Raw genomic sequence first — 57,129 nt, 5'->3', positions numbered from 1 at the left:
AGGTCGTTGTCTGGGCGGCGCCGGAATACTCCATCTAGTCTTCGGAGTCGGCGTCCCTGGGCGGGACGAACCGGCGGCGCGGCGGGCAAACCATTGGGTATGCCCGCCGCGCTTGTCTTAAGCTGGGGACTATGAATGCTGCCCAGACCCGCCGCCTGATCCTGATGCGCCATGCCAAGGCGGACTACCCGCTGGGCGTGCCCGACCACGAGCGCCCGCTGGCCTCGCGCGGGAACCGCGAAGCCCCCGCCGCCGGGGCCTGGCTCGTGGAGAACGACCTCATCCCGGACTACATCATCTGCTCCGACGCGCTGCGCACCCGGTCGACCTGCGCCTGGGTGCTCTCCGAGCTGGGGGAGAAGGGCCCGACCCCGTACATCGACTCGCGCATATATACCGCCTCGGTCTCCGCGCTGTGCTCGATCATCAACGAGGTGCCGGACACCGTGGGCACGCTGCTGGTCATCGGGCACCAGCCGGTGCTGCAGGAGCTGGCGCTGCGCCTGGCCTCGGCCGACTCCCACGAGGAAGCGGTCTACGAGCTGGCGATGAACTACCCGACCCTGGGCACCACGGTGCTGGAGACCGGCCACCCCTATTCGCATTTGGACGCGCGCGACGCGAAGGTCACCCACTTCGCCGTTCCGCGCCCATGAAGCCCGCGCAATCCGCGGGTCGGACGCCTGCGGCCCAAGATGAGAAAACCCTCACGGGATTCTCCTGACCATCTCATCGGATGTCCACGTTCGGTTAACCCTGTGCGACTTCACTGTAAATAGTCGAGCCGAACGGCCGGCCGCGGGGCGCAGGATCCCCGTGGAAAGCGAGCAAGGAGAACCCGCCATGGGTATTGCACCAATCATCGAAGAGCACCCAACCCCGTCGGCCGCGCCGTCGAGCGACCGCCAGGAGCTGGGCGCCCGCACCGTGGCCGCCATCCGCACCGCCTACACCACCCGCTTCGTCGGCGCGCAGCTGCAGCGCAACCCGGGCGACTTCCATCTTCTGGGCGGCGCCGCGCTGGCCCCTGCCGCCGGAGACGTGGTGGTGGCCCGCGTGACCGAGATCGGCCAGCACACCGCGCTGCAGTCGGCCGAGGGCCGCCGCCAGAAGCTGTTCATCGGCCAGCTGGTGCTGGTGGCCTACGGCGACCGCTACGCACCGGACCAGTTCCTGGCCCACGTGCCGCTGGACCTGGGCCCGTGCCAGCTGGTGGCCGGCGGCGGCGTGGCAAGCCGCGTGGAATCCATGCATGCTTCCATCGAGGCGGCTACCGAGCTGGAGCCGCTGGGCCTGCTGGCCCGCGACGGGCAGGTCGTGAACCTGGCCGACTTCGCCCCGCTGCAGGTGCACACCCCCTCGGCCGGCGCGAGCGCGCAGCCGGCCCGGACCGGCGTGCCGGTCATCGCGGTGCTGGGCACCTCGATGAACTCGGGCAAGTCCACCACCCTGGGCTGCCTGGTCAACGGGCTGACCAATGCCGGGCTGGATGTTGCAGCCGGCAAGGCCACCGGCACCGGGGCCGGCAACGACCCGAACCTCTTCAAGGACGCCGGCGCGGTGTCAGTGGCCGACTTCACCGACTTCGGCTACCCGACCACCTACATGGTGCGCTACGAGCAGGTCCGCGACCTGCTGGTGGCGATGATCCGCGAGCAGGCCGCCACCGGCGCCGACGTGGTCGTCATCGAGATCGCCGACGGATTGTTCCAGGGCGAGACCTCCCGCCTGCTGAACGACCCGGTCTTCTCCCGGCACGTGGACCGGGTGCTGTTCAGCGCCCAGGACGCGCTGGGCGCGCTGGCCGGCGAGCAGATCCTGCTCTCCGCCGGACTGGACCTGGCCGCGGTCTCCGGGCGCCTGACCGCCTCCCCGCTGGCCGCCGACGAGGCCCGCGCCAACCTGCGCACCCAGGTCATCGACACCTTCGAGCTGTGCGACCCGCAGGTCGCCACGGCGCTGCTGCCGCGCTCCTAGCCGCGGCGGCGAAGGCAAGCCATGCAGGAGAAGACGGACACCGGGATGGGCGCGCGGGCACGGCGCGGCAAGCTGCCGGCCCTGTGGGCCCCCGGGCGCCGGGCGGCGTTGTCGTGGCTGCTGGGCCTGGGGCTTGGCATGGGCGCGCTCACGGTGCTGCTGGCCTGGCTCACCGGGCAGCTGACCCGCGCCTTCACCGTTTCCGGGCTCTGGCTGGTGCTGGGCCTGGCGCTCGCGTTCGGGCTGGGCAAGTTCGCCGAGCGGGTACTGGCCGAGAAGCTGGGGCAGCACTACGTGGCGCAGCTGCGCGGCGGGCTGCTGAAGCAGTCGCTGACTGCCGACCGGGCCCCGGGGCTGGGCGTCACCGTCGCCCGCTCCACCAACGACCTCTCCTCGGTGCGCAACTGGGTGATCCAGGGCATCGTGCCGCTCATGGCGGGCATCCCGCTGCTGCTCTTCGCGCTGGCCGGGCTGTACCTCAGCGCGCCGCCGCTGGCGCTGGCGCTGCTCATCCCGCTGGGACTGGAACTGCTGCTGCTCGGGGTGCTGGCCCCGGGAGCCTACGGCGCGGCCCGGGTGCTGCGCCGGCGCCGCGGGGCGCTGGCCTCGCGGATCGCCGAAACCCTGGGCGCCGCCACCTCCGTGCGGGCCGCCGGGGGCGTGGGGCGCGAGGTGGGCCGGCTGCAGGACACCGCCGGTCGCATGGCAGCCGCCGCAGTGCACCGCGCGCGATTCGCCGGGGCGCTGCGCGCCAGCGCGCTGGCCGTGCCGCTGATGGGCAGCGTGCTGCTGGTGGGCCTTGCCTCCAGCGCCGGGCTGCCGGCCTCCGCGATCACCAGCGGACTGCTGCTGCTGGGCATCAGCAGCGCGGTGCTCGGGGAATTCGGGCGCATGGTCGAATACCGGCAGAACTACAAGGCCGCCCGGCGGATCCTGGCCCCGCTGCTGGCCCAGTTGGCCGCGCGCGGCACCGGCGCCGGGACCCGGCTGCCGGTGGGCGCGCCTGGCAACACCCCGGACGTGGTGCGCCTGCAGCCGGCCGCCGGCCCGGACGGGCGGGCCTGGCCCACGCTGCTGGCAGGTCCGGGCGAGCGCATCGAGGTGGGCGGCGGCCGGGCCGCGCAGCAGCTGCTGCACCGGCTGGCCACCACCGGGCTGGCCTCGGATCCCCAGCCCCACGGGGCCTGGGTGGGCGGACGGAACCTCGGGCTGGTCCCCGAACGCAGCCGGCGCCGGCTGCTGGGCGCCGCGCTGTCAGGGATGGTGCTCGAACGCGGGTCCATCGCCCGCGCGCTGCGCTACCGGCGCCCGCAGGGAAGCCTGGAGGAGGCGCTGCGGCTGGCGCAGCTGTTCGGGCTGGATGTCGACGAGCTGCCCGACGCGGAGGCGACCATGCTGCGCCGCGGCGGCGAACCGCTGGACGACGCGCAGCGCGCCGGGCTGCTGCTGGCCCGGGCGCTGCTGGAGAAGCCGGCGCTGCTGGTGCTCGACGGGCTGCCGGGGGCGCTGTTGCCGGGCGCGGCCCGCGAGGCGGGCAGGCTGCTGCAGGACTACCCGGGGGTGCTGCTCTACCGCGGGACGCTGCCCGGACTGCAGCCCACCCGCGGCTGGGAACCGCAGGCGCGCACCTAGCGAGCGTCCCGGGACATCGCGCGCAGCCCGTGCACCGTGGCCATCACCGCCAGTGTATTGGTGTCCAGATCCGGCGGCGCCTCGCCGTCGGACCGTTCGCGCGCGGTGAGCAATGCGGCGCCGAACATCGCGCGGGCGGAAGCGGCCAGCAGCGGCTCGGGCACCTGCACCGCGCGGCGCAGCGCCTCGGTGATCTGGTCGGTGATCCGGTGGCGGAACTCCTGCACCTGCTCGCCCCACGGGCTTTCGCCGCGCTGCTGCTCGCTGACCCACAGCTGGGCGTAGGAGGGGTACTCCTGCACGAAGCCGAACGCGGAGCGCACCATCGCCTCCAGCGCCGCCATCGGATCCTCCACCGCCGCGTCCCGGCCCAGCTGGTCCAGCAGCTTGCGCGCGCCGAACTCCAACAGCGCGCCGATCATCTTCTCCTTGGAGCCGAAGTTGTAGTAGACGGTGCCCTTGGAGACCCCTGCGGCGCGGGCGATCTCGTCGACCGACACCGCGTTGACCCCGCGCCGGCCCAGCAGCGCCATCGACGCGGCGAACAGCCGCTCCTTCGAATCGGTGGCGCGCACCCGCGGGCGGGCGCCGAACTGCCCTGTCATTCGCCCAGCTCCGGCTGCAGGGTCTTCAGCGTCCAGGTCTTGTGCAGGCGCACCGCCAGCAGGCTGCAGCCCAGACCCAGCAGCGTGTAGCCAACCAGCACGCCGCCGATGGCCGACAGCATGCCCAGATCCGCCCCGTACATCAGGTGGCGCATGCCCAGCACCACCGAGCTCATCGGCAGGATCTGGTGCAGCACGTGCAGCGGCTCGGGCAGCGTCTCCCAGGGGAAGGTGCCGCCGGCGGTGACCAGCTGCAGCACCATCAGCACCAGCACCACGAACTTGCCGGCGGTGCCCAGCAGGGCGTAGATGCCCTGGATCAGGGCGCTGAAGCACAGCGCCGCGAGCAGGAACAGGCCCCAGGTCAGCCACGGGTGGGCGGTGTTCAGGCCGAGCCCGAAGTGCACCACCGCGAACAGCAGGCTGGTCTGCAGCAGCGCCAGCCCGGCGAAGGGCAGCCAGCCGCCGATGGCGATCTTCCAGTTCACGCCGTTGGAGGCCAGCGCCCGGGTGGTGATCGGGCGGACCACCTGGGTCAGGATCAGCACGCCGATGAACGTCGCCAGGGTCATGAAGAACGGGGCCAGCCCCTCGCCGTAGGCGTGCGCCTCGGCCTGCTTCTGCTGGGTCACCGAGACCGGGTCGCCGATCACGTTCGCCAGCTTGTCGCTGGTCTTCGCATCCGGGTCGGGGACCTGTCCCACGCCGTCCGCCAGGCCGCTGGACAGCTCGCCCGAGCCGTCCTCCAGCTGGGTGGTGCCGTCCGAGAGTTCGCCGACGCCGTCGGAGAGCTGCACCAGCCCGGAGTGCAGCGCCCCGGAGCCGTCCACCAGCGCCCCGGCGCCGGAATCCAGCTCGCCGGCTCCCGAGGCCGCCTGGGTGGCGCCGTCCAGCGCGTCGTGCTGGCCGCCGGCCAGGGTAGAGGCCCCGGAGGCCAGGGTCTTGGCGCCGGACGCCAGGTCGGAGCCGCCGTCGGCGGCCGTGGAGATGCCCTCCACCAGGGAGGGGACCGCGGCGTTGAGCTTGCCGGTGCCCGCGGACAGGGTGCCCAGGCCCTTGGCGAGCTCGGCATTGCCGTCGGCCACCTGCTGGGAGCCGCCGGCCAGCGCGTCAAGGCTTGATTGCACGGCGCCCAGCTCGGCGCGGACCTTCGCCGCCTCGTCCTTCACCGCCTGGCTCGCGGTCGAGTCGTCCACGGCGCCGGCGAGGTCCTTGGCGATCTTCTCCGCCTGTTCTTCGCTCAGCGCGCCGGAGGCCACGAGTGCATCCAGGCGCTGGGACATCGCATCTTCCACCTGGCCCAGCCGGTCCTTCGCGTCGACCTGCAGCTGGTCGATCACCTCGATGGCCCCGTCCGCGGTGGCGGCGAGCTTGGCATTGCCGTCGGCGACCTGCTTGGAGCCGGCGGCCAGCTGGTCGGCGGCCTTCTTGGCGCTGTGCGCTCCGTCATCCAGCCGCTTTACCGAGTCAGGCAGCGCTGCGGTCTTGGACTCCAAGGTGTCCAGCCCGGCGGAGAGCTTGCCTGCGCCGGCGGAGAGTTCGGCGGCGCCGGAGGCGAGCGAGTCGGCCCCGTCGGCCAGCTTGCCCTGCCCGGCGACCAGCGAATCCAGCCCGGTGCTCAGCGAGCTGGTGCCGTCCTTGAGCGCGAGCGTGCCGTCGGCCAGCTGGGAGCTGCCGTCCACCAGCTTGGTGGTGCCGTCGGCCAGGGTGAGCACGCCGTCGCCCAGGGACAGGGTGCCCTCGTAGACCTGCTTGGCGCCGTCGGCGGCCTCGCCCATCGACTGGTGGATGTCCACGAAGCCGGCGATCATGGCGGAGGCGGTTTCGGTGCCGACCTCGTTGGCCACCGAGGTGCGCACCTCGCCGGCCAGGGTCTTGGCGAAGTTGCTGACCATGAAGTTGTTCGCGTCGTTGGTCAGCAGCTCGATGTCCGCCTGGGTGGCGTCCTTGAAGTCCCCCGGGGAGGTCAGCGCCGCGGAGAAGTCCTCGGGCAGGATCATCGCGAAGGCGTAGGTGCCGTCGGAGACCGCCTGCTCGGCCGCTTCGCGGGTGTCCAGCTGGGCCCAGCTGAAGGTGCCGTCCTCGTCCAGCGACTCGACCACGGTGTCGCCGACCTGCTTCTCCTTGCCGTCGACGGTGGCGCCCTCATCGAGGTTGACCACCGCGGCGGTGACATTGTCCAGGTTGGACTGCGGATCCCAGTTGGCGTAGAGGTAGAGCGCGCCGTACAGCAGCGGCACGCAGGTGATGGCGATGAGCGCGAGCTTGGGCAGCGTGCCGCGGGTCATGCGCTTGAGTTCGGAAAGCGCCAGACGCAGTGTCGTCATGGGTTAGTCCTTTGCTTGGCTGGGGTCGCTGGCCGGCCGCGGGGTCGGCGTGGGGGTGTCCTGTTCTTCCGGCGTTCCGGGTTCCGCGCTGGCCGATGGGTCTTGAACCGGTTCGGAAGGCTCGGGTTCGGCGGGCTCCGATTCGGCGGGCTCGTGCGGCGGTTCTGCGACGGCCGGCACCATGGCGGTGGCCGGCTCGATCGGCATAACCGGCTCGGCAGGCTCACCTGGTTCGCACGGTTCGACGTGCTCGTCCAGCCCGGTCCGGATCCGGTCATCGGAGTCCTCGGAGGTTTCTTCCGGCGCGGCGTCGGGGAGCGGTGCAGGTGCTTCATCCGATGCGAGGCCATCGGCCCATTCGGCCACCCCGAGGTAGGCCACCGGACCGGTCCAGCTGTCGGGGATCCGGGCCACCGTGGCGACCACGGCGAACTGGCGGTCCGACAGGGCAAAGCGCTCCAGGGCTTCGAGCCATGCCTCGTCCTCGCCCAGGTGCCGGTCGGGCGAATCCACGACCAGCAGCCTGGTCTGCGGATTCTCGGCGGCCAGCTGCGTGAGCATCTCGGTCATGCGCACTGGATCGACCGCGTCGACCCAGTCGCCGGCGATGTCGCCGTAGCCGTGCTCCGCCATCCACTTCTTGGGATTCGGCTTGCGCCACGGCGGCGAGGGGATCAGCGAGAGGTCCTCGCTGACCACGTCCCGGACCTTCAGGTGCGCCTCGGGATCGTTGATGTTCGGGGAATCGACCACCGCGCTGTGCTTGCGCAGGTGGGCCAGGCGCGAGCTGCTGCCCCAGGTCACCGTGCCGCCGCCGGGCTTCATCCGGCCTGAAAGCAGCAGGGCCAACGCGGTGCGCGCGCCCTGCGGTTCCCCGGCGACAAGCAGCATTTCCCCGGGCGCGACGCTCAGGGAAGTGGGCGGAACCAGTTCGCTATGGCGCCCCTGGAATGAAATCGAGTCTGCAACAAGCACGTTAACGAGACTAATTGAACTGACCGGTCAGTTCAATTAGTGGGAATATCTTTTGCATCACCTCTGGACGTAAAGCGCGTAATGCATTTGGATGATTCATGAGCTGTCACCGAGTGCGCCCGGGGGAATTCACGGCGAATTCAAGTTCGTCTGGTTTATTCGGTGCTGAGCTTACGGCGCGGTCACCTGTCCGCGCTCACGACACCGACGTTGGGAATCACATGCGCAAACGCACCAGCATGGCTCTTGCGGCCGCTGTTCTGGGCGCCAGCCTCGCGGCTGGCGGAATCGTGCCGGCCACGGCCGACGACTCCGGAATCACCTCGATCGAGGAAATCCAGGGAACCACCGACGCTTCTCCCTTCGCGGGGCAAAAGGTGACGGTCCAGGGTGTAGTCACCGGGGCCTATGCCGAAGGCGGCATCCGCGGCTTCTACCTGCAGACCGCGGGCAGCGGCGCGGAGATCTCGCCGCTGGGCAGCTCCGGCATCTTCATCTACGCGCCGCGGCAGGTTTCCTCGCTCGCCGTGGGCGACCACGTGGAAGTCGCGGGCACCGTGTCCGAATACTTCGGTCTGACCCAGATCAGCGCCTCCGGCGTGCAGCAGCTGGACGAACCGGCCGAAGCGGTCAAGCCGCTGGCGATCGCGCTGCCGGCCTCGGATGCCGCCCGCGAGCGCTTCGAATCCATGGTGGTCGACCCGCAGGGTCGGTTCACTGTCTCGGACAACTACTCGCTGAACCAGTTCGGCGAGGTCACCCTCGCGCAGGGAACCAGCAGCATCGTGCCCGGAGAGCGCACGCTGCGCCAGCCCACCGACGTCTTCGCCCCGGGCAGCGCCCAGGCCCTGCAGCTGGCCGCCGAGAACGAGCAGCGGGCCATCGTGCTGGACGACGGCGCGACGCTGAACTTCTCAAGCGCCTCCAACACCTCGGTGCCGCTGCCGTACCTCGATGCGCAGCGCCGGGTCACCGTGGGAGCGGCTGCGACCTTCACCGATCCGGTGATCATGGACTACCGCTACGACCTGTGGAGGCTGCAGCCGACCGGACAGGTGACCGGTGCGCAGGATGCTGACATCCCGGTCAGCTTCGAGCAGATCGACAGCGGCGAGCCGGAGGACGTCGGGGGCAATGTGAGCGTCGGCAGCTTCAACGTGCTCAACTACTTCACGACTACCGGCGACAGCCTCGAGGGCTGCACCTACTACAACGACCGCCAGGGTGTTCCGGTGACGGTGCGCGGGGGCTGCGACGCCCGCGGCGCGGCCACGGAGGCAAGTCTGGAGCGGCAGCAGTCCAAGATCGTGGCGGCGCTGAACAAGTTCGACGCCGACGTCGTGGTGCTTGAGGAGATCGAGAACTCGGCGCGCTTCGGCCAGGACCGCGACGCCGCGCTGGCGCACCTGGTTGGCGAGTTGAATGCCGCGGCCGGGGAGAACCGCTGGAGCTACGTGCCGAGCCCCGGCGCGGTTCGGGCCGACGAGGACGTGATTCGCACGGCGATGATCTACCAGCGCGATGCGGTGAAGCTGATCGGCAAGTCCACGATCCTCCAGGACCCCGCCTTCGACAACGCCCGCGACCCGATGGCCCAGGCCTTCCAGCGTGTGGGCGGCAACCAGAAGACCCGCTTCCTGGTGGTTGCCAACCACTTCAAGTCCAAGGGATCCGATCCCAAGGACGGGTCGGCCAACGCCGACAAGGGCGACGGCCAGGGCGCGTGGAACGCCGCGCGCGTCGAGCAGGCCACCGCGCTGGTCGAGTTCGCCGATTCGCTGAAGAAGACCTCGAACACCGACCAGATCCTGCTGGCCGGTGACTTCAACTCCTACTCGGCCGAGGATCCGATCAAGGTGCTGGCCGATGCCGGGTACGTCGACCTGGGCGCCAAGGCCGATTCGCGCAGCTACCTGTTTGCCGGGCTGACCGGTTCGCTAGACCACGTCTTCGCCTCGAAGCCGTTGGCGCGGAAGGTGGCAGGACAGGACATCTGGAACATCAACGCGACCGAATCCATCGGCTACGAGTACAGCCGCTACAACTACAACGTGACCCAGCTGGTCACCAGAGACCAGTACCGCTCCTCTGACCACGATCCGGTGCTGGTGGGCCTGCAGCTGGACAAGAAATAGCGGCGCCAGGCTAATAGCTGCCGGGCCCGGTCGCCTGCGCGCAGATTGCGTGCACGCGACCGGGCCGCTTGCGTCGACGCCCCGACGGCAGGGAAATTGGGGGTTGACACTTCGTGGATCCCCGGGCAATCTTAGTGGAGATGATTTGTGAGAGCGCTCACACGGTTGATGCGCGAGTGCTGTTGCGACTCATGCTGCATCGGAAACTCTGCGGAGTTTTATTTTTTCCTCAATTTTGAGAGCGCTCTCACGACATCTCGGGACGCTCGAAATTTCACTCGCAAGCTCAGCACTCTGAACGGAGTCACCGTGGACATCACACGCACATCCCGCATCGCCAAAGCGGCCGCCGTCGCCGGAAGCCTGGCCCTGCTGGCCACAGGTTGCGGCGGCAACAACAACGCGACCAGTGAACAGCCGGCATCCCCAGACAACCCGATCACCCTGACAGTGACCACCTTCGGCACCATGGGGCTGGATGACCTGTATACGAAGTACGAATCAGAGAATCCGGGAGTCAAGATCCAGGCGACGAACATTGATACCGGCGGCAACGCGCTGACCGACTGGAAAACCAAGCAGGCGGCAGGTGCGGGCCTTCCCGACGTGCAGGCCGTCGAGGAGGGGTGGCTTGGCCAGGTCATGACCGTCTCCGACTCGTTCACCGACCTGCGCGACTACGGCGCGGGTGACATTGCCGGCCAATGGGTCGACTGGAAGGTCCAGCAGGCCACCGACGACGAAGGCCGAATCATCGGCTACGGCACCGACATCGGGCCGATGGGGCTGTGCTACAACGCGGACCTCTTCAAGGAAGCGGGCCTGCCCAGCGAGCGCGATGCGGTGGCCGAACTCTTCGGTGGCGACAACGCCACCTGGGAGCAGTTCGTCGACGTTGGCAAGGACTACGTGAAGGCCTCGGACAAGGCCTTCTACGACCAATCCGGCTTCGTATGGAATTCCATGGTCAACCAGCTCGACGAGGGCTACTACAAGGCCGACGGAACCTTGAACATCGAGGGCAACACGCAGCTGCGCGAGCGCTGGGACCTGCTGGCCGATGCGGCCTCCAACGGACTGTCTTCCGGGCAGACCCAGTGGGACTGGGGCAAGGGACAGGCATTCGTCGACGGTTCCTTCGCCACCATGCCGTGTCCGGGATGGATGCTCGGAGTCGTCAAGGGGCAGATCGAGGGCGCCGGCGGCGATTCGACCGGCGGTTGGGACTTTGCCGACGTCTTCCCCGGCGGCCCTGCGAACTGGGGCGGAACCTTCCTGACCGTGCCTGCGACCTCGCAGCATCCGGCCGAGGCGGCGAAGCTGGCCCAGTGGCTGACCAGCGCGGATTCCCAAGCCGCCGCCTTCGAGGTGGCCGGAACCTTCCCGAGCAGCCTCGACGCGCAGCAGTCCGAAGCGGTGACCGGAGCCAATGACCTGACCAAGTTCTTCAACGACGCGCCGATCGGGAAGATCCTGGCCAACCGCGCCGAGGGAGTCAAGGCCCAGTTCAAGGGGCCGAACGACTCGGTCATCCAGGAGCAGGTCTTCGGCCCGGCCACCATCGCGCTGGATTCCGGAACGGATGGACAGAAAGCGTGGAACGACGCGCTGGCAACCTTGAAGGACCTGGACATCAAGTAGCGGCCGACGCAATCGGTACCCGGGTCTGCCGACCCGGGTACCGAGGAAGAAGCGAACAATTTTCATGAGCACCATGACCAACAAGCCTCCCGGAGCCAGCACCGGGCCTGCCGGGCGCAAAGCTCGGCCGTCAGCACCCACACCCGAGAAGCTCCGGGAGGACCAGCTGACCGGGAAACAGCGGCACCGCCACTTCTTCAGCCGGCTGGACTACAAGTACTCGCCGTACCTCTACGTTGCACCGTTCTTCATCCTCTTCGCACTCGTCGGGCTCTTCCCGCTGGTCTACACCTTCGTGGTCTCCATCAACGACTGGGATCTGCTGGGCGGAGCGGGGGAGTGGGTGGGGCTGGAAAACTATACCGCGGAGTTGTCCTCGCCGCTGTTCTGGAACTCCCTGTTTAATACGTTCAGCATCTTCCTGCTCTCGGCCATCCCGCAGCTGGCGATCGCGACGTTCATCGCCGCGATGCTGGACCAGAACCTCCGAGCCAAGACCTTCTGGCGCATGAGCGTGCTGGTGCCATATGTGGTGACCCCGGTCGCCGTCACGCTGATCTTCTCCAACGCCTTCGACGAAAAATACGGCTTGATCAACAACCTGCTCCAGGTTTTCAACGTGGATCCAGTGGCTTGGAAGACCTCCGTGTTCCCATCCCACCTGGCCATAGCCACGATGGTGAACTGGCGCTGGACCGGATACAACGCGCTGATCCTGCTGGCCGCCATGCAGGCGGTTCCGCGCGAGCTGCACGAGTCGGCCGCGCTCGACGGCGCGGGCAAGCTGCGCAGGTTTTTCTCCATCACGCTGCCTAGCATCCGGCCGACCATGATCTTCGTGATCATCACGGCCACCATCGGCGGAATGCAGATCTTCACCGAGCCGAAGCTTTTCAACGCCAGCAGCTCGGTCCCCGGCGGACCCGACCGCCAATACCAGACAACCGTGCTGTATCTGTGGGATCTGGCGTTCAATCGCGGGGACTTCGGCCGGGCTTCGGCCGTGGCCTGGATGCTGTTCCTGATCATCATCCTCATCGGAGTCATCAACTTCCTGTTGTCCAGGAAGATCGCTTCCTCCGGCGAGAAGCGCGCCGGCCGCCGGCCAGCGCGTCGCGGCCGGAGAGCCGGCAAAACCGCCATACCGGCCAGCGGACAGGACATGGCAGAGGCCAGGAGGAGAAACCATGGTTACCCAGACCCTTAATAGGGCAGCCCCGCTGCCGCGACGCAAGCGGTCCCATAGCTTCACAACCGAAAGCCGGCCGGGATTCCTGGTCTACGGCATCCTGCTCGCGTTCTTCTTGGGCAGCACCTACCCGCTGTGGTATTCGATGGTCATCGGATCCTCGGATTCTGGGGTCTTCGCTTCGGCCAGGCCTCCGCTGCTGCCGGGCGGACACTTCTGGAGCAACGTGGCCGAGGTGTTCAACACCGTCGACTTCTGGGCGGCCCTGGGCAACAGCCTGGTGGTGTCCTCCGTGATCACGCTGTCGGTCGTGTCCTTCTCCACGCTGGCCGGGTACGCCTTCGCCAAGCTTCGTTTCCGCGGCCGCGAGGGCCTGCTGGTTTTCGTGATCGCGACCCTAGCGGTGCCCACCCAGCTGGGCATCATCCCGCTGTTCATGATGATGAAGGAATTCGGCTGGACCGGTTCGCTGGGAGCCATCATGATCCCGACCCTCGTCACAGCGTTCGGGGTGTTCTTCATGCGCCAGTATCTGGTGGACAACATCCCCGATGAACTGATCGAGGCCGCCCGCGTGGACGGCGCCAGCATGATCGGCACGTTCTGGCATGTGGGGGTTCCCGCCGCCCGCCCGGCCATGGCGATCCTGTCGCTATTCACCTTCATGACCGCATGGACCGACTACCTGTGGCCCATGCTGGTGGCCCCGCAGACCCCCACGCTGCAGGTGGCATTGAGCCAGCTGCAATCCGCCCGCTACGTCGACTACACCATTGTGATGGCCGGTGCGCTGATGGCCACCATTCCGCTGCTGGTGCTGTTCGTCGTGGCCGGCAAGCAACTCGTTTCCGGAATCATGACAGGAGCTGTCAAAGGCTAATGACTCGACATCTATCCCAATCATTCGCGTGGCCCGAGCACTTCATCTGGGGTTCGGCCACGGCGGCGGCACAGATCGAAGGCGCAGCGCATTCCCACGGAAAAGAGGATTCCATCTGGGACGCGTTCGCCCGCACTCCCGGGGCCATCGCTGGCGGGGACGACCTGCAGGTCGCGGTGGACCACTACCATCGCTACAGCGAAGACGTGGCCCTGATGCGCGAGCTGCATCTGGACTCCTATCGGTTCTCCACCAGCTGGGCCCGGATCGTGCCCGGAGGGCGGGCCGTCAACCAGCAGGGGCTGGACTTCTACTCGCGGCTGGTCGACGAGCTGCTGGAGCACGGCATCCTGCCCTGGCTGACGCTGTACCACTGGGACCTGCCGCAGGCACTGGAGGAACTCGGCGGCTGGGCCAACCGGGATACCGCGTTCCGATTCCTGGAGTATGCCGAGGTGGTCCATGCGAAGCTGGGGGACCGGGTCACCCACTGGACGACATTCAACGAGCCCTTGTGCTCATCGCTGATCGGCTACGCCGCTGGCGAGCACGCGCCGGGACGGCGGGAACCTGCCGCCGCGCTGGCCGCCGTGCACCACCAGCATCTGGCGCACGGGCTGGCCACTGCCCGGCTGCGCGAGCTGGGAGCAGAACACCTGGGCATCACCTTGAACCTGACCAACGCGGTGCCCGATGACCCCGCCGACCCGGTGGACCTTGAAGCCGCGCGCCGAATCGACGCCCTGTGGAACCGCATGTACCTGGACCCGATCTTGCGCGGCGGATACCCGGCAGACCTGTTGGAGGACGTCGGCGACCTCGGACTGAATGCGGTGATCAAGGACGCGGATGCGATGCTCATCGCGCAGCCCATCGATTTCCTCGGCGTCAACCACTACCATGACGACAATGTGTCCGGGCATCCGCTGGCCGCTGGCGAACCGGCGGCCCTGGTACCCACGGATTCGCCGAAATCCTCGCCGTTCGTCGGCAGCGAGCACGTCACCTTCCCCACCCGCCACCTTCCGCGCACGGCCATGGGCTGGGAGGTGAACCCGCAAGGGCTGCGCGTGCTGCTCAACCGGCTGCGGGACGACTATCCGAACTTGCCGCCGCTGTACATCACCGAAAACGGGGCGGCGTATGAGGACGCGGTCACCGCACAGGGCACGGTGGAGGACCCGGAGCGGGAGGAATACATTTTCAGCCATCTGGACGCGGTGGCCGGGGCCCTCTCCGACGGGGTGGACGTGCGGGGCTACTTTCTCTGGTCGCTGCTGGACAACTTCGAGTGGGCCTGGGGCTACAACAAGAGGTTTGGAATCATCCACGTGGACTACCGGACGCAGCAACGCACCATCAAGAACAGCGGCCGGGCCTACGCCAGGCTCATCGCCGCCAACCGTACAATGGCATGACGCCCGGACCCGGGGTGCGGCGATCAAACCGCGCCCCGGATCCCCAGCGTCCAGGATCGGCGAAAGCCCTTGAAGTAAAGAGAACAAGCATGTCCGAAGCACGCAAGCAGCAACCGACGCTGGAACTCGTTGCAGAGCGCGCCGGGGTCTCCCGCGCCACGGTGTCCCGCGTCGTCAATGGTTCGGAGAAGGTCAAACCGGAAGCGATGCGCGCGGTGGAACAGGCGATCCGAGAGCTGAACTACGTGCCCAACCGGGCGGCCCGCTCGCTGGCCCAAGGAAGAACCAATGCGATCGCGCTGGTGGTTCCGGAAAACACCGCAAAATTCTTCGCCGATCCGTATTTCGCAAAGGTGGTCCAGGGCGCCGCCCAGTATCTGGCTGATACCGAGTTCATGCTCTCGCTGCTGCTGTCCACCGAATCCGATCCCGGGAAAACCACACGCTATCTGCGCGGCGGCAATGTGGACGGCGCCCTGGTGCTGTCCCACCACTCCGCCGACCGTTCCTACGCGGATCTCGGCGGGCAGCTCCCGCTGGTGTTCGGCGGCCGAACCATGAGCACCGACCAGAACGAAATCTACGTGGTCGACATCGACAATATCGCCGCGGCGAAGCAGGCCACCAACGTGATCATCGATCGCGGACGCCGGCACATCGCCACCATAGCCGGACCGCAGGATATGGGAGCGAGCCTCGACCGCCTGACCGGGTTCACCCAAGCGCTGGCCGAGTCGGGACTCGAACCAGCGGCGGTGCTGGAAGGCGATTTCACCCCCGATAGCGGACACCACCTGATGAGCCAGCTGATCGAATCGGGTGCAGACATCGACGGGTTGTTCGTGGCCAGCGCCCAAATGGCTTTCGGCGCGCTGCAGGCGATGGCGGGCGCCGGGCTCAATATTCCGCAGGATGTCTCCGTGACCACGGTCGACGACGACGCTTTCGCACGCAACGCCGTCCCGCCGCTGACCACGATTGCCCAGCATCCGGAGCGCCAAGGGGCGGTCATGGCCGAGATACTGATCAAACGGATCAATGGCGAAAGTGTGCCCGAATGGAGCATCATGGACACCGAATTGATCCTGCGCGCTTCGCACTAGCACTCTCCAGGATGTCCTGCGTTCCGGCGGGAAGCCGGAACGCAGGTTAAAACAGAAATTCCCACTCTTTCGAGCGGGAATTTCACTTTGTGCGCCCAAAGGGATTCGAACCCCTGACCTTCTGTTCCGTAGACAGACGCTCTATCCAGCTGAGCTATGGGCGCATATTCATTTGTTTGCCGCCTTGACGACTTGAATAACAATACACGAGATTCCGCGGCGGCAAAAATCGAAAAGGCCAAAAGTGCCCGGTCTCACATTGAAGGGAAGTCCTGCCCGGCAAGTGCCTCGTCGGGCCCGGTTTCCAGCAGGCGCTGGTAGAGGTTGTGGTCTTGCCAGTGGCCCGCGATCTTCAAATAGCGCGGCGCCATGCCGATCTGCTCGAAGCCGCATTTTTGCAGCACCCTTTGCGATGCGTGATTGTGCAGCAGCGTGCTGGCTTCGATGCGGTGCAGGCCAAGGGCCGAGCCGGCGATCCGGCAGGTGGCGCGCACCGCGAAGGTCGCTAATCCCCGGCCGGCCAGCTTGGCATCCATCCAGTATCCGAGGTTGGCGCTTTGAAAGGGCCCCCGGACAACCCCGGTGAGGGTGAAGCGTCCGATGATCCGGCCCTCCTCGAAGAGCGCCGCCGGATAGGCGAGCCCGGCGGCGTGGCTACCGAGCCGGATTTCGAGATTCCTCCGCTGCCAGTCCGGCGTGAAGAATTCCTCGGTGCGCTCGGGTTCCCAGGGGGCCAGGTGTTCCCTGTTTCGACGATAGGCGGCGGCCAATTCCTCAGCGTCGCCCAGGTGAAGGAGGCGCAGTATCGCGCCGTGGCTTGAACTCACTGGAAATTGCATAACGCTCCTCGGGAAGCAAAAAAATTCCCACTCTTTCGAGTGGGAATTTCACTTTGTGCGCCCAAAGGGATTCGAACCCCTGACCTTCTGTTCCGTAGACAGACGCTCTATCCAGCTGAGCTATGGGCGCATATTTATTTGTTTTGCTCCGCCGTGGCGAACCTCGAATAACTATACAGGTGGTTGCGTGTACGTACAAATCGAGGGCGCGTATCGCCGGGAAGCGGCGGAAAACCGGTTTTATGAAGAACCGAAAAGGGTACCGGTCTACGTGACCTTCATCACATTAACGCGGGGTGTTGAATTGGCAAACCCCCGGAATTCCGGGGATCTGTACTAACTCAGTTTAGCCCACCTTGAATCGTGAGGTTTGAGTCACAGGGTTTGGGGAAGTGCCACCCCCTAGCCTTGTTTTATCGCTAGTTCAGCCCAATGGAGGGAATCGACAATGAGCACGAGCTCGGATCAGAACGTAATCGACGCAGCGCCCACTTCGCATGTGAAGCTGGCAGCCTGGGTCGAGGAAGTTGCCGCACTGACGAAGCCGGATCGTGTTTATTGGGTTGACGGATCAGCTGAAGAGAATGACCGCCTGTGCGCCGAGCTTGTTGAAGCCGGCACCCTGGTCAAGCTGACCGACCCGAACTTCCCCAACTCCTACGCCGCATTCTCCGATCCCAAGGACGTTGCCCGCGTAGAAGAGCGCACCTTCATCTGCTCCGAAAAGGAAGAAGATGCGGGCTTCACCAACAACTGGGAAGACCCGAAGATCATGAAGGAGCGTCTGAACGGCCTGTTCGACGGCTCCATGCGCGGCCGCACCATGTACGTGATTCCTTTCGTCATGGGCCCGCTGGATGCAGAGCAGCCAGCCTACGGTGTCGAGCTCACCGACTCCGCCTACGTTGTCACCTCCATGCGCATCATGGCCAAGATCGGCAATGAAGTCCTGCGCAAGATGGAAGCGGAGAACGCTTTCTTCGTTCCTGCACTGCACTCGATTGGTGCCCCGCTTGAGCCGGGACAGGAAGATGTCGCCTGGCCGTGCAACGAAGACAAGTGGATCGTGCACTTCCCTGAAGAGCGCGCCATCATGTCCTACGGCTCCGGCTACGGCGGAAATGCCCTGCTGGGCAAGAAATGCTACTCGCTGCGCATTGCCTCGGCCATGGCCCGCGACGAGGGCTGGCTTGCCGAGCACATGCTCATCCTGAAGCTGACCAGCCCGCAGAACAAGTCGTACCACATCGCGGCCGCCTTCCCGTCGGCCTGCGGCAAGACCAACCTAGCGCTGCTGGATCCGACCATCGACGGCTGGAAGACCGAGACCCTGGGCGATGACATCAACTGGATGCGCATCGGCAAGGACGGCGAGCTGCGCGGCGTGAACCCGGAATACGGCCTGTTCGGCGTGGCACCGGGCACCGGCTGGTCCACCAACCCGAACGCCATGCGCGCCATCACCAAGGGCAACTCCATCTTCACCAACGTCGCGCTGACCGACGAAGGCGGCGTGTGGTGGGAAGGCATGACCGACGAGGCTCCTGCGCACCTGACCGACTGGCTGGGCAACGACTGGACCCCGGAGTCCGGCACCAAGGCAGCGCACCCGAACTCCCGCTTCTGCACCCCGATCGACCAGGTCGACATGCTGTCGCAGGACTACTACTCGCCAAACGGCGTGAAGATCGACGCGATCCTGTTCGGCGGCCGCCGCAAGACCACCATCCCGCTGGTGACCGAGGCCCGCAGCTGGACCAACGGCATTTTCATGGGCTCGACACTGTCCTCGGAGACCACCGCGGCAGCTGCCGGCGCCGTGGGCCAGGTCCGCCGCGACCCGATGGCCATGCTGCCATTCATCGGCTACAACGCCGGCGACTACCTGAACCACTGGGACCAGATCTCGGGCAAGCTCAACCCAGAGCAGATGCCGAAGATCTTCCTGGTCAACTGGTTCCGCCGCACCCCTGAGGGCGGCTTCGCCTGGCCTGGCTTCGGCGACAACTCGCGTGTCCTGAAGTGGGCAGTCGAGCGCATCGAGGGCACCGCGGACGCCAAGGAAACCGCCATCGGCTACGTGCCAACCGGCGAAGCCCTGGACCTGACCGGTCTGGAAGGCTTCACCCCGGCCGACGTGGAAAGCGCCGTTGCGGTGAACACCGACGAGTGGCTGACCGAGGTCGAGAGCATCGAAGAGTGGTACGCCAAGTTCGGCGAGGCGCTGCCGGCTTCGCTGCGCGCCGAGCTGGACGGCCTGAAGGCCCGCCTGAGCGCCTAGGCATTACAAGAGGATCCCCGGCCACCCGCCATCCGCCCTTCGGGGCGGAGCACGGGTGCCGGGGATTTTTTGCGCCCGCCGGGATTCCTAACCCAGCTTCGGCTGGTGGAAGCGGTCCGCGGTGTAGACCAGGGCGCTGGCCGCGACGATGGCGCAGGCGAGCGCGGTGATCGAGAAGGCAATGGGAGAGTTATCGCCGCTCAGGCCGACCAGCGGGGTGGCCACCGCGCCGATGAAGAACTGCGCGCAGCCCAGCAGCGCGGAGCCGGATCCGGAAACCTCGCGGACCTCGGCCACGGCCAGCCCGGTGGTATTGCCCATGGTGAAGCCCACCGAGGTCACCATGACGAAGATGACCGCGCCCAGGGCCAGGCTGCGCACCCCCAGCTGGGCCATGACGGCCATGGCGATGCTGGAGGCCAGCAGGACGCTCAACGCGATGCTGATCGTGCGGCGCAGCGGTACGCGTGTGGCCAGCCGGGCCGAGACCAGACCGGCGGTCACCAGCCCCAGCGAATTGATGCCGAAGAAGACCGCATAGCCCTGCGGGCTCAGGCCCATCACGTTCTGGTACAAGAATGGCGAGGCGGAGATGTAGGCCATCATCGCGCCGAAGGCGAACGCGAACTGGATCATGTAGCCCACGAACCGGGGCTTGGACAGCGCGATGCGCAGCGGCGCCACGAAGCTTCCCGTCGAGCGCTGGTGCTGCGGGTGGGTTTCCCGGTAGATGCCGAAGGAGCCCGCCGCCATCAGCAGCGCAATCAGAGCGATGAACCACAGCACGGTGCGGAAACCGCCAAACTCGCCGAGCACCGAGCCGATCAACGGTGCCACAGCCGGTGCCACGCCGCCGAAGGTCATCAGCAGCGAGAAGATGCGGGCGGTCTGCACGCCCCGGGTGGTGTCAGCGACGATGGCCTTGGAAATCACCAGGCCTGCCGCGCCGCCCAGGCCCTGCAGGGCGCGGGCTATCGTCAGCGTCGTCAGCGTAGGCGCCACGGCTGCCACGATGGATGCGACGACAAACAGCGCGGTGCCCCAGCGCAGCGGCTTGGCCCGGCCCAGCCGGTCGGAGAGCGGCCCCCAGAAGATTTGGCCGAAGGCGATGCCCATCAGGAACGCGGTCAGCGTGAGCTGGATTCCCGAAGCGGACGTGGCGAATTCGCGGGTCATTGCCGGAAAAGACGGCAGGTACATGTCGGTGGCCAACGGGCCGGTGGTGCCCAGCAGGATCAGCAGGGCGAACAGCGGCGGCGTCAGGCGGGAACGTTCAGGGGCATTGGGCATGAGGCAATTCTATGGATCGCTGCAGGTGAACTGGGAAAGATGACCGCGCAATGCGCGGCGTATGAACCAAGGTCACAATCGGGGAACACTTTTCCCACGCCCGGGCGGGTGGGTGCAAAATCAACTAACTGTGAAAAGATGAAGTTATGGTTTTGGCACGATTGATCCTCGGGCTGTTGTGCTTGTCGCCGATGACCGGCTACGAGCTCAAGAAGCATTTTGACTCCTCTATTAACCACTTCTGGAATGCAGACAAGGCGCAGATCTACCGCACCCTGGCCCAGCTGGTGGACCAGGGGTACGCCACCGTGCGCACCGTCCCCCAGTCGAACTATCCGGACCGGCAGGAACACCACATCACCGAGGCCGGCCGGGAAGTGCTGAACCAGTGGCTTTCCAGCGGGGCCGCCCGCTCCCCGGAACGCGATCCGTTCATGGGGCAGGTCTTCTTCGCCGCGGAGCTGGAGCGCGAGGGCATCGAGCAGCTGCTGCTCGAACGCCGCCAAGCCACCCAATACGTGCTGGACGACTACCTTTCCCAGCGCGAGGGGATCGACATGCGTGCGGCAGCTGACCGCCGCAGCTTCCTCATGGCCGCCACCTTGGACCATGCAATCAGACAACAGGCCGCCGAGCTGGAGTGGCTTGACGCAGTATTGGAGCATTTGCCATGACCTCTGCCAACGACCAGGGAAAGAACCCTATGGCCGATCCGGCGCGGGACGCGACCGACTATCCCGAGGTGCATCCGGCGCGCCGAAAGCCCGAGGACAGCGCTCCGGTGCAGACCCTGGTCTTCCTGCACGGCGGCAACGTGGGCAACTGGAGCTGGGATCCGCAGGTGCTGGCCTTCGGGGACTTCAACATCCTCACCCTGCATCTGCCGGCGTTCGGCGCCCGGTTCGAGGAGAACTGGGAGGGCCTGGACTCCGCGGCGGACGATGTCGCAGCGCTGATCGCTGACGAGGTTTCCGAGGGCGGCGTCCACCTGGTCGGCATGTCCCTGGGCGGCGTCATCGCCCTGCACGTGGCGGCGCGCCACCCGGAGCTGGTCGAGTCGGTATTCGCCACCGGGGTGTCGATCGCACCGCTGGGCACCGCGGCCAAGGCGGTGCAGCGTATGCAGCTGAAGCTGATCGGCAGCGAGTGGTATTGGAAGTTCCAGGCTGGCGCCTACGGCATGGTGGACAACGAGCGCGAGCTGTTCGCCGAGCACGGGGTCAAGCTCAAGCCGGAGAACATGCGCGCGATCATGGGCGACCTCGATTCCGGCGGGCTGCCGGCGGACCTGTCGGCCTACACCGGTCCCGCCCTGGTGCTGGCCGGCGCCAGCGAGCCGAAGTTCGTCCAGCGCTCCTTCCCGGCCATCGCCGAGGCCCTGCCGCAGGCGGCCATCCGCGTGGTTCCCGGCATGCACCACCAGTGGAATATCGAGAACCCGCTGCTGTTCAACTCGGTGCTGCGCCGCTGGATCACCGGGCAGCAGCTGCACCAGGTGCTGCGTGAGCCGGTGGAGCCCAAGCTGCGCGGTGCATCGTTCAAGCGCACCTCCACCCTGGAGGAAATCGACCCGCAGGAAGCAGAAGCCGCCGCCGGCGCGGCGCAGGCCCCTGACGCCGGCGCGGCCGATAGCGGCCAGCCCGCCCCGGACTCCAAGGCCAGAGGCTTCGCCGACCGGCTTGATCCGCGCAAGCTGGACCCGCGCAAGCTCGACCTGAAGAGCGCGCTGTCCAAGAAGCCCCCGGTGGCCAAGCGGCCTTCCGAATCCGACGGCTCCGCCGAATAGTTTCCCGGCAGACAGAACAGCCCGGACTGGACCCCCATATGGCCAGTCCGGGCTGTTCCGGTCTAGTGGGCTGCGCGCCTTAGGCGGCGAGCCAAACGTCCGGTCCGAAGACCTCGTAGTGGATGTGCTCGGCCGGTATGCCGGCGGCCAGCGCCTGCGAGCGCACCGCGTGCATGAACGGCAGCGGGCCGCAGAGATAGACCTGGCTGTCGGCGGTCAGCGAATCGGTCAGGTCCATGTAGCCGGCCTTGGCGTCCAGGCCCTGGGGCAGCTCGCCGCGCTCGAACCAGGTGCTGATCTTGGCGTTGGGCAGCTGGCCCAGCGATTCGAGCATCTGCTCGCGCAGCGGCCAGGAAGCGAACTCCTGGTCGGCATGCAGCACGGTGATCTCGCGGGTGGAGCCCGCCGCGGCCAGGGTCTGCAGGGCCGCGGCGCTCGGGGTGCAGCCGATGCCGGCCGTGGCGATGACCAGCGGGGCGCCCTCGGTGTCGATGACCAGGTCGCCGTACGGGTTGGACAGCTCCACGACGTCCCCGACCTTTAGCGAGTTGTGCAGGACCGGGGTGAATTCGCCGTCCACGTCCAGCTTCACGGTGACGGTGCGGCGGGTCGTGGACTCGACGTCGTTGCTCAGGGTGAATTGGCGGACCTGGCGGATGCCGTCGGCCATCGGCATGCGCATGGAGACGAACTGGCCCGGCTTGGCGATGGTGGCGGCGGTGTCATCGGCCGGTTCGAAGCTGAAGCTGACCGAATCCGCGCCGGTCGCGGTGCGCTCGACGAGCTTCCAATTGCTGTAGATGGTGGCGTTGGCCTGCCGGGCGTAGAGGCCCTTCTCGATCTTGATCAGCGCCTGGGCCATCAGCCAGTACACCTCGGTCCAGGCTTCGGCGATTTCCGGGGTCAGCGCGTCGCCCAGGTCCTCGGCGATGGCTGCGAACAGGTGCTCGTACACGATGCCGTACTGCTCCTCGACGACACCCAGCGAGGTGTGCTTGTGGGCGATGCGGGACAGCATGGTCTCCGGGGTGGTTTCCGGGTTGTTGACCAGGTAGGTGGCGAAGACCGCGATGGATCCGGCCAGCGCCTGCTGCTGGGTGCCGTTCTTCTGGTTCGAGCGGGAGAACATGCCATCCAGCAATTCCGGTCGGGCGGCGAACATGCGCTGGTAGAACTTCGGGGTGATGCTCGAAATTCGTTCGGCAATGATCGGCAGGGTTGCTTCGATGACCGGGCGGGACTGGGTGGACAGCATGGTGTATCTCCTCGGAGAGTGTCTGGTTTATCTTGCATTTGAAATGCAAGATTTATGCTTTAAGTTCTACGCCACGTAGAAACGAATTGCAAGTTGAGCTGCGGCACATCCGGAAAATTCCGGTTTGACTAGTGGTTTTCTGGTGGGAAAGATTACGCGCTGCGTCGCACGGTGGGGAAAGGCAGCAGCGTGATGGCCGGGGAAGTCTCGCATATCTCCTGGATCGTCAGCGGATCCAGAGCCGCGTAGAAGGCCTCGCGGGCCGCGCGCAGGGCGCCGCGCAGGCGGCAGCCGCCGGCCAGCGGGCAGTTGCCGTTCGCGTCGTGGTCGGTGCAGTCAACGACGTCCTCGCGCTTGTCCAGGGTGCGCAGCAGGGCGCCGACCGAGGTCTGCAGGCCGGTCTGCGTGATTGAGGCGCCGCCGTTGCGGCCGCGCACCACGTCCAGCACGCCCAGCGTGCGCAGCTCCAGGACCGCCTTGGTGACGTGGTTGTAGGGCACCGAGACCAGGTCCGCGATCTCGCGGCTGGTCAGCTGGCCGGCTCCGGGCGCGCCCAGCACCATGACGGTCCGCAGGCAGACATCGGCAAAGGCGCTGAGTTTCATGTTCTCCAGTCTACGACGACGCCCTCCGGCCGGTCAGCGGTGCAGGTCACTGCTGGTCGGCCGGAGGGCGTGAAGTTGTTACGGGCTCGTTTTAGCGGGCGTTGGCCCAGACGGCCTCTGCGGCTTCGGCGGCAGGGTCCTCGAAGGTCCACTCGCCGCCCGGCTCGGCCGGCATCACGTAGGGCTGCACGATGGCCAGCGCGGCGCCGACCTTGTGCTCGGCCACCACGTGGATGGCGTCCTGGTCGTTCTCCTGGAGCAGCACGTCCGAGGCGATGGCGATGGCCTCGAAATGGGTGCCCTGCTGGTTGAGCACCTCCACCAGGTCCGCGGCCATGGCCTCGGTGTCGATGTCGGCTTCCGGATCCTCCGGGTCGTCCGTCGGCGGCACCGCGATCAGGCGCAGTTCGCCCTCGTCGGAGCCTTCCTGCGGCTCCAGGCCGATGGCGAAGGGCAGGAAGACGCCCTGCTCCTCCAGCTGCTCGCGGGCCACGCCCAGCGCGGTGCTCAGCACCTTGTTCAGCGCGTCCTTGACGCCTTCGTCCAGTGATTCGAAGTTCATGGCTGTCCCCTAGTCGGTTGGCTGTTCTTGGCGCACGATCGCCAGCACGGCGTCGCGGATCGGTTCGATGATTTCTGCGGTCGCGCCCTCGCCGTTGAACCGCAGGTACGGTTCGGTGTTCGACGGGCGCAGGTTGATCCACCAGCTGCCGTCGGCCGCGGCGATGGTGGTGCCGTCCATGGTGGAGATCTCCACCGGCTGGCCCTCGAAGTGGGCCACGACCCGGGCGGTGGCCCCGGCCTTGTCCTCCACCTCGGAGTTGATCTCCCCGGTGGCGACGTATGGCTCGTATTCGGCGCCCAGCTGGGACAGCGGCAAGTCCTGCCCGCCCAGCGCCGCCAGCACGTGCATGGCGGCCAGCATGCCGGTGTCGGCATTGTAGAAGTCGCGGAAGTAGTAATGGGCCGAGTGCTCGCCGCCGAAGACCGCTCCCTGCTCGGCCATCTCCGCCTTGATGAACGAGTGGCCCACACGGGTCATCACCGGGGTGCCGCCGGCGCGGGTGACGAATTCAGGCACTGCCTTGGAGGTGATCAGGTTGTGGATGACCACCGGGCGTGCCTCGCCGGCAGCCTGCACGCGGGCGATTTCGCGCACTGCCACCAGCGCGGTGATGGCCGACGGGGACAGCGGCAGGCCGCGCTCGTCGATGACGAAGCAGCGGTCGGCGTCGCCGTCGAAGGCCAGGCCCAGGTCCGCGCCGTGCTTGAGCACCGCCGCCTGCAGGTCCTTGAGGTTCTCCGGCTCCAGCGGGTTGGCCGGGTGGTTCGGGAAGGTGCCGTCCAGCTCGAAGTACAGCGGCACGATTTCCAGCGGCAGGCCGTCAAGCACCGCGTCGCCCAGCACCGCAGGGGTGGTCAGCCCGCCCATGCCATTGCCGGCGTCCACCACGATCTTCAGCGGGCGGATGGCGGACAGGTCGACCAGGCTGCGCAGGTAGCCGGAGTAGTCGGCCAGCACGTCGCGGCGGCTGACCGAGCCCTGCGGGGCGTCGGAGGAGACCGGCAGGCCCTCGTCGAGGTACTGCTGGGCCAGGTCACGGATGTCGTACAGGCCGGTGTCCGAAGAGATCGGCAGCGCGCCGGCCTTGGACATCTTGATGCCGTTGTACTGGGCCGGGTTGTGGCTCGCGGTGAAGACGACGCCGGCGGCGTCCAGCTGGCCGGAGGCGAAGTACAGCTCGTCGGTGGAGATCTGCCCCAGCATCACCACGTTGGCGCCGCGGTAGGTGGCGCCCCGGGCGAAGGCCGCGGAGAATTCGGCCGAGGAGGGGCGCATGTCGCCGCCCACCAGCACGGTGTCCCCGGTCAGGCCCAGGATGTCGACGAAGGCCGCGCCGATGGCCTCCACTGCTTCGGCGTTCAGCGACTGTCCGACGATGCCGCGCACGTCGTAAGCCTTGAAGCTCTGGCTCAGATCAATTTCTTCACTCACATCTTTCAGCCTACCGGCTGGAACGGCACGTTGGCCGGTGGATCACGCCGTGGACCATGGGAATTGCCTTACATTTCAGGCCCGTGCCGCACAGCGGATCCCCAGCGCGCGTGCGGTGCGGGCATTTCGTGGGTGGGAACTGAAATACTGGGGGCATGGATGCCTCACTGCACTCGGACCTGCTGTCCTCCGCCACGGCCAAGCTGCGCGCCCTGGTGCGCAACCCGGACGCGCAGTTCCACGACGGCCAGTTCGAAGCGATCAGCGCGCTGGTGGCCCAGCGCCGCCGCGCCCTGGTGGTGCAGCGCACCGGCTGGGGCAAGTCCGCGGTGTACTTCATCGCCTCTCTGCTGCTGCGCGAGCAGGGCTTCGGGCCGACGCTGATCGTCTCCCCGCTGCTGGCGCTGATGCGCGACCAGGTGGCCGCCGCCGAACGTGCAGGGGTGCGCGCCGCGGCGATCAACTCCGCGAACGTGCTTGAATGGCGCGAGATCCTGGAGAAGCTGCAACGCGACGAGATCGACGTGCTGCTGGTCTCCCCGGAACGGCTGAACAACCCGTCCTTCCGCGAACAGCAGCTGCCGATGCTGCTGGACCGACTGGGTCTGCTGGTGATCGACGAGGCGCACTGCATCTCCGACTGGGGCCACGACTTCCGCCCCGACTACCGCCGCATCCGCGATTTGATCAACAAGCTGCCTGCCGGGCTGCCGGTGCTGGCGACCACCGCGACGGCCAACTCCCGGGTGGTGGAGGACGTGGCCGAGCAGCTGGCCGGGGGCGCGGGGGAAGTTTTCACCCTGCGCGGCACGCTGGCCCGCGATTCGCTGCGCCTGGGGGTGCTGCGGCTGCCGTCCCCGCGCATGCAGCTGGCCTGGCTGCTGAGCCATATCGAGGATTTCACCGGTTCGGGCATCATCTACACGCTGACGGTCTCCGCCGCGGAGGACATCGCCCGGATGCTGCGCGAAGCCGGCCACCAGGTGGCCGCCTACACCGGGCGCACCGATCTGGAAGAGCGCGAACGCCTGGAAGCGGCATTGAAAAACAATGAGGTCAAGGCCCTGATCGCCACCAGCGCGCTGGGCATGGGCTTCGACAAGCCGGATCTGGGTTTCGTGATCCACATCGGTGCCCCCAGCTCTCCGGTGGCCTACTACCAGCAGGTCGGCCGCGCCGGCCGCGGCAGCATCAACGCCGACGTGCTGCTGCTCCCGGGGACCGACGACGCTGAGATCTGGGAGTACTTCGCCACCAGCTCCATGCCTGACCAGGTGCGCGCCACCGCGGTGCTGGAGGCGCTGGGCCAGGCCGACGGCGCGATGAGCGTCCCGGCGCTGGAGAGCGCGGTGAACTTGCGCCGTTCCCCGCTGGAACTGCTGCTGAAGGTGCTGGCCGTGGACGGCGCCGTGGAACGCGTGGCCGGCGGCTGGATGCGCACCGACCTGCCTTGGTCCTACGACGCTGACCGCTACAAGCGCGTGGCCGCCAGCCGCGTGCACGAACAGCGGCTGATGATCGACTACGAGAACACCCGCGGCTGCCGCATGGAGTTTTTGACCGCGTCGTTGGACGACCCGCGCTCCGCTGCCTGCGGACGCTGCGACAACTGCGCCGGCGCCTGGTACAACGACCACATTCCCGAAGAGTCCAAGGACAACGCGCAAAATGCCCTGGGACGCGCCGGGGTGAGCATTGAACCGCGCAAGCTCTATCCCTCTGGACTGAATCGGCTGGGGCACACGCTCAAGGGCAAGATTCCCGAGGACGAGCAGGTCTCGATCGGCCGGGCGCTGGCGCGCCTGACCGACCTTGGCTGGGGCAACCGGCTGCGCCAGCTCTTCGCTGATCCCGCCGACCACCCGATCGACAAGGCAATGTTCGAGGCCTGCATCAAGGTGCTCTCGGAATGGAACTGGGAACAGCGCCCGGTGGGCGTGGTGGCGATGCCGTCCTCCACCCGCCCGCAGCTGGTCACCTCGCTCGCGCAGCAGCTGGCCGCCGTGGGTCGGCTGAGGTACCTGGGACAGCTTGAATACCGGGGGAAACCGCCGCAGAACGGGCCGGGCGGCAACTCGGCCTTCCGTGTTGCGGCGGTGGCCGATGCCTTCGAGATCCCGGAACCGCTCGAGGCGCTGCTGGCCAATGCCCCGGGGCCGGTCATGCTGGTCGACGACCTGACCGATTCGCGGTGGTCCTTGGCCATGGCCGGAAGGGCCCTGCGCATCGCCGGGGCTCCCGGTGTTTTGCCTTTCACTTTGGGAATCGCTGGGTAAATGTTCAGTTAAACGAAGTACGCTGGATGTATGGAATTTCTCATCTGGCTCATCGTCATCATTGCCGTGATTGGCCTGGGCTACCTCGGGTTGCAGTCGCTTCGCAAGAAGAACTCCGCGGAAGTTGCCCAAGCGGTGACGCGTGAGGCCGCGCAGGCGGCTAACGCGAAACTGGACGATGCCTCGCGCAACGCCATCTACCGTAACCTCGCCAAGGGCGATGTCATGGGGGCGGTGCAGAATTACCGCGCGGTGACCGGCGATACGGTGAAGAACTGCGTTATTGCCGTGCGCAGCCTCGACAAGTACCCGCAGACCGCACCGGCCAAGGAGCTTCCGGTCAGCGAAGAGGACATCCAGGCGCTGCGCGAAAAGCTGGAAGCGCAGACCGCCATCGATGAGGGAACCCCGGCTTCCGAGCCCGCCCAGGCAGAGCAGCTCCCTGCGGCAGGCCCGGCGTCTTCCGAGGATTCCTGGGTCATCCCGCAGGAATGGCATGACCAGTTCGGCTCCGAATCCGAGCCAAGCGCCACCCACTTCAAGATGGCGTTCGAACTCGACGGCGAGCAGCGTGAATTCTCCAGCGAGCAGCTTCCGCCCAATGAATACGACCAGCTGTTTTCCATGCTGCGCGATTCGAACTTCGCCGGCGCCGCAAGTGTCCTGCACGGCTACACGGGGCTGCCGCTGGAAGACCTGGAACGCATGATCGCCTCCTCACCGATGTCCGGAGACAACATCCAGGGCAATGTGGCGGACTTCCGTTTCGAGGGCCAGGGACCCGACGGTCCGGTGCACTTCGACGCAGCGGACCTGCCGGAAGCCGAACGCGAGGCGCTCTTCAACGCCATCGCCGATAACGACCTGCAGAGCATGACCGACATCATCGCCCGCCACACCTCGCTGCCGGACGACATCGTGCAGAACATGCTGCGCACGTTCGTCAAGCGCCAGGACTAGGTGCCGGCGTCGCGCGACTGGGAGATCCATGAACGTTGGGGACACGCCGTTGTACCAGTGGAAATGACTTGTTAGTCTGGATTCCACATTTCGCCGCAACGAATTGTGGAAGGGGATCGACCATGTCAGACAAGAAGGCCGACAGGTCCCAGCCGGGCGAGACAATCGACGACGACGCACTGCGCAACGAGTTGCTCAATGCCGAAGCAGCCAAAAACCTCAAGCAGGCTGAAGACCAGGTCAAGGAGACGGCTCACGACGTTGAACGCAACCTCAAATAGATAGTGCTTTGCGAAAACCCCGGGTTTAGACCCGGGGTTTTCGCGTATCCGGAAGCGGCGACGCCACAAGCGCCCGGAATTATGAAACCGACGCGCGGAAAATTCCTCGAGAGTGTCCTTGTTCACTGTTTTCTTCAAGCAAATAAGGTTTAAACGCTCCTACCCAGAGCGTGCTCGTCGCTACCTAGTTTGTCTCTGCAAACTACCTAGTTTTAGCGATCTGGTCGATATTTCTTGCTTCGGGATGAAATGAGCGGTAATCTCAGAAGTGCGTTAAGCGGTTGACTGGACATTATGGGGATGCTTCTGGTCGCTGGAACATTTGGTTGGGGGACCGGGTGTTCACCGTGTAGGCCCCGCAGGATTCGTTAGGATTCTGCGGGGCCTGACCATTTAAGTTGGAGAATGCCGGAACCGGACGTGCGGATCGCCCTACCGCGGCGCCGGATAGTCTCGGGGAGGAAGCTTGTTAAAAGCAAAACCCCCTAGTCATCTAGGGGGTTTTTGGCGGACACGGGGGGATTTGAACCCCCGGTCGAGTTTAACCCCGACCCTTCATTAGCAGTGAAGTCCATTCGGCCGCTCTGGCACGTGTCCATCCGCTGTTTCCAGCAGAATTAAGCCTACCCGAAGATGGGCGCGTGTTCCAAAACGAGGGTTCTACCTGACCTGGCGCCATAAGAACTCGTAGCTGGTCGCCAGCATCTTGGCCGTGGATTCATTGTCTGTCGACCCTGCGTGGCCACCGCCGTCCGGCTCGTGATAACGCACGTTCTCGATGCCCAGATCCATCATCTTGGCCGCCATGACGCGTGCCTGCGACGGTCCCACCCGGTCATCCGAGGTCGTTGTCCAGATCAGCGACGCCGGATAGTCGTCGTGCGCGTGCGGCTGGTCCGAGAGCCGGTGGACGGGGGAGAAGGTGCGCAGGAATTTCCAGTCCTCCTCGACCTCGGGATCGCCGTACTCGGCAATCCAGGAATGCCCGGCGGCCAGCTGGGTGTAGCGCTGCATGTCCAGCAGCGGGACCCCGCAGGAGATCGCGCCGAACAGCCGCGGGTATCCGGAGATCATGTTGCCCATGAGCAGTCCGCCGTTGGACCGGCCGGTGGCCGCCAAATGCGCCCGCTGGGTGACTCCTCGGGCCACGAGATCCTCGGCGATGGCCGCGAAGTCCTCGTACGCGCGGTGGCGTTTCTCCCGCAGCGCCGCGCGGTGCCAGGCCGGGCCGTATTCCCCGCCGCCGCGGATGTTGGTCATGACATAGACCGGGCGGCGGCCGCTGGCGGTGCTGCGGCTGAGCCATCCGGCGCCCATGGCCGGTGCATAACCGGGAATCATGCTGTGCTGGAACCCACCGTATCCGTCCATGAGCACCGGGTTCTTCCCGTCCAGCGGCATCTGCTGGGCCGAGACCTGGAAATACGGAATCCTGGTTCCATCGGCCGACCGCGCGAAATGCTGCGTGACTTCGAATCCGGTGGCATCGAAGCGCTCGGGCGAGGTCTTGACGGCAGCCTGGCCGCCGCCCACGGTGCCGCGCAGCAGCGTGGTTGGCGTAATGAAACCGGTGATGGTCATCCAGTAGTCGTCCGGCCGTTCGCCATCCTCGTCATCCACCGCGGCCACCGAGACGCTGAGCATCGGGTCTTCCAGCGGAAGCGTGGACTGATCAAAATTTTTGATCAAGTCGATGACGCGGACTTCCGCGGCAACGTCCTTCAGGACCGTCAGCAGCACATAATTCGCAGTGAAGCTCAGCGACTGCAGCGAGGTGCTGGCATCCGGGGTGAACAGTAGCCGTTCCAGCGTGCCGTCCTCCAAGAACGACTCAAGCTTGGCCAGAGCCAGCGAGCCGGCGGGGATCAGCTGGCCTTGGTGCGTCCAGTCGGTCTGCGGGGCCAGCAGCAGCCACTCGCGGTGCAGGCTGACCTCGACATCGGTGGGCACCTCGATGATCCGGTGCTCTGAGCCGAGCATCACGCCGGTGCGCGAGTTGTAGAAGTCGATGGCATCCGTGGTGACGATCCGCTCGAATCCCGGGGTGGAGTCGAAGTAGCCGAAAGCTGCCACGTGCGCCAGATCCACCTCGTAGACGACCTCGGCGGCTTCGAGGTCCGCCCCGCGGGAAAGCCGCCGCAGGGTGCTGGCGTAGGTGGAGCGCGTCGTGTTCGCCTCGGTGGTGGCGGACCCGACCAGCAAGGTGTCCGCATCGATCCAGGAGACGTTGGTCTTGGCGACGGGCAGGTCGAAGCCGTCCTCCGGGAAGTCGAGGGCATCCAGGTCGAATTCGCGCACCCGCACCTGGTCGCCGCCGTCGGGACTGAGCCGGATCAGGGCACGGCGGTGCGGTTCGCCTTCGGCGGGACGCAGCAGCTGCGAGCCGGCGAAGTGCCACTCGCTGCCTTGCTGCTCGGCGTAGGCGTCGAGGTCCAGCAGGGTTTCCCATCGGGGCGAGTCCGTCAGGTAGGAATCCCAGGTGGTGCGGCGCCACAAGCCCAGGCGGTGCTCGGCGTCGCGCCAGAAGTTGTAGTAGTGGTTCCCGCGCTTGGTGACCATCGGGATGCGGTCCTGGGAATCAAGCACGGTCTTGATGCGCTGGACGGTGCCGTCGAACTCGGTGTCGTACAACTCGGCCTCGGTGCGTTCGGTTTGCCGTCGGACCCAGTTCAAGGCGGTTGCATCGTGGATTCCCTCGAGCCAGGTATAGGTATCGGGCAGATGGGCGGCGGTGGAAGCGCGGTCAGTCATGCTCACAGTCTAAGGCTCGGTGCGGAACGTGCGCCGGAGGGTAATACCCTAGGAGTGTGAGCACCTTGACGCAGAACCCCCGACCCGAGTTCAGCCTGGCCATCGTCGGAGCCGGGCCGCGCGGCACGAGCGTTGTCGAGCGCCTCGCCGCACTGGCCCAGAAGCTTCCCGATGCGGCGGCGCGTGTGCGCGTGACAGTTTTCGATCCGTACCGTCCGGGCTCGGGCCATGTCTGGAGCCCGAAGCAGTCGGACCACTTCCTGATGAACACTCCGGCCTCCTTCCCCACGGTGGCCCCGGAACGCCGGGGCAGCGAACCCGGGCTGAGCTTCCGCCAGTTCGTCGCCGCGCAGGGGGACGGCAAGCGGATGAGCGAAGCCCACGCTGCGCAGCTGCACGGCATCCAGGACGGCACCTATCCTGCCCGCGCGCTCTACGGCGAATACCTGGAGCACGTGTACGACACGAGTGCCGCGATCCTGGCCGCGCACCCCGGCTTCGAAATTTCCCATGTGCAGGCCGAGGTCGTGGCCGTGCGCCCCGAAGCGAACGGCTACCGCGTGGAATTCCGCCGCGGCCCGGAAGGGCAAGGCACAGCTGAAACGCTGGAAACCGACGGAGTGGTGCTCGCCCTGGGGCACCAGAGCGCGGAACTGAACCCGTGGCAGAAGCAGCTGCAGCGTTCGGCCGCCCAGTCCGGTGCCACCTACATGCCCCCAAACGTGCCAGCGGACCTGGACTACTCGCAGTTCGCCGAGGGCCAGCCCGCACTGGTCAGGGGACTGGGGCTGAACTTCTTCGACGGCATGGCGGAGCTGACCGCCGGCCGCGGAGGCATCTTCCGGGAAGTCGGCGACGAGCCCGGCTCCCGGTTCGAGTACGTGGCCTCCGGGCGTGAACCGCAGCTGGTAGTCGCCTCGCGCCGCGGAACGCCGTACTGGGGCAAGCCTGTGGTGGACCAGTTCATCCCGGACGAGATCAGCCTGCACCATTTCGACGCGGAAGAGCTCATCGGCAGGCTGGCCGAGGCGCGCGCCGGGAACCCAGAGGCGGCGCTGGTCTTCTCCCGGCATATCTGGCCGAGCCTGCACCGCGACATCCTGCTGGCCTACTACCGCCAGTGCGCCGTGAACTGCGACGGCCGCTGGGAGATTCCGGCCGCCGAATTCATCCGGTCGCTCGAGGCGATCCTGGACGCTGAGCACCACGAAGGCAGCCAGGTCTGGCTGGGCAAGCTGCGCGAATTCATCGCCGGCTTCCCGGAGCTCGAATGGCTGGACGTGCCGGCCCTGGCCCGCCCCTTCGACGAGGTGGGCTTCGGCTCCAGCGAGGAGTACCAGCAGGCGGTACGCGACTACATGCAGGAGAACGCGCGGCGCAGCGCCGCCGGACTGGAAGATCCGCTCTCCCGCGCCATCATGACCATGAACCTGGGGCGCATGGTCATCAAGGACCTGGTCGCCAATGGGATCCTGGACGAGCAGTCACGCATCGAGGAAGTGCAGGCGCACTTCGAGCCGCTGGTCGAAGGACTGTCCTCCGGACCGCCGCTGCAGCGCATCGAGCAGCTGCTCGCGCTGTCGCGCGCCGGACTGGTGACCTTCGTCGGGCCGGATCCGGAATTCGGTTTCGACGAGGTCAACGGCCAGTTCACCGCCTCGTCGCCCTGGGTAGATTCGGAAGTGCACACCGCCCGGACGCTGTGCGAGGCCATGATGCCCGCCAACCGCGTCTTGCAGAACGACACCCCGCTGATCACCCAGCTGCTGTCCGAGCATGTGGCCCGGGTGCACACCTGGAACAACGCCGAAGGCGGGGTGCTGCCGGGCAGCGGCTTCGACGTGGTGGGACAGCCCTACCGGCTGGTCAACAGCGAGGGGATGGCGCACCGGGGGATTTTCGTGCTGGGCTTGCAGCTGTCCTCGGTGCAGTGGGGCACTGCCATCGCAGCCCAGGCCGGGAGCATCGAGAACCCCGCGGCCAGAACCTTGCAGGACGCGCAGTATGTGGTCAACGAGGTCGCCCGGCTCGTGGGGCTTCCCTACAACGAGCTGCAGCTGGAGCACGGCGCACCCGCTTATGAGATGCAGCCGTAGGTTCCAAGGAGTTCCCGTGGAATGAAAAACCTCCGGAACTCGGGGAACCGAGAACCGGAGGTTTCTACTCACGCGGATGGTATGGGATTTGAACCCATGAGACGGGGTTGCCGCCTACTGGTTTTCAAGACCAGCTCCTTCGGCCGCTCGGACAACCATCCAACCCGAAAAATTATACGGCATGAATAGCTAGGGACAGGAATTGGCAACGATGAACGACGTTATGAACGCCTATATTTACCGCGAAGCCGGCGGCCCGGAAGTGATCGAAGCGCAGCAGCGCGAAGTGCCTGTGGCGGGGCCGGGGGAGGTGCTGATCAAGACCGCGGCCTTCGGGCTCAACCGGGCCGATGTCCAACAGCGCCGCGGCGTGTATCCGCCGCCGCCCGGCGCGAGCGACATCCCCGGACTGGAAGTGTCAGGAACCGTTGCGGCACTGGGTGAGGGCGTCACCGGGTGGAACCTCGGGGACCGGGTGGCCGCACTGTTGGCCGGCGGCGGCTACGCCCAATACGTCAACGTCGCCCAGGAACTGCTGATCCGCATCCCCGACGGCATGTCCTTCACCGACGCGGCCGCGCTGCCCGAGGTGGCCGCCACCGTGGTGTCCAACCTGTTCCTGGAAGGCGGGCTGCGCCAGGGGCAGAGCCTGCTGGTCCACGGCGGCGCCGGAGGCATCGGTTCCATGGCGATCCAGCTGGCCAAGGCCGCCGGGGCTACCGTCTACGTGACCGCGTCCTCGGCCGACAAGCTGGAGTACTGCGCGCGGCTGGGCGCGGATGCGGGGATCAACTACAAGGACGAGGACATCCTGGAACGCGTCAAGGAACTGACCGGCGGCCGCGGGGTGGATCTGATCCTGGACGTGGTCGGCGCCAAGTACCTGCAGTTGAACCTCAAGGCGCTCGCCGTCGGAGGCCGGCTGGTAGTCATCGGACTGCAGCAGGGTGCCAAGGCGGAGTTGAACCTGGGACTGCTGCTGGCCAAGCGCGCCAGGATCATCGGCACCACGCTGCGGGCCAGGCCGCTGTCCGAGAAGTCGGAGATCATCCAGGAGACAGTGCAGCGCGTGATGCCCCTGCTGTCGGAGGGCAAGCTGGAGCTGAACGTCGGCAAGTCCTTTGAATTTTCCGAACTGGCCAGGGCCCATGAATATTTCGACTCCGGCGTGCATACCGGAAAAATTGTCATCGAAGTTTGATTTGTCCCCATCGGGTGGGCGTAGAGTGACAGGCATATCCCCAACATCGTGACCTGCGGCATAGCCGCGGGTCACGTGCATCACTTGTCCCCCTACGAGGAGGTTGCTCCGAGTGAGTACCCAGAACACCCTGCCCCCAGCCGGCGTGGATCCGGATGTGGCCGAACAGGAAGAGAAGCGCTGGACCCCGCTGCGCATCGCGGTGTGGATCGCCATTGCGCTGGTCGGCGGCATCGCCTGGTCCATGCTGGCTTTCTCCCGCGGCGAGACCATCAACGCCATCTGGTTCGTCTTCGCCGCGGTGGCGACCTATCTGATCGCCTACCGCTTCTACTCGAAGTTCATCGAGCGCAAGATCGCCAAGCCCAACGACTTCCGCGCGACCCCGGCCGAAAGCATCAACAACGGCCGTGACTACGTGCCCACCGACCGGCGTGTGCTCTTCGGCCACCACTTTGCCGCCATCGCCGGCGCAGGCCCGCTGGTCGGGCCGATCCTGGCAGCCCAGATGGGCTACCTGCCGGGCACCATCTGGATCATCGTCGGCGTAGTGCTGGCCGGAGCAGTCCAGGACTACCTGGTCATGTTCTTCTCCATGCGCCGCGGCGGCCGTTCGCTGGGCCAGATGGCCCGCGAGGAGCTCGGCCTGATCGGCGGCACCGCCGCGCTGATCGCCACCTTGGCGATCATGATCATCATTACCGCCATCCTGGCGCTCGTGGTGGTCAATGCCCTGGGCGAATCCGCATGGGGCGTCTACTCGGTCGGGCTGACCATCCCGATCGCGCTGTTCATGGGCATCTACCTGCGCTTCATCCGCCCGGGCAAGGTGCTGGAAGTGTCGATCATCGGCTTCGCGCTGCTGATGTTCGCCATCATCTCCGGACGCTGGATCGCCGAGTCGCCGTGGGGCGCCGAGCTCTTCCACCTGGACCGCACCACCATCGCCTGGGCCATCATCATCTACGGCTTCATCGCCGCGGTGCTGCCGGTCTGGCTGCTGCTGGCTCCGCGCGACTACCTGTCGACGTTCATGAAGATCGGCGTGATCCTGCTGCTGGCCGTGGCGATCCTGGTGGTCCAGCCGCAGATCAGCGTCCCGGCCGTGTCCGAGTTCGCCTCGCGCAACGACGGACCGGTGGTGGCAGGGCACCTGTTCCCGTTCCTGTTCGTGACGATCGCCTGCGGCGCGCTGTCCGGCTTCCACGCGCTGATCTCCTCGGGCACCACCCCGAAGCTTGTCGAGAAGGAGAAGCAGACCCGTTTCCTTGGCTACGGCGGCATGCTGATGGAATCCATGGTGGCCATCATGGCGCTGGTCGCGGCGATCTCCATCGACCGCGGCGTGTACTTCGCGATGAACGCGTCCTCGGCCGCCACCGGCGGCACCGTGGAAACCGCGGTGGCCTTCGTGAACTCGCTGGGGCTGGCCGGGGTGAACCTGGAACCGGGCACGCTGAACGAGCTGGCGAACAACGTCGGCGAGAACAGCGTGGTTTCGCGCACCGGCGGCGCACCGACGCTCGCCGTGGGCATCGCCCACATCATGCACCAATGGTTCGGCGGCACCGCGATGATGGGCTTCTGGTACCACTTCGCGATCATGTTCGAGGCGCTGTTCATCCTGACCGCCGTCGACGCCGGCACCCGCGTGGCACGCTTCATGCTGCAGGACACCATCGGCAACTTCCTCCCGAAGTTCAAGGACAACTCGTGGCGTCCGGGCGTCTGGGTGTGTACCGCCATCATGGTGGCTGGCTGGGGATACATCCTGATCCTCGGCGTGACAGACCCCTTAGGCGGCATCAACACGTTCTTCCCGCTGTTCGGCATCTCCAACCAGTTGCTTGCGGCCATTGCGCTGGCGGTTGTCATGGCCATCATGGCCAAGCGCAACCAGTTCAAGTACCTGTGGGTGGTGGTGCTGCCGCTGGCCTTCGCCGTGGTGGTCACGTTCGTCGCCAGCTGGCAGAAGATCTTCTCCCCGGATGTGAAGGTCGGCTACTTCGCCAACCACTTCGCATACAAGGACGCGTTGGCCGCCGGCGAGACCTCGCTGGGCTCAGCCAAGACCGTCGAAGCCATGGAAGCTGTGGTCCGCAATACCGGTGTCCAGGGCTGGCTGTCCGTGGTCTTCCTGATCCTGACCGCCGTGGTCATCACCTCGGCCATCGTCGCCACGGTGAAGGCAAAGATCAATGGCGGAGGCGAGGACACCGAGGATCCGGTGGTCGAATCCAGGATGTACGCTCCGTCGGGGCTGATTTCCAGCCCTGCCGAGAAGGAGCTGGCGGCGGCCTGGAAGCAGGTTCCCCCGGAGCACCGGATCCACCGGGGCGGGCACTAGCGATGGCCGGCCTGCGTGAACGCCTGGGCCAGGCGAAGCGGTTTGTCGACGGGGTGCTGGGAGCCGACAAGTACCAGCACTACCTTGAACACCATGCGCGGACCCATCCGGGGCAGACCCCGATGACCGAGCGGGCGTTCTGGAAGGACTACTCCGACTGGCAGGACAAGAACCCGCAGGGGCGCTGCTGCTGACGTCGCGCAACCCCCGGCAAGGACGGGCAACCACAAGGTGGTTGCCCGTCCTTCCGTTGGGGGCCGACTGTGACATTTCGATATACAGCAAGGCGATACCGACCGGTAGGCTTGATACTGACTTGAAACGACAAACTGCAAAGTAGAGCGATGGCATTCTTCTCACGTTTGCGTGCACAGCGTGCGGCAAACCGCGAATTGGGCGAGGGCGTGTGGCGCCGTGCCCACGATCGCTTCACCCGATCCCTGGATCGCATATTCCAGGTGCTCGAAGGCATCAACGACGTCGAGGTCTACAACCAGCTGGTGAAGCCGGCTAACGAGATGGCCGATCTGCTACCGGTGGTGCGCCAGCTGTGCACCGATGCCCAGCGGATCACTCCCAGCGAGGATGAGGTGATTCCGCAGGCCACCGCCAGCGTGCACCGCTCGCTGACCAAGTCTGCCAACGACCTGGCGACCACCGCCCAGGTGATCGCCATGATGCGCATGCAGGCTGAAGCCGGTTCGCCGATCAATGTCCTGTCTGTTGTGCACCGCGCCCAGATCGTGAAAGAGGACGTCAACCGGGCCGCACAGCTTTTGGAAACGCTCAAGTAAAGCTACCTTACGATGTTCCTGAAAATCCCTGCGGCCAGGGCTGGGGATGCACTAGATTAAGTGCATGACCCAAACTGTTCCAGAACTGAAATTCCACGACGGAAACACCATCGACCAGCTCGGCTACGGCGTATGGCAGGTGCCTGACGCCGAGGCTGAAATCGTGGTCGGCAAGGCCATCGATGCGGGCTACCGCCACATCGACACCGCCAAGATCTACGGCAACGAAGAAGGCGTCGGCCGCGCCATTGCCGCATCCAGCGTCCCGCGCGAAGAACTGTTCATCACCACCAAGGTGTGGAACGCCGACCAGGGCTACGAGAACACCCTGGCCGCCGCCGACGCGTCGCTGCAGCGTCTGGGCTTGGACTACGTCGACTTGTACCTGATCCACTGGCTGCAGCCCAAGCGCGGCACCTACGTGGACACCTGGAAGGCCTTGATCCAGCTGCAGAAGGACGGCAAGGCCAAGTCCATCGGCGTCTGCAACTTCACCATCGAGGCGCTGGAAGAGCTCTACGCCGAGACCGGCGTGCGCCCGGTAATCAACCAGGTGGAAACCCACCCGTACTTCCCGCAGTCCGAACTGCGCGCCTACGAGGCGCAGCACGGCATCCTGCACGAGTCCTGGTCCCCGTTGGGCCAGGGCGGCGACCTCCTGACCGACCCGGTTCTGGTGAAGATCGCCGAAAAGCACAAGGCCTCCGTGGCGCAGGTGGTCATCGCCTGGCACCTGGCCCTGGGCAACGTCGTCATCCCGAAGTCCGTGACCGATGCGCGCATCATCGAGAACTTCGCCTCGCTGCAGCTCACCCTGGATGACGAGGACCTGGCCGCGATTAACGGCCTGGACCGGGGAGCCGAAGGCCGTATCGCCGCCGACCCGGCCACCGCAGATTTCGCCTAGCACCCACTGCGGATGCGAAAAGGTCCTTGGTTTCAGCTGAAACCAAGGACCTTTTCTCCACATGGAGCCCCCTGCCGGATTTGAACCGGCGACCTGCTTGCTACGTGTTTTGCACTGCTCGCTGCATTTGCCCATCTAGTTGTCGTGCAGGGGCAGATATATGGCACTTTCGTAAAAACGCGGCTACGAAGGGTGCCTTTGTGACACGAATTAGTGAATTCGCGGACGAGGTGAAGGAACGCTGTTTGCGCTCCTACCGATCATGCGGGAGTGAGCATTTCAATTCTTCGGTGTAGACCCTTGGTGGCTTCATTGAAGAGTGGATGCCACCATCCCTCGTCCTGCGCCTGATGGGTTACCAATGGAATCGCGCTGGCAAGAGCATCGAGAACTATGCGCACTTGCCGGGACGCGGCTGCGGATCTGAGTCCCCAACTCATTGCTTCTGCCAATAGATGGTCTGCCGTTAAGTCGTCCAAGAATGCTTCGCCGCCAATGCGCAGTGAAAGCTCGCGGTCAAGGTCAGGCCAGACGGCAGTTGGCACAACATCATATGCTGGTGCGAGGCTGACGCCGTTTCTTTGGAGCAGTAGCGAAATATTTCGTGCGTGCATGTCGCAATTTCCGATGGCCATGTTGCATGCGAGCATTTTCAGCAGTTTGATGATTTCCGGAAGTGGTTTCGATGCGTGTGTTTTGAGTGCTTCTGCGACCTGAACAAGGTTTGGCGACCCGTGGGCAACTTGCTGATATTTGGCGGTAATGCCCAGCACTTGGCAAAAGTCTTCCTGGTGGATTCTTCTGACCACCCCGGTGTCAGGAGCAACTTCCCGATCGTATCTTCGAACCAAGATCGCCTTACGGCCTTGGATGTCCAGAACTTCTGCTTCCGCCGCTTCGACGCCGTTGGCGATAAGTTGCGTATGGTTCAGCAGTTTGAGCGCGAAAGTCTCCAGCTGGGCAATGCCGGGCCAGAGTTCTGATCCGTCTTCCTTTAGCCTGGCTGGCTTCAATATGTGTGTTGAAGGGCGGCCGTCAATCGGTACCCCGATTCTGTCGCCGTCCTTGACCACCAACAACTTGCCTTGCACGCCACCCAGACTGACGCGGACTCGTCGATCAATTGAAGTCCCCAACGGTGCTGTCGGGAGCTCGGCTAGATCGATGGGCAGTTCGTCAGGAGTCCGCCACAATACGTCTTGGCCGCTGAGCTGCGAATCGCTGGAATCGAGTACTTGTGTGGCACCCGCGCATTCCCTGCCATAGGCCCGCAACATTCCGTAGATATCTCCGGGAGCTACGCGTGCGCTATTAGCCAGACTGGTCCTAATCGGATCTTCAGGTAGCAATCCGGCCAAGAAGATGTCGGTGGCTACCGTCGGATATGGCTCTTGGCGCACTGGAAGGCGGACAGATAGCAATGGATGCAACGGGCCGTACTGGTCAACTGCGGACTAAAGATATTGCAGCGCCGCACCGCACATTTCGTCCGGAAGGAGATTAGCCACGTGTACTCCGTTGAGGTGGACCATCAGCATTTCCGTCATGGCTGCTGTCGTTTCACTCGCGATGCGGCAAGACCCGCGGTGCGAGTCAGGAGTTCATTTTTCAGTACGCGTGTTTCACGAAGTTCTCGTGGCGCTGCCAGTAGTTCGAGGCCCAATGCGTCGAGTACTTCTCCTAAGATCGCCAGCGTTCCGAACTTTCCATTTTCCATGGAGCTGATCTGCTTCCGTGAAATGCCCAACTGCTCGGAGAGCTCTTCCTGGGAATAGCCCAGTTCTATTCTCCGGTGTCGAATGGACTGTGCCAGCAGTTTGTCGTTTTGCGGCATCGCCTACGAACCTCCAGTAATGTGGTCAGTATTGCCGCGTTAGCACGAATCCATGCTAATGCCCCTTTATTTGACCCAATAACAGTATTTGCATCTAATGTGCCAGACATGGGGACAATAATCGGATTCTGGTCGAGTGAGCATGGGTGTGCTGGTAGGGATTGTTATGCGGACTTGCTCCGCGAACTTCCGGTTGCCGCAGCTACTCAAGGGCGATGTCGGTGCACTATCCCGGAGACTGATGGGGGAGAGATGCTAGATCGCGATTCAAGTCCCACTTGATGTGGAAGTCAGCTCATTGATTTGCGGCGAAAGGGCGAAATCGGCAATTAGGCGATATGCGAAAAACCCCGGGACTGTGCTCGCACAATCCCGAGGTCTTCTTCCCATCGAGCCCCCTGCCGGATTTGAACCGGCGACCTGCTCTTTACGAGGGAGCTGCTCTACCCCTGAGCTAAGGAGGCCTGCGCCTGCAAGCAGGCACTGTGTAACTTTATCCAAGTAGAACTAGCAACGTCAAAACGACGGGCGAATTCGCGCTGCCAATTAGCAGACGGTGCCCGCTTCGGGGACCTTGCCGTCAATCAGGTAGCCGTCCACGGCGTCGGTGATGCACTGGTTGGAGCGTCCGTACGCGGTGTGGCCGTGGCCCTCGTAGGTCAGCAAGGTGGCGTTCTGAAGCTGTTCGGCCAGCGACTGCGACCAGGCGTAGGGAGTGGCCGGGTCGCCGGTGGTGCCGACCACCAGGATCTGATTGGACCCCGGAGCGTCCAGCGACTCGGGCTGGCCGGTGGCCTTGTAGCTCCACTTGTCACAGGTGAGCTCGCCGTAGGCCAAGTACTTGCCGATCGTCGGGGAGGCCTCTTCCAGCGCCTTGGCGTCAGCCTCCATGGCCTGCTCGCTCGCGTCCATCGGGCGGTCCAGGCAGTTGACCGCGGTGAACGCATCGGTCGAGTTGGATCCGTAGCTGCCGTCTTCCTGGCGGTCGGCGGACAGGTCGGAGAAGTACAGGATCTGGTCCACGTCGCCCTGCATGGCCGCGGCCATGCCCTGGGTCAGGTACGGCCAGTTCATGTCGTCGTACAGCGGGATGATGAAGCCGTTGATGAAGTCGATGATCGGCACGGTGCGCCCGTCCGAGGACTCCAGCGGCTGCTGTTCGATGCGCGCGAAGAAGTCCTGCAGCTGGGTTTTGGCCTCGTCGAGATTTCCGGTGAACGGGCAGTTCTCGCCTTCAAGGCAGTTCTGCAGCCACGCGTCGATCTCGCCTTCGAAGCCCTGGGCCTGGGCCAGGGTCAGTTGCTGCGCTGTGGCCAGCGGGTCCATGGCGCCGTCCAGCACGAACCGGCCGACCTTCTGCGGGAAGAGATCGGCGTAGGTGGAGCCGAGGAAGGTGCCATAGGAGTAGCCCAGGTAGTCAAGCTGGGTGTCGCCGAGCACGGCGCGGATGATGTCCATGTCCTTGGCCGCGGAGACGGTGTCCACATGTCCGAGCAGGTCTCCGGTGTTTTCCGCGCAGTCCTTGGCGTAGTCCTCGGTATCGGCCTCGACCTCGTCGCGGTCCGCCGGATCCCAGGCCTTGAGGTTCTCCTGGCGGCTAGCGTCGATTTCCTTGTCGGTTTGGCAGGTCACCGGGGTGCTCTGCCCTACGCCGCGGGGATCGAAGCCGATGATGTTGTAGGCGCGCTGCAGGTCGTTGCTGAGCATCAGCTGGACCGATTCGGCGACCATGTCCAGCCCCGAGCCGCCGGGGCCTCCGGGGTTGACCAGCAGGTTGCCCTGCGCGCCGTCGACGGCGCGGCGGTTCAGCGCCAGCGTGATGCTGTCCTTTTCCGGTGCCGCGTAGTCCAGCGGGACCTCGATGTCAGCGCATTCGATGGTGCTGCCGCACTTTTCCCAATCAACCTGCTGGGTGTAGTACTGCTGAAGTGCAGGGACCTCGGTCTTCGTGGCGTCGGCTGCGTTGCCCGCGCCGTCCTCGCCGGAGGTCGGCGCACAGGCGGTCAATCCCAGGGCGAGCGCGGCGGCCGTGGCGGACAGGCGGTACAGGTTGCGTCGTGCGGACAAGATGGTGGTCTCCTTGGGGGTGGATGCGCAGTCCGGGTGGGGGAATCCGGGAAGCTAGCGGCGGCCGGGGTTCTGCAGCAGCCGGGCCATGAGGGCCTCGAGCGCCATGAGCTGGTTGACGTTGGCGGCGATGCGCCGGCGGGTTTCATCGATCGCGTCGATCTGCGACAGGGTCTTTTCGCGGCTCTGGTGGGCGGCGAAGGCGTTGAGCTTCTCGCGCAGGTGCTCGTTGACCAGCTCGACCTGGGTGTGCAGCTGCAGGCTGAGCACGTCGCGGAAGAAAGTGGTCAGGTCCGTCAGGGTGCGGTCGATGGCGTCGAAGCTGGCGCGCCGGGCGAAGCGCTTGGCGTTCTCTTCCAGCTCGCGGAACTGCCCGCGCAGCCCGGCGGGGATGTTCTCCTCCTCGCCCAGGCCGTTGGCCTTGCGCAGCTCGGCGACCTTGTGCTGCAGGTCGGCGCCGGTGATGTGCTCGGCGCGCTCGGCCGACAGCTTCGAGATCTCCGCGGCGGCCTCCATGGCCTGCGGCAGGGTGGTCACGCGCAAAGGCAGGGTGACGACCTTCTCGCGCTGGATGCGGGTCTGTTCGTCGCGGGCCAGCAGGCGGGCCACGCCGATGTGCGACTGCGAGGCGCGGGCGGCGAAGCGCGCCAGTTCCAGGTCCAGTCCGTCGCGGCGGACCAGCAGCTGGGCGACCTCTTCGGTGGAGGGGATGGACAGGTTCACTGCGCGGCAGCGCGAGCGGATGGTGACCAGCACGTCGGCCGGGGACGGCGCGCACAGGATCCAGATCATGTTCGCCGGTGGTTCCTCGATGGCCTTGAGCATCACGTTGCCGCTGCGCTCAGACATGCGGTCGGCGTCTTCGATGATGATGATGCGCCAGCGGGCCTGGGAAGCCTTGTCCTGGGCCTGGGTGATGATCTCCCGCACGTCCCTGACCTGGTACTCGAACTTCTCGGTCGAGATGAAGGTGACATCCGGGTGCTTGCCGGCAACGACGCTGACGCAGGTGGGGCAGGCGCCGCAGCCGGCGGGGGATTGGGTGCACTGCAGCGCCGCGGCGAAGGCGCGTGCGGCGGTGGTGCGCCCGGAACCCGGGGGACCGGTGAACAGCCATGCGTGGGTGGGGTCGCCCTGGTCGACCTGCTCGGTCAGCGTGGTGATGACACGCTGCTGGCCTGCCAGGTCCGCGAAGACCGGGCGGATCACAGCAGGTCCTCCAGATGCGCGGTGATCTGCGCCTGCAGCTGCTCGATGCCCTGGTTGGCGTCGAGCACCAGGTAGCGTTCCGGAGCCTTGGCGGCCAGGTCCGCGAAGGCGGTGCGGATGCGGTTGTGGAAGGCATCCGGCTCGGATTCCAGCCGGTCCGATTCCTCGACGCCGCCGGTGCCGGCGATGCGCCGGGAACGGCCGTCGGCCGCGGAGATGTCCAGCAGGATGGTGGCGTCCGGGGCCAGGCCGCCGGTGGCGAAATTGTTGATGGAGGCGACAGCCTCCACGCCGAGCTCGCGCCCCACGCCCTGGTAGGCCAGGGAGGAATCGACAAAACGGTCGCAGACCACGTGGGTGCCGGCTTCCAGCGCCGGGATGATGACCTGCTGGACGTGGGCCGCGCGGGCCGCGGCGTACATCAGGGCCTCGGTTCGGGCGTCGATCTCTCCGTGCCCGTGCTCCAGCACCAGGGCGCGCAGCTCCTCGCTGATCTGCGTGCCGCCCGGTTCGCGGGTGGTCAGCACGGTGGCGTTGCGCTCCCGCAGCCACTGGCTGGTGCGCTGGACCTGGGTGGACTTGCCGGCGCCGTCGCCGCCTTCAAAGACAATGAACAGGCCGCGGGCAGGGGCGGACGAATCGATACTCACCCCACTAGCCTAACGAACCTGCCTGTGGATCCCGTGCGATGAAATGAAGTGAAACGCTTCGGGACGCAGACAAACGCCAGGCGTAATCTGGTGGATATGACCAACCCCGCAGAATCCGCCGCCCCTGTTGCCTCTTGGGATCCCAAGACCTTGATCGTTGCCGGGGGACGTCCGGCCCATGGGCTGGACGCTCCGGTCAACCACCCGGTGACCTTCACCTCCACCTACCACTCGCAGGGGATCGCCGCTGCAGGCGAAAAGGTCTACGCGCGGTTCTCGAACCCCACCTGGGATCCCTTCGAGCAGGTGCTCGGCGCGCTGGAGCGCTCCGAGCTGCCGGCGCTGGTGTTCTCCTCCGGCATGGCGGCGATCGCCGCGGCGCTGAGCCTGGTGCCCGAGGGCGGGACCATGGTGCTGCCGGCCCACTCCTACAACGGCACGCTGGGCCTGGCCAAGGAACTGGAAACTGCCGGGCGCTTCACCCTGCGCCCGGTGGACGTCGCCGACACCGAGCAGGTGCTCGGCGCGCTGCAGGGCGCGGACGTGCTGTGGCTGGAATCTCCCACCAACCCGATGCTGGAAGTCGCCGAGCTTCCGGCGCTGCTGGCCGCCGCCAAGGCGCAGGGCGTGCTGGGCATCGTGGACAACACCTTCGCCACCCCGCTGCTGCAGCGGCCGCTGGAACTGGGCGCGGACCTCGTGGTGCATTCGGTGACCAAATATCTGTCGGGGCATTCGGATGTCATCATGGGCGCGCTGGCCACCCGCGACGAAACGCTGCACACCAAGCTGCACGGCTACCGCACCCTGCACGGGGCGATCGCCTCCCCGATGGACGTCTTCCTGGCGCTGCGCGGGGTTCGCACCATGGCCGTCAGGCTGGAGCGCTCGCAGGCCAACAGCAAGCTGCTCGCCGAGCGCCTGGCCGCGCACCCGAAGGTCAATGTGGTGCGCTATCCGGGCCTGCCGCAGGATCCCGGCCATGCGCGAGCCAGTGAGCTGATGGACGGCTTCGGCTCGGTCATCGCCTTCGAAGTCGGGTCCGCCGCGCAGGAGGCGGATGCGGTGGTCGCGGGCTTCGGCCTGATCACCGCGGCCACCTCGCTGGGCGGGGTTGAAACCCTGGCTGAACGCCGTGCCCGGCACGCCTCGGAGCCGGCCACTGTCCCGGCGAACCTGATCCGCCTTTCGGTGGGCATCGAGGACGTGGAAGACCTGTGGAACGACCTGTCCCAGGCGCTGGAACGGATCTGAGGCCAGCGCGGATATCAGCCGCGTGGCATGTGAAGCGCGGAGCACGAGTCGACGGTAAGGTGAAAACATGCAATTCATGAATCTTGCGTTCCTGATCGAGGCCTACATGTTGCGCGCCCTCGGGATTGTCATCCTGGTGCTGGCCGTCTGGGCAGTGGTTGATTGCCTGCGCCACCCGGCAGACCGCTTCGCCCAAGAGGGCAAGCGCACCAAGGGCTTCTGGACCGCGCTGACCGTCGGCAGTGCCGTGGTCGCGGCGTTGTCCGTGCTCAGCGCAGGCAGCGGCGGATTCCTCCAGCTGATCGGCGCCTGCGTCGCCTGCGTCTACCTGGCCGATGTTAAGCCCGCAGTGAGCGGCAAAGGCGGCGGCTGGTACAACTACTAGCCCGGTCCTCCGGCGAAGTTTTCGGCTCAACCCGGGTCGCAGCATGTAATACATGTCGCGGCCCGGGTTTTGCGTTCGGCGGTAACGTTCAGCCGGAGATGCCCCGCCATTGGATAAGATGGAAATCATGAGCCACACTTTGATTTTGCTTCGCCACGGACAGAGCGAATGGAACGAAAAGAACCTTTTCACCGGTTGGTACGACGTGTCGCTGACCGAAAAGGGTCGCGCAGAGGCCGCCCGTGGCGGCCAGCTGCTGGCCGAGGCAGGCTACAAGCCTGAGGTTCTGCACACCTCGCTGCTGACCCGCGCCATCGTCACCGCGAACCTGGCGCTGGAAGCCGCCGGGCGTTCGTGGATCCCGGTCAACCGCGACTGGCGCCTGAACGAGCGCCACTATGGTGCGCTGCAGGGCAAGGACAAGGCCCAGACCCTGGCCGAATTCGGCGAGGACCAGTTCATGCAGTGGCGCCGCAGCTACGACACCCCGCCGCCGGCGCTGGCCGACGACTCCGAGTTCAGCCAGATCGGCGACGAGCGTTACGCCGCATTGGGCGACGACGCACCGCGCACCGAATGCCTCAAGGACGTCCTCGAGCGCCTGCTGCCGTACTGGGAGAACAACATCAAGGCCGACCTGTCCGCAGGCAAGACCGTCATGGTGACCGCGCACGGCAACTCGCTGCGCGCACTGGTCAAGCACCTGGACGGCATCAGCGACGAGGACATCGCCGGACTGAACATCCCGACCGGCATCCCGCTGGTGTATGAACTGGACGACAACTTCCAGCCGATCACCGCCGGCGGAACCTATCTGGATCCAGAAGCCGCGGCTGACGCCATCAAGGCAGTCGCCAACCAGGGCCGCTAGCCAACCCGGCTTTTCGGCGGCACCGCCCCGGCCAGCTCCCACAAGCTTGGCCAGCGGTGCCGCCGTTGCTGTTTAACGGGAGGTTGCCATGAAATCTCCGGCTGTGAGCGAAACCATGACTAAGGATTGTCTTTTTGGTATTACTATGCTGTAATCTCCTATTTCGAATAGGCTCAATGGCTCACGTTAGGAATGCAATTCGTGGCAACTGATTACGACGAAGTCCGCCCGGACGTTGCCGAGGCGCGCAAGGCTTCTCTGGACGCGGTTAAGTCCGCCAACGCACCAGACGCCAAGTCCGTGGTGCGCGAGCTCGACGAAACCGATCACACCGACGGCATGGACCTGCCAGGTGCAGACCTGTCCAACGAGGAACTGACCGTTACGGTCATTCCGCAGAAAGACGACGAATTCATCTGTGGTTCGTGCTTCCTGATCCGCCACCGTTCACAGCTTGTACGTGAAGAGGGCAATGTAGGATTCTGCGTCGAGTGCGAAGGCTAAGCCTTCCCTAGACGCCGTGCTCTGCGAATGCGCAGAACACATTGACCGTAGAGGCCAACCGCCGAGGTGGCCTCTACAGTCGTTTAAGCCGGATTTCCGGGCCGCGTCAGGGGCTTGCCGTCGATTAAGCCAGGACGCCGCGGGCGCCGGGGAATTCTCCCCGGCGCCCGCGGCGTTCAAGCTGGTTTGGTGCGCCTAGACCTCTGACGGATCCCATTCACCGGTCACCAGGTAGGTGACCTTGCGGGCGACGGAGACGCCGTGGTCGCCGAAGCGCTCCAGATAGCGGCTGGTCAGCGACACGTCGACGGTGGTCGGCGCATTCGCGGTCCAGGCCTCGTCGGCCACCTGGGTGAACACGCTGGCGTGGAGGGCGTCCAAGCGGTGGTTCAGTTCGATGATGTCGCGGGCAATCTGCAGGTCGCGGGTGTCCAGGAGCTTCGCGACGGCCTGGGCGATCTGGATGTCGAGTTGGGCCATTTGCGAGAAGGTGCCGGTGATTTCCGATGGCAACGCACGGCTCGGGAAACGAAGGCGGGTCAACTGGGCCAGGTGGCGGGCCAGGTCTCCCATGCGTTCCAGCGAGGCGCTCATGCGCAGCGAGCCGACGATCATGCGCAGGTCCGAAGCCACCGGACCCTGCAGCGCGAGGGTGTCGATGGCGCGCTCATCAAGCTGGTTCTGCAGGAAGTCGATCTTTGCATCGGCGGCGATCACTTCCTGGGCCAGCTCCACATCGGCGTTGGCCAGCGATTCCCACGCCCGGTCCATGGCGACGGCAACCTGGTTCGCCATCTCGATCAGCTCTTCGCCGATCTGCTGCAGATCGGCCTGAAATACCTTGCGCACGTAATATTCCCTTTCAAGGTTCGGAAGGTGCTCACGCCCGCGTGAACATGGTTCTGTTTTCGGGCATGGCGGAGGGTCTGAATCCAGAATGCCAGCGGGTGATTAACGATTATTCCCGGAAAGGTGAACGTTTGGTGAACAGCGCGCCGAAATGGCTGTTTTCGCGTCATCTGCGGACAAAAGTCCCATGGATGAAAGATAGTCTAAAGATGTGAACGAAGTAATCTCGATCTTGATTGCCGCGGTGCTCGGTTTGGCGCTGGGAGTCGTGGGCATCTTGGCCTTCCGGTTCTCGCAAAGCCGCACCGCCCGGCTGCCCGAGGTCGACGAGCCAGTCTTGCCGGAAGGCGCCGCCGCGGTGCTCTCCGTGATCGGGCGCGCCTTCGTCATCCTCGACGACGTCGACGGAGTGGTCCGCGCCAACCCCGCTTCCTACGCCTACGGCCTGGTCCGCGGGCACACCCTGGTGCACGACGAGCTGCTGGCGCTGGTGCGCCAGGTGCGCGCCGACGGCGTGATCGCCGAAAGCCAGTACGAGCTGCAGCGCGCGACCCTGGGTGCCGGGCAGCTGATCGTGCATGTGCGCGTGGCCCCGCTGGGGGACGAGTACATCCTGCTGCTGGCCGACGACCGCACCGAGATCACCCGCACCGAGGCGATGCGCAACGACTTCGTCGCGAATGTGTCGCATGAATTGAAGACCCCGGTCGGCGCGATCTCGCTGCTGGCCGAGGCGATCAGCGAAGCTGCCGACGACCCGCAGGCGGTGCTGCGCTTCTCCACGCGCATGGGCAAGGAATCACGGCGCCTGGCAGCCTTGGTGCAGGACATCATCGAGCTTTCGCGGCTGCAGTCCAGCGACGCGATCACCCACGGCCGCGAGTTCCAGCTCGCCCCGGTCATCGCCGAAGCGGTGGACCGCAACAAGCTGCTCGCAGAGGAAAAGGGCATCACCGTCTCGGTGGGCGGCAGCCTGGAGGAAGAGCTCCACGGGGATCCGGATCTGCTGATGACCGCGTTGCGCAACCTGATCGACAATGCGATCCGCTACTCCCCGCCGAACACCACCGTGGGCGTGGGGGTGCGGCAACGCGACGGCTACGCCCAGATTTCCGTGACCGACCAGGGCCCCGGCATTTCAGCGGAGGACCAGGAACGCGTATTCGAGCGCTTCTACCGCGTGGACGGCGCCCGCTCGCGCCAGACCGGCGGCACCGGGCTGGGCCTGAGCATTGTCAAGCACGTGCTGGCCAACCACGGCGGCGAGGTGTCGCTGTGGTCGCAGCCGGGCCAGGGCTCCACGTTCACACTCAGACTTCCCATGATGGATGAAGAACCGGCTGCAGCGCTTGAGCCGGCCGCAGATATGAAGAAGAAACAAGCGGTTGCCGCGTCTGCGGAAGACCGTGAAGGAGGACGCCGATGACCCGCATCTTGATTGTCGAGGACGAGGAATCGCTTTCGGACCCGCTGTCCTATTTGCTGGAGCGGGAGGGATTCGAGGTCAGGGTCGCCGACGACGGGATTGTCGCGGTGAGCGAGTTCGAACGCCATGGCGCGGACCTGGTCCTGCTGGATTTGATGCTCCCCGGCCAGCCCGGCACCGAGGTGATCCGCCAGATCCGCCTGAACAGCCAGGTTCCGGTCATCATGCTCACCGCCAAGGACTCGGAGATCGACAAGGTGGTCGGCCTGGAGCTGGGCGCCGACGACTACGTCACCAAGCCGTACTCCTCGCGCGAGCTGCTGGCCCGCATCCGGGCAGTACTGCGCCGCCAGGGCGAAAGCGAAGAGCTGGTCAGCAACGTGGTGACCGCCGGCCCGGTGCGCATGGACGTGGAGCGCCACATCGTGTCGGTCAACAACGCCGAGGTGGCCATGCCGCTGAAGGAGTTCGAACTGCTGGAAATGCTGCTGCGCAATGCCGGACGCGTGCTGACCCGCGGCCAGCTGATCGACCGCGTCTGGGGCAGCGACTACGTGGGCGACACGAAGACCCTGGACGTGCACGTCAAGCGCCTGCGCTCGAAGATCGAAGGCGACCCGGCGGCGCCGGAACTGCTGGTGACCGTGCGCGGCCTGGGATACAAGTTCGTGGCCTAGCGGGAACTGCCCTGCCGGGAGCCGCTGCGGGCGGCGGCCGCCGGCAAGCAGAAAACCCCGGCGGTGCCTCACTGTGCAGTGGGCGCCGCCGGGGTTCGTCTGTTCTGAAGCCTAGTGTCCGGACTCGGACTTAGGGCTTGGAACCAGGTGCTCGTTGGTGCTTGCCTCGTAGCCGCCCGGAACGAAGTCGCGGTATTCGGCCAGGGTTCCGTCAACCACTGGAACCGAGAAGTCTACGGTCGTGCCGGACACGGTGAACTTGGTGTCGGCGTGCTGGCCGGCCATGATGCCCAGGTCGCTGATGACGGTCTTGTTCTTCTCGTCTTCCAGCTTGGTCTGGCCCTCGGCGGCGACCTTGACGGTGACAGGCGAGGCGTTGCCGGCCTTGATCTGAAGGCTCAGGTCGGACTTGCCGTCGTTGACGACGGTGCCGATCAGGCGAGCGTTGGTGGCCTCGGCGTTGGTCACGAACATCAGGTTGCGGACCTCGGCATCGGCAACGTCGACGTTGATTCCGTCGCTGGCTGCGTAGTCGATATCGGTGGCCTGCTGGTTGATGGCGCCACAGCTGGTGACACCGAATGCCAGGGCAGCCACAGCGAGGGACGCGGCAACGCGGCGTCCAACGGTCATGCGTGCGGTGATCACGACACTAACTCCTCGGTGAGAATAATGAGATGCTTCGGTTCGCGGCCGCGTGAAACGGTCGGCACCTAAGGATCAGTGCAGACAGCCGTATTGACCACGATTACCTCTAAGCCTAGCCGTTTTTTGGTCAAAGACGCGATTTAGCGACGTGCAACACACACTTTTCGACAGCTTGTAGACAAGTTGCCCGATGGGGAAAGGGGCAGGTGGGCAACGTGCACACTCTTTTCATACCACGTTCCTCCGGCGATTGGAAGAGGGAATTCCGCATGATTTCGCGGTTATTCGGGGCACGGTGGAACCGGCGTCCGCGCCAGACATGGTAGACTGGAAGGTGGGAAAGGGGTTTATCCACATGGTTTTTGAGGTTGGCGAGACTGTTGTCTACCCGCACCACGGCGCTGCAACGATCGAGGAGATCAAGCTGCGCAAGATCAAGGGCGAAGAGAAAATGTATCTCAAGCTTCGCGTAGCTCAGGGAGACCTGACTATCGAAGTTCCCGCCGACAAGATTGATCTGGTTGGCGTGCGAGACGTGGTAGATCCGGAGGGCTTGAACCATGTGTTCGATGTCCTGCGTGCTGAATTCACCGAAGAGCCGACCAACTGGTCGCGCCGTTACAAGGCGAACGTTGAGAAGCTTGCTTCCGGTGACGTCATCAAGGTGGCTGAGGTTGTCCGCGACCTGTGGCGCCGCGAGAACGACCGAGGCCTCTCCGCTGGCGAGAAGCGCATGCTGGCCAAGGCGCGCCAGGTCCTGATCAGCGAAATGGCGCTGGCCAAGGATCTCGACGAGACCAAGGCCGAGGGGTTGCTGGACGAGGTTCTGGCTTCCGCCTAGGAAGAATCACCTGACAACACCGCGGGGCGCATCACGCGCACCCGCGGTTTTGCATTTAACCCGACGGCCGGTGGCCGTCGCCCGGGCGCGATAAGCTCTTCCCTGTGAACCAAGTGAAACAGCGCAACGCATCGGTGATCCTGGTGGCCGCGGGAATGGGCACCCGGCTGGGCGCCGGAATCCCCAAGGCCCTGGTGGAAATCGCCGGCAAATCCCTGGCCGAGCACGCGGTGGACCGCATCCTGGAAGTGCCCGGGATTCGCGAGGTCATCGTGGTGACCCCGCCCGGCGACGACCGCCTGGCCGAAGCGCTGCGTGGCTACCCCGATTCGGTGCGCACCGCCCCCGGCGGCTCGAGCCGCGCCAGATCCGTGCGCAACGGGCTGGCTCAGGTCTGTCCGGATGCCGAGCTCATCCTCGTCCACGATGCCGCCCGCGCCTTCGCCCCCGCCGCGTTGTTCCAGCGGGTGCTGGAGCAGCTGGAAGTTCCCGGCTGCGACGCGGCCATCCCCGCGCTGCCCGTCACCGACACCATTTCAGTCGTCGCTACGGACCCTGCCGGCAGCGAGCTGGTGGTGCAGACCCCCGACCGCTCGACCCTGCGCGCGGTGCAGACCCCGCAGGGATTCAGTGCCGCCACGCTGCGCGAAGCGCACGCCGGGCTCGGGACGCTGAGCGAAGAGCAGCTCGCTGCGGTCACCGACGACGCCTCGATCGTCCGCGCCGCCGGCGGCGCGGTCCATGTGGTGGCAGGGGACGCCCGGGCGCTGAAGGTCACCCACCCGGATGACCTGGCCGCCGCCGAACAGCTGGCCGCCGCAACCACCGAAGCACCCCACAGGAATGAGCCCCAGGACATGCTGCTGCCCCGCGTCGGCACCGGGATCGACATCCACGCTGTAAGCACCGACCCGGAGCGCGAAATGTGGCTGGCCGGGCTGTACTTCCCGGAAGACATCGGGCTGTCAGGGCACTCCGACGGCGACGCCGTGGCCCATGCCGCCTGCGATGCACTGTTCTCCGCCAGCGGCATCGGGGACCTGGGGACCCACTTCGGCGTCGACCGCCCGGAGTTCGCCGGGGCCAGCGGCGTCAGCCTGCTCACCGAAGCGGCGCGCCTGGTCCGCGAGGCAGGATTTGAGATCGGTAACATCGCGGTGCAGTTCGTCGGGCGGCGCCCGCGCTTCGGCGCACGCCGCGAGGAAGCCAACCGCGTGCTCTCCGCGGCGACCGGCGCACCGGTGAGCATTACCGCCACCACCAGCGACGGGCTGGGATATGAAGGCGCCGGGGAAGGCATCACCGCCTACGCGACCGCACTGGTCTACGAACGCCCCTAGGCTCCATCCCGGAAGCTGGCGGGGCGGCGCTTAGCGCGGCGAGCTCCAAGCCCCGCACGCAAGCGGCAGGTTCTTCGGATAACCTTAAACCGTGAGCCTGCGATTCTATGACACCAAATCCGCTTCCGTACGCGATTTCCAGCCGCTGACCGACGGTGAAGTGAAGCTGTACTACTGCGGCGCCACCGTGCAGGGCATGCCGCACGTGGGGCACGTGCGCAGCGCCATCGTCTTCGACGTGCTGGTGCGCTGGCTCGAGTACCGCGGCTTCGCGGTCACCACGGTGCGCAACGTGACGGATATTGATGACAAGATCCTGGAAAAGTCGGCGAACTCCTTCGCCGAGGATTTCACCGCCGACGAGTACTACACGCCGCGCGAAGAATGGTTCGCGCTGGGCTACCGGTTCGAGCAGGAATTCGCCCGCGCCTACGAGACGCTGGGCGTGCGCCGCCCGACCTACGAGCCCCGCGCCACCGGCCACATCACCGAGATGCACGAGCTGATCCAGCTGCTGATCGACCGCGGCCACGCCTACCCGGCCACCGACGGCTCCGGGGACGTGTACTTCGACGTGCGTTCCTATCCGCAGTACGGCGCGCTGACCCGCCAGAACATCGACGACATGCAGGCGGCCACCGACGCGGATCCGCGCGGCAAGCGCGACCCGCGGGACTTCGCGCTGTGGAAGGGGCACAAGGACACCGATCCACTCACCGCGTCCTGGCCGAGCCCCTGGGGACGCGGACGCCCGGGCTGGCATCTTGAATGCTCCGCCATGGCCACCAAGTACCTCGGCACCCACTTCGACATCCACGGCGGCGGGCTGGACCTGCGTTTCCCGCACCACGAGAACGAGCTGGCGCAGTCCGCGGCCGCCGGCCACGGCTTCGCCAACTACTGGATGCACAATGGCATGGTCACCTACGAGGGCGAAAAGATGTCCAAGTCGGTGGGCAACACCATCTCCCCGCAAGAGATGCTGGAGCTGGCCGACGCCCGCGTGGTGCGCTACTTCCTGGGCCAGGCGCAGTACCGCTCCATGCTGGACTACCGCCCGGACTCCTTGACGGAGGCCGGCGCCGCGGTGGAGCGCATTGACACCTTCATCTCCAACGCCCGCTACCGGCTGGGCGAGGCCGCGCAGGCCATCACCGCCACGCACGTGCCGCAGGCGTTCGGCGCCGCGATGGACGACGACCTGAATGTGCCGATGGCGCTGGCCTCGCTGCATGAGACGGTCCGCCACGGCAACGCCTCGCTGGACGCGCATGAGGACGGCGCGGTGGCCGAGGCGCTGGGCCAGGTGCTGGCGATGACCCGGGTTCTGGGGCTGGACGATGCCCGCCAGGACACCGGAGCCGCGGCCTCGGCCGAACAGCAGGTGCTTGACACGCTGATCCAGGCGCAGCTGGCTGAACGAGCCGAAGCCCGCGCCGCCAAGGACTGGGCCCGCTCGGATGCCATCCGCGACGCGCTGGCCTCCGCCGGAATCACCGTAGTTGATTCAGCGGACGGCGCCCGCTGGACCCTCGAGAACTAAAACGACTTCAAACCAAAGGACAAGCAGATGAGCAAGAAGGGCCCAACCAAGGGTAGTGGCGGTAAGGGACGCAGTTCCCTCAAGGGCAAGGGCCCGACCCCCAAGGCGGAAGACCGCCCGTACCACAAGGCCTACCGCAACAAGCAGCTGGCCGAGCGTTCGGCTGCCAAGCGGACCGAGAACAAGCGCACCGACCGCATCCGCGTCAACGCCGAATACGTCACCGGGCGCAACTCCGTGGTCGAAGCGCTGCGCGCCGGCATTCCGGCCAAGGCGTTGCACGTTGCCATCCGCATCGACGTCGACGACCGCGTCCGCGATTCCCTGAAGCTGGCCGCAGAGCAGGGCATCCCGCTGATGGAAGCCTCCAAGACCGAGCTCGACCGCATGACCGACGGCGCGATCCACCAGGGCCTGGCCCTGCAGATCCCTTCGTACGAGTACAAGGATGCAGTCCAGCTGGCGACCAAGGTCGTCAAGGACTACGAAAAGGGCTACCGCACCGCGCAGCCGCTGCTTCTGGCCCTGGACGGCATTACCGATCCGCGCAACCTGGGCGCCATCGTGCGTTCGGCTTCCGCCTTCGGCGCTGACGGCGTGATCATCCCCGAGCGCCGCAGCGTCGGCATGACCGCTTCGGCCTGGAAGACCAGTGCCGGCGCAGCAGTCCGCGTCCCGGTGGCCAAGTGCACCAACCTCACCAATGCCCTGAAGGAAATCAAGGCCGCAGGCATCTTCGTGATCGGCCTGGACGCCGGCGGCGACATGCAGCTGCCGAACTTCGAACTGGCAACCGGTCCGCTGTGCATCGTGGTGGGCTCCGAAGGCAAGGGCCTGTCCCGGCTGGTCCGCGAGCACTGCGATGCGATCGTCTCGATCCCGATCAACTCCGCCATGGAATCGCTGAACGCGTCGATGGCGGTGGGCATCTCGCTGTACGAGGTCTCGCGACTGCGTGCAGAAGAAGCCAAGTAACTGCATCCCTGACCGATAAGGCTGTAATCCGCGCACTGAAATGCGCAGATTACAGCCTTATTGCGTTAAGTGAGCCGCTTCATAAACATGTTTTTTGGGGTAATTCCGGGAATTCAAGCCTGTTTGATCGGGGAAATCCCCGGAATCATGCGGAATTCCCGTCTCCTATCCGGGGAACAGGCCGATTTTGCGTGGGGGTGCAGGGCGTGTAGAGTTTTATCTCGCGCCGCTGACACGGACTGAACGGAAACGGACGGGATGTCAACGCGAAGCGAACAGGCTTGGAACGCCGAGTTGACACTGGTCAACGAGGTGGTAAGCTTGAAAAGTTGCTCCGGAGCGAAGCAGCTCGAACCCTTCGGGTTCGGGATGCGGTGTCGAGAGTGTTTGTTGTTTGAGAACTCAATAGTGTGCCAAGTTTGTTGATACCAAATTATTTTTTGTTTGGTGAATACGAAACATTTTGCTTGGGATGATGCACCCCCGTGTGTTGTTCCGAGTGTTTTTAT

At 65.5% G+C, this 57,129-nt stretch carries 49 protein-coding genes and 5 tRNA genes (1 of these 54 only partly in view); 32 read left to right on the top strand and 22 right to left on the bottom strand.

Annotated elements, in window-relative coordinates; translation table 11 throughout:
* The 4 genes from RF641_RS16040 to RF641_RS16025 form a co-directional block, all read left to right on the top strand.
* On the top strand, window positions 1-38 hold the 3' portion of the coding sequence (locus tag RF641_RS16040) for a winged helix-turn-helix domain-containing protein (RefSeq protein ID WP_047117976.1). Its footprint begins 748 nt before the window's first position; only the last 38 of its 786 coding nucleotides appear in the window; its start codon lies off the left edge, out of view; the stop codon is at window positions 36-38.
* 93 nt (window positions 39-131) lie between these two features.
* Entirely contained in the window at window positions 132-656 is a 525-nt protein-coding gene (locus RF641_RS16035) for a SixA phosphatase family protein (RefSeq protein ID WP_424573599.1), read from the top strand.
* 187 nt (window positions 657-843) lie between these two features.
* Window positions 844-1,977: a DUF1611 domain-containing protein gene (locus RF641_RS16030; protein ID WP_244910912.1), complete on the top strand. Its 1,134-nt coding sequence runs from the start codon at window positions 844-846 to the stop codon at window positions 1,975-1,977.
* Between the two features lie 21 nt (window positions 1,978-1,998).
* Window positions 1,999-3,609, top strand: a complete 1,611-nt coding sequence (locus tag RF641_RS16025) for an ABC transporter ATP-binding protein (protein ID WP_424573598.1) — start codon at window positions 1,999-2,001, stop codon at window positions 3,607-3,609.
* Here RF641_RS16025 and RF641_RS16020 read toward each other — a convergent pair.
* From RF641_RS16020 to RF641_RS16010, 3 genes are read right to left on the bottom strand one after another with little or no spacing between them, the layout of a single operon-like run.
* The gene (locus RF641_RS16020; protein ID WP_113607687.1) at window positions 3,606-4,214 is read right to left on the bottom strand and encodes a TetR/AcrR family transcriptional regulator; all 609 of its coding nucleotides are present in this window, start codon (window positions 4,212-4,214) and stop codon (window positions 3,606-3,608) included. The two genes, RF641_RS16025 and RF641_RS16020, sit on opposite strands and share 4 nt — an antisense overlap.
* Complete coding sequence (locus RF641_RS16015) at window positions 4,211-6,541, bottom strand: YhgE/Pip family protein (protein WP_424573597.1); 2,331 nt, start codon at window positions 6,539-6,541, stop codon at window positions 4,211-4,213. The genes RF641_RS16020 and RF641_RS16015 overlap by 4 nt, the downstream gene beginning before the upstream one ends.
* Window positions 6,542-6,544: 3 nt before the next feature.
* Entirely contained in the window at window positions 6,545-7,516 is a 972-nt protein-coding gene (locus tag RF641_RS16010) for an ABC transporter ATP-binding protein (RefSeq protein WP_424573596.1), read from the bottom strand.
* A gap of 221 nt (window positions 7,517-7,737) precedes the next feature.
* Between RF641_RS16010 and RF641_RS16005 the strand changes: the two genes are divergently transcribed.
* The 6 genes from RF641_RS16005 (at window position 7,738) to RF641_RS15980 (ending at window position 15,882) form a co-directional block, all read left to right on the top strand.
* Window positions 7,738-9,651 carry an ExeM/NucH family extracellular endonuclease gene (locus RF641_RS16005; protein ID WP_424573595.1) on the top strand — a complete coding sequence of 638 codons (1,914 nt, stop codon included), beginning with the start codon at window positions 7,738-7,740 and terminating at the stop codon, window positions 9,649-9,651.
* A gap of 309 nt (window positions 9,652-9,960) precedes the next feature.
* The gene (locus RF641_RS16000) at window positions 9,961-11,292 is read left to right on the top strand and encodes an ABC transporter substrate-binding protein (protein WP_113607690.1); all 1,332 of its coding nucleotides are present in this window, start codon (window positions 9,961-9,963) and stop codon (window positions 11,290-11,292) included.
* A 64-nt stretch (window positions 11,293-11,356) separates the two neighbouring features.
* The gene (locus RF641_RS15995; RefSeq protein WP_424573594.1) at window positions 11,357-12,499 is read left to right on the top strand and encodes a carbohydrate ABC transporter permease; all 1,143 of its coding nucleotides are present in this window, start codon (window positions 11,357-11,359) and stop codon (window positions 12,497-12,499) included.
* Window positions 12,480-13,361, top strand: a complete 882-nt coding sequence (locus RF641_RS15990; protein WP_424573593.1) for a carbohydrate ABC transporter permease — start codon at window positions 12,480-12,482, stop codon at window positions 13,359-13,361. Before RF641_RS15995 ends, RF641_RS15990 begins: the two co-directional genes overlap by 20 nt.
* Window positions 13,361-14,779, top strand: coding sequence for a GH1 family beta-glucosidase (locus RF641_RS15985; protein ID WP_053797352.1), 1,419 nt, complete (start codon window positions 13,361-13,363; stop codon window positions 14,777-14,779). The genes RF641_RS15990 and RF641_RS15985 overlap by 1 nt, the downstream gene beginning before the upstream one ends.
* 89 nt (window positions 14,780-14,868) lie before the next feature.
* Entirely contained in the window at window positions 14,869-15,882 is a 1,014-nt protein-coding gene (locus tag RF641_RS15980) for a LacI family DNA-binding transcriptional regulator (protein WP_424573592.1), read from the top strand.
* A gap of 90 nt (window positions 15,883-15,972) precedes the next feature.
* On the opposite strand, the gene RF641_RS15975 is transcribed toward RF641_RS15980, so the two are convergent.
* From RF641_RS15975 to RF641_RS15965, 3 genes are all read right to left on the bottom strand, one after another.
* Window positions 15,973-16,046: transfer RNA gene (locus RF641_RS15975), tRNA-Arg, on the bottom strand.
* 90 nt (window positions 16,047-16,136) lie between these two features.
* Window positions 16,137-16,721, bottom strand: a complete 585-nt coding sequence (locus RF641_RS15970) for a GNAT family N-acetyltransferase (protein WP_424573591.1) — start codon at window positions 16,719-16,721, stop codon at window positions 16,137-16,139.
* A gap of 56 nt (window positions 16,722-16,777) precedes the next feature.
* Window positions 16,778-16,851, bottom strand: a tRNA-Arg gene (locus RF641_RS15965).
* 318 nt (window positions 16,852-17,169) lie between these two features.
* On the opposite strand from RF641_RS15965, the gene RF641_RS15960 reads away from it, so the two are divergent.
* Window positions 17,170-19,002, top strand: a complete 1,833-nt coding sequence (locus RF641_RS15960) for a phosphoenolpyruvate carboxykinase (GTP) (RefSeq protein WP_424573590.1) — start codon at window positions 17,170-17,172, stop codon at window positions 19,000-19,002.
* An 87-nt stretch (window positions 19,003-19,089) separates the two neighbouring features.
* On the opposite strand, the gene RF641_RS15955 is transcribed toward RF641_RS15960, so the two are convergent.
* The gene (locus RF641_RS15955) at window positions 19,090-20,292 is read right to left on the bottom strand and encodes a multidrug effflux MFS transporter (protein WP_113607696.1); all 1,203 of its coding nucleotides are present in this window, start codon (window positions 20,290-20,292) and stop codon (window positions 19,090-19,092) included.
* A 146-nt stretch (window positions 20,293-20,438) separates the two neighbouring features.
* On the opposite strand from RF641_RS15955, the gene RF641_RS15950 reads away from it, so the two are divergent.
* On the top strand, window positions 20,439-20,966 hold the full coding sequence (locus RF641_RS15950; RefSeq protein ID WP_047117965.1) for a PadR family transcriptional regulator: 528 nt from the start codon (window positions 20,439-20,441) through the stop codon (window positions 20,964-20,966).
* Complete coding sequence (locus RF641_RS15945; RefSeq protein ID WP_424573589.1) at window positions 20,963-22,078, top strand: alpha/beta fold hydrolase; 1,116 nt, start codon at window positions 20,963-20,965, stop codon at window positions 22,076-22,078. The genes RF641_RS15950 and RF641_RS15945 overlap by 4 nt, the downstream gene beginning before the upstream one ends.
* A gap of 79 nt (window positions 22,079-22,157) precedes the next feature.
* On the opposite strand, the gene RF641_RS15940 is transcribed toward RF641_RS15945, so the two are convergent.
* The 4 genes from RF641_RS15940 to RF641_RS15925 all read right to left on the bottom strand — a co-directional run bounded on the left by RF641_RS15940 (window position 22,158) and on the right by RF641_RS15925 (window position 25,943).
* Window positions 22,158-23,333: a globin domain-containing protein gene (locus RF641_RS15940; protein WP_424573588.1), complete on the bottom strand. Its 1,176-nt coding sequence runs from the start codon at window positions 23,331-23,333 to the stop codon at window positions 22,158-22,160.
* Window positions 23,334-23,485: 152 nt separating this feature from the next.
* Window positions 23,486-23,938, bottom strand: coding sequence for an RrF2 family transcriptional regulator (locus RF641_RS15935; RefSeq protein WP_047117963.1), 453 nt, complete (start codon window positions 23,936-23,938; stop codon window positions 23,486-23,488).
* A 91-nt stretch (window positions 23,939-24,029) separates the two neighbouring features.
* Complete coding sequence (locus RF641_RS15930) at window positions 24,030-24,500, bottom strand: hypothetical protein (RefSeq protein WP_424573587.1); 471 nt, start codon at window positions 24,498-24,500, stop codon at window positions 24,030-24,032.
* A 9-nt stretch (window positions 24,501-24,509) separates the two neighbouring features.
* On the bottom strand, window positions 24,510-25,943 hold the full coding sequence (locus RF641_RS15925) for a phosphomannomutase/phosphoglucomutase (protein ID WP_424573602.1): 1,434 nt from the start codon (window positions 25,941-25,943) through the stop codon (window positions 24,510-24,512).
* Between the two features lie 146 nt (window positions 25,944-26,089).
* Between RF641_RS15925 and RF641_RS15920 the strand changes: the two genes are divergently transcribed.
* From RF641_RS15920 to RF641_RS15910, 3 genes are all read left to right on the top strand, one after another.
* Window positions 26,090-28,210: a RecQ family ATP-dependent DNA helicase gene (locus RF641_RS15920; RefSeq protein ID WP_047117960.1), complete on the top strand. Its 2,121-nt coding sequence runs from the start codon at window positions 26,090-26,092 to the stop codon at window positions 28,208-28,210.
* Window positions 28,211-28,240: 30 nt separating this feature from the next.
* Window positions 28,241-29,170 carry a hypothetical protein gene (locus RF641_RS15915; protein WP_120991433.1) on the top strand — a complete coding sequence of 310 codons (930 nt, stop codon included), beginning with the start codon at window positions 28,241-28,243 and terminating at the stop codon, window positions 29,168-29,170.
* A 122-nt stretch (window positions 29,171-29,292) separates the two neighbouring features.
* Window positions 29,293-29,451 carry a hypothetical protein gene (locus RF641_RS15910; protein ID WP_424573586.1) on the top strand — a complete coding sequence of 53 codons (159 nt, stop codon included), beginning with the start codon at window positions 29,293-29,295 and terminating at the stop codon, window positions 29,449-29,451.
* Between the two features lie 505 nt (window positions 29,452-29,956).
* Here RF641_RS15910 and RF641_RS15905 read toward each other — a convergent pair.
* Together RF641_RS15905 and RF641_RS15900 are read right to left on the bottom strand one after the other, a co-directional pair.
* Window positions 29,957-30,048: transfer RNA gene (locus RF641_RS15905), tRNA-Ser, on the bottom strand.
* Window positions 30,049-30,111: 63 nt separating this feature from the next.
* Window positions 30,112-32,202, bottom strand: a complete 2,091-nt coding sequence (locus RF641_RS15900) for a prolyl oligopeptidase family serine peptidase (protein WP_424573585.1) — start codon at window positions 32,200-32,202, stop codon at window positions 30,112-30,114.
* 56 nt (window positions 32,203-32,258) lie between these two features.
* Between RF641_RS15900 and RF641_RS15895 the strand changes: the two genes are divergently transcribed.
* Window positions 32,259-34,298, top strand: a complete 2,040-nt coding sequence (locus RF641_RS15895) for an FAD/NAD(P)-binding protein (RefSeq protein WP_424573584.1) — start codon at window positions 32,259-32,261, stop codon at window positions 34,296-34,298.
* Window positions 34,299-34,371: 73 nt separating this feature from the next.
* Here RF641_RS15895 and RF641_RS15890 read toward each other — a convergent pair.
* Window positions 34,372-34,459 (bottom strand) — tRNA-Ser (locus tag RF641_RS15890).
* 62 nt (window positions 34,460-34,521) lie between these two features.
* Between RF641_RS15890 and RF641_RS15885 the strand changes: the two genes are divergently transcribed.
* From RF641_RS15885 to RF641_RS15865, 5 genes are all read left to right on the top strand, one after another.
* Window positions 34,522-35,499, top strand: a complete 978-nt coding sequence (locus RF641_RS15885; RefSeq protein ID WP_053799312.1) for an NAD(P)H-quinone oxidoreductase — start codon at window positions 34,522-34,524, stop codon at window positions 35,497-35,499.
* A 112-nt stretch (window positions 35,500-35,611) separates the two neighbouring features.
* Entirely contained in the window at window positions 35,612-37,846 is a 2,235-nt protein-coding gene (locus RF641_RS15880; RefSeq protein WP_424573583.1) for a carbon starvation CstA family protein, read from the top strand.
* Between the two features lie 2 nt (window positions 37,847-37,848).
* Window positions 37,849-38,040, top strand: coding sequence for a YbdD/YjiX family protein (locus RF641_RS15875; RefSeq protein WP_053797362.1), 192 nt, complete (start codon window positions 37,849-37,851; stop codon window positions 38,038-38,040).
* Window positions 38,041-38,190: 150 nt separating this feature from the next.
* Window positions 38,191-38,640 carry a hypothetical protein gene (locus RF641_RS15870; protein ID WP_424573582.1) on the top strand — a complete coding sequence of 150 codons (450 nt, stop codon included), beginning with the start codon at window positions 38,191-38,193 and terminating at the stop codon, window positions 38,638-38,640.
* Between the two features lie 64 nt (window positions 38,641-38,704).
* Complete coding sequence (locus tag RF641_RS15865) at window positions 38,705-39,547, top strand: aldo/keto reductase (RefSeq protein ID WP_047117948.1); 843 nt, start codon at window positions 38,705-38,707, stop codon at window positions 39,545-39,547.
* A 260-nt stretch (window positions 39,548-39,807) separates the two neighbouring features.
* Here the strand turns inward: RF641_RS15865 and RF641_RS15860 are convergent, their stop codons facing one another.
* The 6 genes from RF641_RS15860 to tmk all read right to left on the bottom strand — a co-directional run bounded on the left by RF641_RS15860 (window position 39,808) and on the right by tmk (window position 45,307).
* On the bottom strand, window positions 39,808-40,968 hold the full coding sequence (locus tag RF641_RS15860; protein ID WP_424573601.1) for a HipA domain-containing protein: 1,161 nt from the start codon (window positions 40,966-40,968) through the stop codon (window positions 39,808-39,810).
* 122 nt (window positions 40,969-41,090) lie between these two features.
* The gene (locus RF641_RS15855; RefSeq protein ID WP_120991427.1) at window positions 41,091-41,381 is read right to left on the bottom strand and encodes a helix-turn-helix domain-containing protein; all 291 of its coding nucleotides are present in this window, start codon (window positions 41,379-41,381) and stop codon (window positions 41,091-41,093) included.
* 392 nt (window positions 41,382-41,773) lie between these two features.
* Window positions 41,774-41,845 (bottom strand) — tRNA-Thr (locus tag RF641_RS15850).
* Window positions 41,846-41,927: 82 nt separating this feature from the next.
* On the bottom strand, window positions 41,928-43,448 hold the full coding sequence (locus RF641_RS15845; RefSeq protein ID WP_424573581.1) for an alpha/beta hydrolase: 1,521 nt from the start codon (window positions 43,446-43,448) through the stop codon (window positions 41,928-41,930).
* A 54-nt stretch (window positions 43,449-43,502) separates the two neighbouring features.
* Window positions 43,503-44,657 (bottom strand): DNA polymerase III subunit delta', encoded by a 1,155-nt coding sequence (locus RF641_RS15840; protein ID WP_424573580.1) that lies wholly within the window; start codon window positions 44,655-44,657, stop codon window positions 43,503-43,505.
* Window positions 44,654-45,307, bottom strand: coding sequence for a dTMP kinase (gene tmk, locus RF641_RS15835; protein ID WP_161450135.1), 654 nt, complete (start codon window positions 45,305-45,307; stop codon window positions 44,654-44,656). Before tmk ends, RF641_RS15840 begins: the two co-directional genes overlap by 4 nt.
* Before the next feature lie 96 nt (window positions 45,308-45,403).
* Here tmk and RF641_RS15830 point away from each other — a divergent pair, with 96 nt between their 5' ends.
* The 4 genes from RF641_RS15830 to RF641_RS15815 all read left to right on the top strand — a co-directional run bounded on the left by RF641_RS15830 (window position 45,404) and on the right by RF641_RS15815 (window position 48,321).
* The gene (locus RF641_RS15830) at window positions 45,404-46,561 is read left to right on the top strand and encodes a trans-sulfuration enzyme family protein (RefSeq protein WP_424573579.1); all 1,158 of its coding nucleotides are present in this window, start codon (window positions 45,404-45,406) and stop codon (window positions 46,559-46,561) included.
* 67 nt (window positions 46,562-46,628) lie between these two features.
* Window positions 46,629-46,946, top strand: coding sequence for a DUF2516 family protein (locus tag RF641_RS15825; RefSeq protein ID WP_052772188.1), 318 nt, complete (start codon window positions 46,629-46,631; stop codon window positions 46,944-46,946).
* 127 nt (window positions 46,947-47,073) lie between these two features.
* Window positions 47,074-47,817 carry a phosphoglyceromutase gene (locus RF641_RS15820; RefSeq protein WP_047118194.1) on the top strand — a complete coding sequence of 248 codons (744 nt, stop codon included), beginning with the start codon at window positions 47,074-47,076 and terminating at the stop codon, window positions 47,815-47,817.
* Window positions 47,818-48,018: 201 nt separating this feature from the next.
* Complete coding sequence (locus RF641_RS15815) at window positions 48,019-48,321, top strand: DUF4193 domain-containing protein (RefSeq protein ID WP_038993831.1); 303 nt, start codon at window positions 48,019-48,021, stop codon at window positions 48,319-48,321.
* Window positions 48,322-48,516: 195 nt separating this feature from the next.
* On the opposite strand, the gene phoU is transcribed toward RF641_RS15815, so the two are convergent.
* On the bottom strand, window positions 48,517-49,170 hold the full coding sequence (phoU, locus tag RF641_RS15810; protein WP_053797368.1) for a phosphate signaling complex protein PhoU: 654 nt from the start codon (window positions 49,168-49,170) through the stop codon (window positions 48,517-48,519).
* Between the two features lie 211 nt (window positions 49,171-49,381).
* On the opposite strand from phoU, the gene RF641_RS15805 reads away from it, so the two are divergent.
* Both RF641_RS15805 and RF641_RS15800 read left to right on the top strand, forming a co-directional pair.
* The gene (locus tag RF641_RS15805; RefSeq protein WP_047117925.1) at window positions 49,382-50,596 is read left to right on the top strand and encodes a sensor histidine kinase; all 1,215 of its coding nucleotides are present in this window, start codon (window positions 49,382-49,384) and stop codon (window positions 50,594-50,596) included.
* A complete protein-coding gene (locus RF641_RS15800; RefSeq protein ID WP_047117924.1) occupies window positions 50,593-51,273 on the top strand; it encodes a response regulator transcription factor in 681 nt (226 codons plus the stop codon). The genes RF641_RS15805 and RF641_RS15800 overlap by 4 nt, the downstream gene beginning before the upstream one ends.
* A 111-nt stretch (window positions 51,274-51,384) precedes the next feature.
* Here the strand turns inward: RF641_RS15800 and RF641_RS15795 are convergent, their stop codons facing one another.
* Window positions 51,385-51,921 carry a hypothetical protein gene (locus tag RF641_RS15795; protein ID WP_424573578.1) on the bottom strand — a complete coding sequence of 179 codons (537 nt, stop codon included), beginning with the start codon at window positions 51,919-51,921 and terminating at the stop codon, window positions 51,385-51,387.
* A 355-nt stretch (window positions 51,922-52,276) separates the two neighbouring features.
* Between RF641_RS15795 and RF641_RS15790 the strand changes: the two genes are divergently transcribed.
* The 4 genes from RF641_RS15790 (at window position 52,277) to rlmB (ending at window position 56,620) form a co-directional block, all read left to right on the top strand.
* Window positions 52,277-52,762 carry a CarD family transcriptional regulator gene (locus RF641_RS15790; protein WP_047117922.1) on the top strand — a complete coding sequence of 162 codons (486 nt, stop codon included), beginning with the start codon at window positions 52,277-52,279 and terminating at the stop codon, window positions 52,760-52,762.
* 104 nt (window positions 52,763-52,866) lie between these two features.
* Window positions 52,867-54,102 (top strand): 2-C-methyl-D-erythritol 4-phosphate cytidylyltransferase, encoded by a 1,236-nt coding sequence (gene ispD, locus RF641_RS15785; protein ID WP_424573577.1) that lies wholly within the window; start codon window positions 52,867-52,869, stop codon window positions 54,100-54,102.
* A 91-nt stretch (window positions 54,103-54,193) separates the two neighbouring features.
* Entirely contained in the window at window positions 54,194-55,645 is a 1,452-nt protein-coding gene (gene cysS, locus RF641_RS15780) for a cysteine--tRNA ligase (protein WP_161450139.1), read from the top strand.
* Between the two features lie 27 nt (window positions 55,646-55,672).
* Window positions 55,673-56,620, top strand: coding sequence for a 23S rRNA (guanosine(2251)-2'-O)-methyltransferase RlmB (rlmB, locus tag RF641_RS15775; protein WP_047117919.1), 948 nt, complete (start codon window positions 55,673-55,675; stop codon window positions 56,618-56,620).
* Window positions 56,621-57,129 lie beyond the last annotated feature (509 nt).

The organism is Arthrobacter sp. 'calajunan' (assembly GCF_046940185.1).
In the GTDB taxonomy this organism is placed as follows: Bacteria; Actinomycetota; Actinomycetes; order Actinomycetales; family Micrococcaceae; genus Glutamicibacter; species Glutamicibacter soli.
This window is presented reverse-complemented; position numbering and strand designations above follow the sequence as displayed.

What these genes read in the sequence shown, in the direction of transcription:
- RF641_RS15980 (WP_424573592.1), top strand. Translation starts at nt 14,869, where the DNA reads ATGTCCGAAGCACGCAAGCAGCAACCGACGCTGGAACTCGTTGCAGAG.
- RF641_RS15900 (WP_424573585.1), bottom strand. Translation starts at nt 32,202, where the DNA reads ATGACTGACCGCGCTTCCACCGCCGCCCATCTGCCCGATACCTATACC.
- RF641_RS15915 (WP_120991433.1), top strand. Translation starts at nt 28,241, where the DNA reads ATGGAATTTCTCATCTGGCTCATCGTCATCATTGCCGTGATTGGCCTG.
- rlmB (WP_047117919.1), top strand. Translation starts at nt 55,673, where the DNA reads ATGAGCAAGAAGGGCCCAACCAAGGGTAGTGGCGGTAAGGGACGCAGT.
- RF641_RS16005 (WP_424573595.1), top strand. Translation starts at nt 7,738, where the DNA reads ATGCGCAAACGCACCAGCATGGCTCTTGCGGCCGCTGTTCTGGGCGCC.
- RF641_RS15940 (WP_424573588.1), bottom strand. Translation starts at nt 23,333, where the DNA reads ATGCTGTCCACCCAGTCCCGCCCGGTCATCGAAGCAACCCTGCCGATC.
- RF641_RS16030 (WP_244910912.1), top strand. Translation starts at nt 844, where the DNA reads ATGGGTATTGCACCAATCATCGAAGAGCACCCAACCCCGTCGGCCGCG.
- RF641_RS15995 (WP_424573594.1), top strand. Translation starts at nt 11,357, where the DNA reads ATGAGCACCATGACCAACAAGCCTCCCGGAGCCAGCACCGGGCCTGCC.
- RF641_RS15830 (WP_424573579.1), top strand. Translation starts at nt 45,404, where the DNA reads ATGACCAACCCCGCAGAATCCGCCGCCCCTGTTGCCTCTTGGGATCCC.
- RF641_RS15825 (WP_052772188.1), top strand. Translation starts at nt 46,629, where the DNA reads ATGCAATTCATGAATCTTGCGTTCCTGATCGAGGCCTACATGTTGCGC.
- RF641_RS15960 (WP_424573590.1), top strand. Translation starts at nt 17,170, where the DNA reads ATGAGCACGAGCTCGGATCAGAACGTAATCGACGCAGCGCCCACTTCG.
- RF641_RS15920 (WP_047117960.1), top strand. Translation starts at nt 26,090, where the DNA reads ATGGATGCCTCACTGCACTCGGACCTGCTGTCCTCCGCCACGGCCAAG.
- RF641_RS15945 (WP_424573589.1), top strand. Translation starts at nt 20,963, where the DNA reads ATGACCTCTGCCAACGACCAGGGAAAGAACCCTATGGCCGATCCGGCG.
- RF641_RS15970 (WP_424573591.1), bottom strand. Translation starts at nt 16,721, where the DNA reads ATGCAATTTCCAGTGAGTTCAAGCCACGGCGCGATACTGCGCCTCCTT.
- RF641_RS15870 (WP_424573582.1), top strand. Translation starts at nt 38,191, where the DNA reads ATGGCATTCTTCTCACGTTTGCGTGCACAGCGTGCGGCAAACCGCGAA.
- RF641_RS15855 (WP_120991427.1), bottom strand. Translation starts at nt 41,381, where the DNA reads ATGCCGCAAAACGACAAACTGCTGGCACAGTCCATTCGACACCGGAGA.
- RF641_RS15820 (WP_047118194.1), top strand. Translation starts at nt 47,074, where the DNA reads ATGAGCCACACTTTGATTTTGCTTCGCCACGGACAGAGCGAATGGAAC.
- RF641_RS16035 (WP_424573599.1), top strand. Translation starts at nt 132, where the DNA reads ATGAATGCTGCCCAGACCCGCCGCCTGATCCTGATGCGCCATGCCAAG.
- RF641_RS16020 (WP_113607687.1), bottom strand. Translation starts at nt 4,214, where the DNA reads ATGACAGGGCAGTTCGGCGCCCGCCCGCGGGTGCGCGCCACCGATTCG.
- RF641_RS15950 (WP_047117965.1), top strand. Translation starts at nt 20,439, where the DNA reads ATGGTTTTGGCACGATTGATCCTCGGGCTGTTGTGCTTGTCGCCGATG.
- RF641_RS15910 (WP_424573586.1), top strand. Translation starts at nt 29,293, where the DNA reads ATGTCAGACAAGAAGGCCGACAGGTCCCAGCCGGGCGAGACAATCGAC.
- RF641_RS16015 (WP_424573597.1), bottom strand. Translation starts at nt 6,541, where the DNA reads ATGACGACACTGCGTCTGGCGCTTTCCGAACTCAAGCGCATGACCCGC.
- RF641_RS15985 (WP_053797352.1), top strand. Translation starts at nt 13,361, where the DNA reads ATGACTCGACATCTATCCCAATCATTCGCGTGGCCCGAGCACTTCATC.
- RF641_RS15865 (WP_047117948.1), top strand. Translation starts at nt 38,705, where the DNA reads ATGACCCAAACTGTTCCAGAACTGAAATTCCACGACGGAAACACCATC.
- RF641_RS15875 (WP_053797362.1), top strand. Translation starts at nt 37,849, where the DNA reads ATGGCCGGCCTGCGTGAACGCCTGGGCCAGGCGAAGCGGTTTGTCGAC.
- RF641_RS16025 (WP_424573598.1), top strand. Translation starts at nt 1,999, where the DNA reads ATGCAGGAGAAGACGGACACCGGGATGGGCGCGCGGGCACGGCGCGGC.
- RF641_RS15955 (WP_113607696.1), bottom strand. Translation starts at nt 20,292, where the DNA reads ATGCCCAATGCCCCTGAACGTTCCCGCCTGACGCCGCCGCTGTTCGCC.
- RF641_RS15800 (WP_047117924.1), top strand. Translation starts at nt 50,593, where the DNA reads ATGACCCGCATCTTGATTGTCGAGGACGAGGAATCGCTTTCGGACCCG.
- RF641_RS15930 (WP_424573587.1), bottom strand. Translation starts at nt 24,500, where the DNA reads ATGAACTTCGAATCACTGGACGAAGGCGTCAAGGACGCGCTGAACAAG.
- RF641_RS15790 (WP_047117922.1), top strand. Translation starts at nt 52,277, where the DNA reads ATGGTTTTTGAGGTTGGCGAGACTGTTGTCTACCCGCACCACGGCGCT.
- RF641_RS15885 (WP_053799312.1), top strand. Translation starts at nt 34,522, where the DNA reads ATGAACGCCTATATTTACCGCGAAGCCGGCGGCCCGGAAGTGATCGAA.
- RF641_RS15990 (WP_424573593.1), top strand. Translation starts at nt 12,480, where the DNA reads ATGGTTACCCAGACCCTTAATAGGGCAGCCCCGCTGCCGCGACGCAAG.
- RF641_RS15935 (WP_047117963.1), bottom strand. Translation starts at nt 23,938, where the DNA reads ATGAAACTCAGCGCCTTTGCCGATGTCTGCCTGCGGACCGTCATGGTG.